A 44,225-nucleotide genomic window follows, 5' to 3' on the forward strand; every position below is an offset into this window, starting at 1 on the left:
GTTTCGTTTCCGTCAACAACTTTTTTATATTTTGTTTCGTTAAGTTCTGTGCGGTGCGCCGCTCTCTTAACGCGACAAGTAATAATATATCATGGCTATAAATCTATTGCAATACCTTTTTCAAAAAAAGTTATATTCTTTTCAAACACTTCTATTCATAGATACATAAGGACACATAAATAGAAGGGAAGGGGCTACTCCCCCTTCCCTTCTATAGTACCCATATATGGATGGCCGCCAAGGAAACTACTCCGGGGAAGCCCAGTATAGTGGCAACTGCAGCAGTGAAGACATTAATAGGAACATGCAGTCCGAACTGGGCACCGAACAGGTTGACGAAGAACAACAGAATAACAGCAACGATCAACTTCGTAACCGCTTGTCCGGCAAACTTTATCGGTGAAGAAGGCAAACCGATGATCAACAGAAACGGTATAGCCAGTCCCAATAATAGAAGAACGAGCACCGGATCCATAAAAAACCCCCTATCCATGTAAACTGTTTCTATAAACAGTGTATGTTCATGGATAAGGGGTTAGTACCACCTTTAAGAGAGTGCGTTGATTCCTCTGTAACGTGCTTCTCTTAATAAGTAGAAGTATTTCGCTTTATAAAGAGCAAGATCCTTCAAACCTTCTTCACTAGGTTCGATGCTTTGTTCAATTATATTGTTTAATGTTTCCCATTCCTGTTTCATCTTCTTTATATGAATAAGAAGATCCTGGTCGAACTCTTTTTTGATCTTATTTTTTCGCCCTAACAATCGGAACACCTCTTTACAGTTCTCTCCGACCTTCCAGCGCTTTGGATAAGGTCACTTCATCTGCGTACTCCAAGTCTCCCCCCACAGGTAAGCCGTGAGCGATTCTGGTCATACGAATTCCCGAAGGCTTTACGAGCCTGGAAATATACATCGCTGTCGCTTCTCCTTCTATATTGGGGTTCGTCGCAAGGATCAGCTCTTCGATTCCTTCATCTTTCAGACGATTAATCAGACTTGGAACGTTGATGTCTTCCGGTCCAATACCGTCCATAGGTGAAATCGCCCCGTGAAGTACGTGGTACTTCCCGCGGAATTCTTTCATTTTCTCCATGGCGATGACGTCTTTTGGATCCTGAACGACACAGATAAGCGTCTGATCTCTGGATTCGTCCTGACAGATAGAGCATGGGTCTTGGTCGGTGATGTGTCCGCAAACCGTACAATGGGTCAACTCCCTCTTCGCATTAACGAGGGATTTCGCAAAATCAAGCACATCGTCTTCTTCCATTTCTAAAACGAAAAAGGCCAGGCGAACGGCCGTTTTCGGACCGATTCCCGGCAGTTTCGTAAAACTGTCGATCAGTTTTGATATTGGTTCCGGATAATACATAAGAACTCCTCCTAGAACATTCCCCCAGGCATGCCTTTCGTGAATTGTCCCATCGTGTCATTCGTTTTCTCATCGACTTGCTTCAACACATCGTTGGTTGCGGCAATGATCAAATCCTGCAGCATTTCTACGTCATCAGGATCCACAACATCTTCATGGATCTCGACGTCTGTCACTTCTTTCTTACCGTTGGCTGTGACTTTCACCATACCACCACCGGCAGATGCTTCAAATGTCATTTCATAGAGCTCTTCCTGAGCTTTCATCATTTTCTTCTGCATCTTCTGCATTTGTTTCATCATATTATTCATATTTCCTCCACCACGCATGGGGCATTCCTCCTTTAGTTCATTCCATTTTAATCTTGTATTTCTATCAAATCGTCCCCGAAGTGCTTACGCGCCTCTGTGACGAGTGGTTCTTCCTCGTTTCCTGCTGAAGGAGACCCTTCTTCTCCGTCCGGTCCACCCTCTCCGTCATCCGGATTATGCTTCTGCTTACGGACGTATTCTTCCCGGATCTCCTGCCAGTTCGCTTCTGGTATCGGAATAATGGTCAAAGGCTTTCCGACAAATTCTGTAAGCAGGGGCTCAATCGTACTCTGATGTTCGAGCGCGAGAGAACAGTGAATATCATAACGGAAAGCCAGGACAAGAGCTTTTGGTGAAGCTGCTCTCGGTTTACTATTCAGAAGCGTCGCGTGTGCAGGCGCATTGTTCTGCTTCAACGCTTCCATAAAGTCAGCCCAGCGCCCCTGCACATTCTTGATTTCCTCTTTGGATGCTTCATTCAGCACCTGTCTGATCCGCTCGTAAGGTACATTATACCCTTTTCTTCCTGACTTTGCAGGGGCACGCTTTTGACGGGCAGGCGTCTGTGAACCCGCTTCCGGAGCGCGCTGCTTCAGAGCAGTCAGTTGTTTCTCCAGTTCATCGATTTTTTTGCTGAGCTGATCGACGACGCCGGACTGGACAGGTGCCGCCTTTGATTCTCCGCCGCCCCTAACTTCGACCATATTCAACATGGCTATCTCAATGAATACTTTCGGACTGGTCGTCCACTTCATTTCCTGCTGACAGTTGTTCAACTCCCGAATAGCCTGCTGGATCCATGCCGGCGTTAACTCGCCTGATAGTTCACGGAAAGAGGGATCCGGTATCGCCCGCTCCAAATTATGTTCTAAATCCGGAGCACTTTGAAACAATAGTAAGTCGCGAAGGTAATAAATCAAATCAAAGACGAATCGACCTGGATCTTTCCCTTGCTGGATCAAATCATCGACTGCTTCCAAAGCTGCCTTGGCATCCTGATCAAGCAGCGCCCGGATAACGTTAGTGAGCTTCGCTTGGGATACTGATCCTGTGACAGCAAGCACATCATCAATCGTAACCTCTTCATCGCTGTAGGAAACGGCCTGATCCAACAGACTAAGCGCATCCCTCATGCCGCCCTCTGCTGTCAGAGCCACGATTTCAAGTGCCTCTTTTTCAATCGTAATGTTTTCCGCTGCCGTAATCTTCTCCATACGGCCGACCATCGCCTTCTGGGAAATCCGTTTGAAATCAAAACGCTGGCATCGGGATATGATCGTTAACGGAATCTTGTGTGGTTCGGTCGTCGCCAAAATGAATAGGACGTGTTTCGGGGGCTCTTCCAATGTCTTTAACAGGGCGTTGAAGGCACCCATGGACAGCATGTGTACTTCATCAATGATATACACCTTATAGGGTACAGCACTTGGTGCGTATTTCACCTTGTCCCTGATTTCCCGGATCTGTTCGACGCCATTGTTGGATGCGGCATCAATTTCAATAACATCCGAGATGGAACCGTCCTGGATTCCCAGGCAAGCGTCACACTCGTTGCACGGTTCTTTGACAGGAGCACGCTCACAGTTGACCGCCTGGGCAAAAATCTTCGCCGCACTCGTCTTCCCCGTCCCCCGTGGACCGGAGAATAAGTACGCATGAGAAAACTTATTCTGCTCGATGGCATTCTGCAACGTCCGTGTAATGTGTTCTTGTCCGACGACTCCCTCGAAATTCCGCGGGCGCCAAACACGATATAACGCCTGATAGCTCATAAAACCGTTCTCCCTTTTTAGTCTCGTGTCCATTATACCTGATAGGAGGTTGCGATGTGAACCGTATCCATCCGGTAGAAAAAGAGCCGCTATGACCAAATGATCATAGCGGCTCTCCGATGTATGTATTACGTATTTGGAACTTCCTATGTAATGCCGTGCACCCATCTTCGATGATACGACCCTAAGCGTTACTTATGGTTATGGCTCGACCCAGGCACTCCCGCGGCACACGAGAGAGTCAGCTTACTGCTGCTTCCTTCCGGATCTGACAGGGTTCACTGGTTCCCGTTGCGCAGGACCTGAGTGTCAACACCACTCACATAAGGCAGACCTTAAGGCCGTACCACCTCGGATGGGGATTCGGCCTCGCTATAGCGGATTGCGAGTACAGGGCACCGCTACCTCCCCGCTTAGCACGGCATAAACTAGTATATCGACTTTCCACGAAAAATGCAATGATTAGCGGCTTTATTTGTCCTCGGCACGGGATTTTTTCTTGCGGTCCCGCAGCTTACGAAAGAATAGAGACAATATTTCTCCGCACGTTTCCTCAAGAACCCCGGGAACAACCTCTGCCTTATGATTAAAACGATCCTCATCAAGCAGATTCATCAACGTCCCCGCACACCCGGCTTTCGGGTCTCTTGCTCCATAGACGACCCTTGGAATCCTCGACTGCACGATCGCTCCGGCGCACATCGGACAGGGTTCTAAGGTGACGTACAGCGTACAATCTTCCAACCGCCAGCTGCCGATGCGTTTGTTCGCCCTTTCGATAGCGATAAATTCTGCATGGGAAGAGGCGAGCTGGGATGTCTCCCGCTGATTGTAGCCTGTGGCAATGACTTCATCCTCCAACACGATAACAGCACCGATCGGGACTTCGCCCTCTGCTTCTGCTTTCTTTGCTTCCTCTATCGCAAGGTTCATATATTTCATGTCCTGATCCATAGCTTCCTCCTAGTTATATAAAAAGAATAATCTGGAAAGGTTGTTTCATACAATTGATAAAGATGAGAAAGGAGTGACGCCCATGCAAATCCATGTCGTTCAGCAGGGAGATACCGTCTTCTCTATCGCTGGTCTTTATGATAGTACGCCAAGTGCCATTATTACGGCAAATGAATTGGAGACACCCGGGGATCTGGTCATCGGCCAGGCGCTGGTCATCCCGATTGTCGGCCAGTTTTATTTCGTTCAGCCCGGTGACACTTTATCTTCCATAGCGCGAGCCTTTAACACGACTGCCGCCGCACTCGCACAGGTAAACGGTATTGCTCCAAATGCACCGCTGTCCGTCGGTTTACGTTTGTACATTCCCCAACAACCGCCTGTTCCGATTTCGACAAATGCTTATGTGGAACCGTTTGGTGGGGAGGTGTCGGAAGCACTGGAGACGGCAGCAGAAATCCGATCGCCACAGCTCACTTACTTGGCACCTTTCAGCTACCGGATTCAGACGGATGGGACATTGAAAGCACCACCTCTGGATGATTTCAAGAACATCGCTCAAAAAAACGACACCTCCTTGATGATGGTGGTTACGAACTTAACCGACGACGGATTCAGCGCAGAACTGGGGAGATCGATTCTGACCAATGAAACGCTTCAGAATAAGCTGCTCGATAACATTGTAAAAACAGCAAAGGAAACCGGCTTCCGTGACGTCCATTTTGACATGGAATTCCTGCCTCCGGAGCTTAGGGAGAATTATAATCAATTCTTACGGAAAGCGAAACAGCGGTTATCCTCGGAAGACTTGTTAATGTCGACAGCTCTGGCACCGAAGACAAGTGCCGATCAGAAAGGGGCCTGGTATGAAGCACATGATTACCGCGCGCATGGAGAAATTGCGGACTTTGTCGTTCTGATGACATATGAATGGGGATACAGCGGGGGGCCTCCAATGGCTGTTTCACCAATCGGTCCTGTAACAGAAGTTGTCGATTATGCGTTGACGGAAATGCCGGCGAACAAAATTCTCCTCGGCCAGAACTTGTATGGCTATGATTGGACTCTGCCTTATGAGCCGGGCGGACCTTTCGCCAAAGCCGTAAGCCCTCAGCGTGCCATACAAATCGCACGAGAGAATAATGTTCCCATTTCCTATGATCAAAAATCCCAGGCACCTTTTTTCACGTATACGGATGCATCCACAAGCAAAGAACACGAAGTATGGTTTGAAGATGCACGATCGATCCAGAAAAAATTCGACCTGATCAAAGACAGAGGTCTCTTAGGCATCAGCTATTGGAAGCTGGGGTTATCCTTCCCGCAAAACTGGCAGCTGCTCGGAAGCCGGTTCAGTATTGAGAAGGTTTAATCCTGTTTTCGGACTACAGCCACTGTCTTATGACGTACTTCTTCCTTCTGATAGGCAGCGAGCAGTCCTTTATCGGAAATATCCTGTTTCCCTACACGTCGATAGGGGATGTCTATTTCAAACGGCTGAGCAAACGGGAACGGGTGGACAGAAATACGGTCCTCCGCTTCCCAATCAGCACGAATGCCTTCCGGAGCAACATCAAACGTTTGTGGGAATCCATTACGAAACCAAGGTACTTCTTCTTCCTTCGGGACGTCCGGACCTGTCATACAAAGGAAAAGAGAAAGATCGTCGCAGAACTGCAGCCTTCGGAAGTGGAGCTGGTAGATATCTTCCGGGATATCCATGTCCATTTGTTCAAACAGTCTGGAGCGGCGATTTTTTTCTTCTTCTATAAAATTTCGCTCCTCTTGAACGCCGCTGTCTTCATTGAAGAAAGACGCATAATGCATGCTGCATAGAATACCGGCGTACAAGGATTGTTCTTCCACCTCTTCTATACCTCTGCGGTACGCCTCTATCTTCTCTGCCAATGGATAATCGATAAAAGAATAAGGACGCTGCTTTTCCTCATTCCAGGCAGGATTCTGATCAAGTGGAATCCAAGCACGGTCGTGTTGCTGAATCGCCCAGTCTGCCACTTCCCTGAGCTTCGAGCGCAACAAAAAATTCTTCTTCCAGAACGCGACAATTTGTCCAGATATGTAGGCATGGTCATGTTGCTGAATCATGATGAAGTGATCTTGCTTTTCTATGACAATCATAATTCTTCCTCCTCGGTAGGTATGATACGCAGATCGGTACGAGCGTCTTCTTTCATTATAAAGCAACCAGCCTGTCACCTCTACTTATGAAAAAGGAAAAAACCACAGAGCCATGCTCTGTGGTCCTTCCATAGATTAGCTTATTTCAGCAATTTTAGTGATTCCCGATTAAATGCCGGGATATCATCCGGCTGGCGGCTTGTCACCAACTGGTTCTGACAAACGACGACTTCCTCGTCTTTATAATTCACGCCTGCATATTCCATATCTACCGCGATAGACTTGAAGCCTGTCGCTGTACGACCTTCCAGAGTCTTCGCTGTAATCAACAGCTGCGGCCCATGACAAATAGCGAATACCGGTTTCTTTTCATCCATAAAGTGTTTCACGAACGATACGAATTTATCATCGGCACGGAGAATGTCCGGGGAGAATCCACCAGGGATTAACAGCGCATCGAAATCGTCCGGCTTCACATCATCGATGGATGCATCGATCTTCACCGTCGCATCTCCTTGTTTCCCTGTCACTTCCTTGCCTGCTTCCCATTCGATATTCGTCACTTCATGACCTTCTCCAGTGAAAGCATCGGCAGGTTGTGTATATTCCACGTCTTCAAAGTTTGATGTAATGACACAAGCAATCTTACTCATTTCTTACCATCTCCTTGACTTCATTGTGGTTTATTGTGAATACATCCTTTGTCTTCCCTCATCGCACGAGATTAAACCAATTAATTACCATTTGGATGCTTCTGTAAATCTTTGACGGTAAATTGTTGGAAGGCGGAATCCTTCTGGTTCCTATAGATCTCCCTGCCTGCAATCGTGTTAAGGATATGGACGTTTCTGTGAACGGACAACCCCAAGTTGGTCGCTCCAGCCCCGTGTGAATGGACTAGGTCCGTCAGAGTAAAGATGTGATGCTGACGATCATCCCCAAACACAAGCTGGTAATCACGGGTCACCTTATACATTCCTTCGTCCTCCCATTCCACCTCGGACTCAAAACGGTCGTAAAACCATTTCGGAACATGCGGCTTGTAGCCGGTTGCCAGAACCACTTTCTCTGTCTCATACTCATAGTCTATCTCTTCCTGCCACTGGCGGCACTGCAGGCGGTAGCCTCTTTCGTCCGCTTCAATCCCCCTGATCTCCGTCATAGGCTGTATAAACACGCGGCTGTCTTCCTGACCCGCCGTCCGGTGATAAAGCTTGGTGTAAAGCCTCGTCAATGTTTCCGGGTCAATCCCCTTACGGAGCGGGTCAAGGGTAGAGAGGGCTTCTTTTCTGGAATCCAGGGAAAGTTCATGAAAATAATCGACAAATGCCGGTGTAAACATCTCCTGTGCGAATTTTGCCTTGTCCAGCTGAAACAATCCACCGGATCTTGTCAGAAGACTCACCTTCATATCCCCGCGCCGGTCCTGCTCCTCCAGCAAATCAAGGAACACCTCCAAGGCACTTTGACCAGAACCCACCACTGTTACATGCCCGGCCTTCAACAGCTCATCTTTCGCAAATAAATAACGACTCGTGTGCAGGACATCTTCATTTGGAAGGTGATCCATTCCGTCCAGGATAATCGGTTCGCTCCCCGTACCAAGCACGACGTGCCGGGAGAAGAACGATTTCCTCTTTCCTGTGGTGTGATCTTCGACAACCACCTCATAGTGCGGAATGGATTCATTCTTCCTATCCAATACATCGATGACGGTATGTCCAAAATGCAGATTGTCGATCTGACCCGCCACCCATTTCATATAGTGGTTGTATTCCTGCCTCGGAACCTCGAAATGACGATGGAAGAAGAAAGGGAACATCCGGTCATGCTCATAGAGATAATTCATGAACGTATAGGGACTCTTCGGATCTGCGAAGGTCACCAGATCAGCCAGGAAAGGTACCTGCAGATCCATTGTCTCGATCAACATGCCCGGGTGCCAGGCAAACTCCGGCGTCTTATCAAAAAAGATTCCGTCCACCTCTCCTTTCTGATCCATGAGAGCTGCAAGACCCAGATTATAAGGACCAATTCCAATTCCGGCGACATCATATATGTGTTGCTGCATATCATCACATCCTCTTTCTACTATTCTCTACTATGCCGTTCTGTTTGATTCCTTCCACAACTGATCCAACAGAATGACAAGGATGGTGCCGACAAGCAGACCATTGCTGAGCAGATTCTGCGCCATAGCAGGCATACCAGCGAAAACGGAGGAAGGCAGGAACATCAATCCAATACCGATGGAGAAGGAAATCCCGAGGATCATTAAACGGCGTTCGTCCAGCCGTTCACTCGTCATGTTCGACAGACCGAGACCCATCAACTGGATAAATGTAGCCAGAAGCGCTGCATTGGCAACAGGCTTCGGAATGCCGGATATGAAGGCAACAATCGGCGGGAAGAAGGACACCAGGATAAGAAGCGCCGCAGCATATAGAAACGGCGCTTTCCGCTTTTGGCCCGTCAGCTGCATAAAACCGGAAGAAGAAGCCATCGACACATTAGCAATAGCAGAAAAAAGTGCAGCAAGGCCGTGGTTGATCCCCATGAAGCTGCTTCCACGATTGATCTGTTCATATGTATAGGTCGCTTTCCCATGAATCGTCTCTGTCACTGCCACAACAGAAGCTACCAAGTTGGACAACAGGATAACGGCTATCATGAAAGCGAGCGGGATCGTATTTAACGAGAAAACAGGAGCCCCCCATGCAAACACCTCCGGAAGCGAGAAGCCTCCCCCGGCTTGTCCTCCGCCGGATCCACCGCCGGCAACTATGACATACAATACCCATCCCATTACAATTCCAATCAGAACGGCGAAACTTTTCACCCAGCCGCGTCCGGCAATAGATAAACCCAATACCAGCAGTACCGTTACGAAAGCAATGATGGCGCCGGTTGATTCAATCTGCTGTTCTCCTCCATCAATACCGAGCATTCCCTGAAGAAATGTCCCACTGAGCTGAACGGTCAATAAAAATAAAAAAGCGCCCGTTACAAACGGGGTGAAAACAAATAGCACACGGTGAGATAGACGGAACAAACCGAATAGAAGCAGGAAGATTCCCGTCCATATCATCGTCCCCTGCAGAACCTGCAATACTTCCCGGTAACTGTCTCCGGCATGGACACCCGTATAAGCCATCACGGTGAAAATACTGATCCATAATCCCGCCGGCCCTTCCATGATCGGCAGTCGATGCCCGATCCATCCTTGCAGAAGGGAGGCAAGCCCCACAACGAAAAACGTACGCTGCATTAATTCGGAAATCTCAACGAAGTTCAATTCGAATATGGCGCCGATGACAATCGGCAAGGCAACGGCATTGGCCAGAAGGAAAACGAACCATTGGATCGTTTCCATCGCATTATTTAATACTAAACTCGAATTCCTGCTCATGACTATGACACTCCCTATTTTTGTAAAACGCTTACATTTATTATTTTACCACAGGCTATCAACCCCATTTCACGTGAAACATCTTCTTGCAAAAAAGAAAACCCATGCAGCCGGGGCTGCATGGGTGGAGAAAGCTCTTTTTATTCTTCCAGTGTGGAAGTATCGCCAGTCGGAAGACCAAGCTCCCAAGACTTAAGTAATCGGCGCATAATCTTACCGCTCCGCGTCTTCGGAATCGTATCCTTGATTTCGATTTCCCTCGGTGCCGCATGGGCACTCAATCCTTTTTTAACGAATTGACGGATATCCTCCAGAAGTTCATCTGATTGTTCATATCCATCCCGAAGCGTAATGAAAGCTTTGATGATTTCCCCGCGCTCGGGATCCGGTTTACCGATGACTCCCGCTTCTGCAACGGCTTCATGCTCAATCAGCTTACTTTCTACTTCAAAAGGACCTACCCGTTCACCAGAAGTATTAATGACGTCATCCAGACGTCCCTGGAACCAGAAATAGCCTTCTTCGTCTTTGTAAGCACTGTCTCCGGAAACGTACCAGCCGTTAAGGAAATAGCTTTCGTATTTCCCTGGATTATTCCAAATGGCACGCATCATGGACGGCCATCCCTTTTTGATCGCCAGGTTACCCATCTGGTTCGCCGGAAGCTCGTTTCCTTCATTATCTACGATCGATGCTTCCACACCAGGAATCGGTTTACCCATCGATCCCGGGCGGATATCCATCGATGGATAGTTACAAATGAGCATAGCTCCTGTCTCGGTCATCCACCACGTATCGTGGATACGAAGGTCAAAAGCTTTCAACCCCCAGCTTACTACTTCTGGATTTAGGGGCTCACCGACACTTAGAATATGCCTTAAGGAAGATAAATCATAATTCTTCGCTGTCGCTTCCCCGGCACTCAGCATTTTCCGGAAAGCCGTTGGCGCGGAATACCAAACAGATACGTTCTTGTCTGCAATCGTCGCATACCAGTCATCTGGACTGAAACGGCCGCCTCGGATTACGCTCGTCACTCCATTCAGCCATGGGGCGAAGATACCGTAGCTGGTGCCCGTCACCCATCCCGGGTCAGCCGTACACCAATATACGTCATCTTCCTTAAGATCGAGTACCCATTTTCCTGTCTGGTAATGCTGGATCATCGCGTGATGGACGTGCAGAACCCCCTTCGGTTTTCCTGTCGAACCGGATGTGTAATGCAGAAGCATCCCATCTTCCAGGTCGACCCATTCGACGTCGAACTCGCTCGATGCCTGTTCCATCTCTTCCTCAAAGGAAATATAGTTCCCAGGTGCATCGCCGCCTACCAGTACGACTTGTTTTAAATTCGGAAGATCATCAGCAGGAACACGCTCCAATAACTCCGGTGTCGTGATCAGCATCGTTGCTTCACTATCCTCGAGCCTGTCGCGCACTGCCTGCTCCATGAAGGCTTCGAACAGTGGTCCTGCAATCGCACCAACCTTCATAATACCGAAGAATGCTGCATAAAATTCCGGGCTTCTCGGCATGAAAAGAAAAACGCGGTCCCCTTTATCAATACGATGCTTCTTCAATATATTGGCGAACTGATTACTCTTCTGCTTTAAATCTTCAAACGTCAGCACTTCTTCCCGGTCAGGGGCGGAAAATATAAGAGCCGCTTTGTCCTTCTTCTCCGGATCCTCTGCATGACGATCAACCGCTTCATAAGCGATATTAACCTTTCCTGTTTCATTCCACGTGAAATGACGCTTCGCTTCTTCCCACTGAAAATTCTTATACGTTTCTGTGTAGTCTTCCATGTTGTGATTGCCAGATCGAGCCGGTATTGGTTGCATGTCCATAAAATCACCTCATAAGAATTTTTGTAAACGTTTTCTGTCCGTGGCTAATGAAAGCTCTGAATCTTTCAGAGCCTGGACGCGGATATATTTTCTGAATATTAAAGGAATTATCTATATTGTAGGTGATTTCTGTAGATATTTAAAGAGGAATGTCCAAAGATTTACAGAAACAGGTCGACAGCAGGACAAAAATTGACAGCCGTTTACTCCTCCACCTATAATAAACGAAGCATAGAAAGAGGTTTCTTAGCCAACCCCTCTATAAAAAACTAAGGATGTCACTTACTACAAGTCGCAGCCCTTAGGGGTTGCGGCTTTTTTCATGTTCCATTAACTACATCACAAAGGAGAAAACATAATGCCCGGACGAAACGAAGATTCTCTTAATCTATCTCTACTGGGAAACCAGGAAACAGCTTACGCCACTACTTACGACCCGCAGGTCTTGGAGACATTCGATAATCAGCATCCGAACCGCGACTATTTCGTCAAGTTCAACTGCCCGGAGTTCACAACTCTGTGTCCAAAAACAGGCCAGCCTGACTTCGCCACCATTTATATCAGCTATGTACCGAACATTAAAATGGTCGAGAGCAAGTCCCTGAAGCTTTATCTCTTCAGCTTCCGTAACCACGGAGACTTTCATGAGGACAGTGTCAACACAATCATGAACGACCTGATCGATTTGATGGACCCTCGTTATATAGAGGTATGGGGTAAATTCACTCCACGCGGAGGTATTTCTATCGATCCTTACTGCAATTATGGAAAGCCGGGCACGAAGTTCGAACAAATGGCCGATCATCGTATGATGAACCATGACATGTATCCGGAGACGATTGACAACCGTTAAATGAAAAAGAGCTGCCACCCTTTGGTGACAGCTCTTTTTGTGTGGTATCCGGTTTATTTCTTATCGTTCTTATACTGCATATAAACGACGTGGGTGACGAGGAAGTCTTCCATTCCATGTTTCCCATCCGCACCGCCGAGGCCGGATTTACGCATGCCGGCATGGTATCCCTGAACGGCTTCGAAGTTTTCCCGGTTCACATATGTTTCACCGAACTTCAGCTCATTGACCACTCTCATCGCTTCATTCATATCGTCCGTATAGACAGAGGAAGAAAGTCCGTATTCGGTATCGTTACCTTTTTCAATCGCTTCATCTAGTGTTTTGTATGTCGTGATCGGGATGACGGGACCGAAAATTTCTTCCTGCATTATTTTGCTGTCGTGGGTGACGTTGGTCAGGATTGTAGGCTTATAGAAGTAGCCTTTATCCAAATCTCCCCGTTCACCGCCAAATTCCACCTTGGCGCCGTTCTGAACGGCTTCCTTCACCATTTCTTCCACTTCTTCCAACCGGTCTTTACTGACAAGCGGTCCAACGTCCGCTTCTTTGTTCTCCCGCGGATTTCCAATCGTCAATCCCTCGAACTGATGACGCAGCTTCTCGACGAACTCGTCTGCAATGCTTTCATGGACATAGACGCGCTCCGCATTCGTACACGCTTGTCCATTGTTGGCCAGACGGGAGGTTGTAATAGACTCCACTGCAATATCCAAATCTGCATTTGGAGTGACGATCGCCGGTGCTTTACCTCCAAGCTCCAAATTGACTTTCGTAATATTTTGAGCTGCTGCTTCCATTACTTTCGTACCCGCAGGCACACTCCCCGTCATCGTAACCATCTGCACCTCCGGATGCGTCGCTAGTCCGTTACCGATCTCCGAACCGGAACCAGTCACGACGTTATAGACACCCTTTGGAATTTCCTCCATCTTATCGATAATTTTCGTGAATTCCATCGCTGTGTTAGGCGTCTGCTGGCTCGGCTTCAGCACAATTGTGCAGCCAGTCACAAGCGCTGTCGCGACCTTACGTGCCAAAATGAAAACAGGGAAGTTCCATGGTACGATACCGGCGACAACGCCAATCGGTTTTTTATAGATGAAAATATTTTCGTTCGCACGATCACTCGGCACAATTTCCCCTTCAATCCTGCGTGCCCATTCGGACATGTATCGGAAATAATCGATGGCAAGGTCTACTTCGCCGCTGGCAAGCTCGTAATCTTTCCCTTGTTCTTCTTGAAGTAAATCGATGAAGGTAGCACGATTTGCCTCGATTTCATCTCCAAGCTTACGAACGATTCGCCCGCGTTCAATATTAGGCGTCAGCTCCCAGCCCTTTTGTGCAGCTGCAGCCGCGGAAACCGCACGTTCGACATCGTTCTTCGTCCCTTTCGGAATCTTGGAAATGACTTCTTCCGTCGCCGGATTCAGAACTTCGATCCACTCCGAGCTGTCCGATTCTGTATATTCTCCATTAATGTATAGTTTATGTTGAATCATTTTGAATGACCTCCTGTAATGGTTTACCGGGAATATTCCACTTCTTTCGCACCCCTAAACTTTCCAGTTGGTTCACGTCCCACGGAAAATAAAAAAATCTCTGTTTCCAGAGATTTCGTTTTTACCACTCCAATATGTACCCTTTTACTTTCCTTGGTGTTCCACTTTCGACCATCTGCTCTCCTTCAAAATAAGGATTCTCCACGTCAAATCGATAAGCAATTGATTCTGGTTCCAGATACAGCTTGTACTCTAAATCTGTTACCTTGTTTAGAGAAATATCCGCAACCGTCGTCTTGTTGGATTCCTCATCAATGAGAAGTATATCAATGTGCTCATATCCTTGTGTCATCAGCTTCTCCTTCATATTCATAGCATGACTCTCCCGTCCTTTTTGTCTATTAACCTTTACCCGGCCTGTCCATCACAAAAACGTAAAAACGGGAGGAAATCCCCCCGTTCTTATTTATTAATATCCGTATCCACGGCCACCTACATAAGATGCACCAATGATGATCAAAAGGATGAACAAAACAACCAACAGGGCGAAACCGCCTCCGTATCCGTATCCTCCGCTCATTTATTCCCCTCCTCTCACTTACTTTACTACCTTATTCAGATTCGGGGGGTTAGGAAGGGCGGATGCGGATTTTCATTTAAATTATCTTTTCCCTGCACCCCTTCAAAAAGGAAGGGCTCGTCTTAATGATAAATAAGCGAAGTAGAGCGATTGCGCAAAAAAGGCGATCCCCCATATCGGGGCCGGTATGATTTTAGTCGCCCTTGCCAGATTGGCGGCATCTCCAGCCTGTCCCGGAGCGACGAAACTGATCCACATAATTTCAAAAGCGCTCGTCACCGATTCGACGAGAATCAGCGAAGCAAAAAAGACCAGCGTATATTGGACAACCGTCTCATGACCGGTCCGCAGCAGCCAAAGGAACCCGGCTCCGAACGTCACGATCCAAAACACCCCATACAGGTTACGTACCCAGAAGATCAAATTAACAGCAAGGAAGGCAAGAAGAATATAGATCATCCATTGGTAGTGGCCACGCCAGATTAAATAGAAAAACAAGAAAGCAAAAAAGGATGCGAAGACGTATCCAGCCATGCTTGTCAGCACCTGTCCGAACCAGGACCGGTGCCCCGTCCACGTGAGGCCGGAAGTGTCAGGAAGGAGTGAAATCCTCCGGACCTCGCCACCAGTCAACAAAGCCATGAGAGAATGTCCGCTTTCATGGATCATCGTATTCAAAATAGCGAAATACTTCCCAACAATAGGCAACTGCGTCAAAATCAGCGCCAGGACGAGCATCAGAATGATTTGTAATTTCAAGAGTAGACCTCCTTTTCGATAAACTGTGTCGATAAATTCTTTCGCCCGTTTCTTTCCTTTGTACTATACTTAATGAAACGAAGGAGGCACGAAACATGAAGAAATTAATCGTATTATGTTCCCTCACAGCCTGTCTGTTTCTGGCCGCATGCTCCTCCCAAGCGGAAGAACAGAAAAATCAGCCGAAAGAAATAACGGTTGCTGCAGCCGCCAGTCTGACGGATGCCGTTGAAGAAGCTGCTCCCTTATTTGAAAAAGCAACCGGTACGAAAGTGAATACGACATTTGGAAGCTCCGGGAAATTAGCCAAGCAGATCGAACACGGTGCTCCGGTCGATCTATTTTTATCTGCAGACGGAATGTGGGTCGATGAATTAGAAGAAAAAGAACTTGCCGATACAGAAACACGGACGAATTTTGCTGCCAACCGCATCGTATTGATTACACCAAAGGGTCAGTCGAAAGAAAATGCCCTCACGTTCAAGAGCCTGAATAAGGTCCCGGGTGAGCAAACAATTGCAATCGGTAATCCAGACAGCGTTCCCGCTGGTTCTTATACGAAGCAGGCACTGGAAAAGATTCAATTGTGGAAGGATTTGAAAGATCAGCTTGTCTACGCCAGTGATGTCCGCCAGGTGCTGGCTTATGTAGAATCAGGCGAGGCTGCTTACGGGTTCGTTTATGCAAGTGATGCAGAGATTTCGGATAACATTCAGGTCGTCGAACAAGTGGACAAAAATCTACATAATCCGATCACATACCCAGGAATCCTTATTTCAAAAAGCCGGACTAAGGATCAAGCAGAAGCCTTCTTATCCTTCTTAAAGGAAGATCAGGGACAGGACATCCTGCGGAAATATGGGTTTGAGGTAGAGGGCTGACACGGTGAGTTATTATCCGCTCTACCTATCCCTCAAAGTAGCAGCCATCGCAACCGTTTTTGTTTTTCTTACGGGGACTCTGGCAGCAAGGTGGATTTCCAGACGAATATTTCCCGGGAAAAGTGTCCTGGAGTCTATTTTCCTCATGCCGCTGGTACTTCCGCCGACTGTAACCGGATTCGCCCTTTTATATCTGTTCGGCTCTAATGGATTCATCGGCAGCTGGCTGATGGAATCGTTCGGCATCCGGGTCATCTTCTCCTGGACAGGAGCGGTAATCGCTTCAACGGTGGTCGCTTTTCCACTCATGTATCAAAGCGCCTCCGCCGCTTTTGCCAACTACGATAAAGATTTGGAAAACGCCGCACTTACAATGGGAGCATCGAAGTGGAAAGTGTTCTTCACGATCTCTCTTCCCCTAGCATGGCCCGGCTTATTGGCAGGTCTCGTCATGACATTCGCAAGGTCACTGGGCGAGTTCGGCGCAACCCTTATGATCGCCGGCTACATCCCCGGGAAGACCGATACCATTCCACTCGCAATTTATTTTGCTGTCGAATCCGGACGAATGGAACAGGCCTACATGTGGGTACTGATTATCGTCGCACTCGGATTCAGCACCGTCCTTTGGTTGAATATATGGACGAAGAAGAAAATCTCCTCCCATCCTCATTAAAAAAGCGGAAGATCCTCCGAATGGAAGATCTTCCGCTTTTTCTTTATGCCCCCGGCAGGATTCGAACCTGCGACACACGGTTTAGGAAACCGATGCTCTATCCCCTGAGCTACGGGGGCCAAAACACGTATGTTCCCTATTATACAAAATAAACCAACAATTGAAAAGAGGTACACGCTGAATTTTACGAACTCAGCTGTTACACCTTTGGGATCTATATGGTAAAATGTTAGCTGTCTGTCTACACGTATCGTTTTTTGTAAGATAACCGCGGATGCTGCTGAGCACTGCGTTGAAATAGTGAAAAGAGTTTGAAGGAGGAGAAACCATGGGGGACCTGCCTTTCATTTCCGTCGAAGGGCCCATAGGGGTCGGGAAGACGTCTTTGTCTAAAAAGCTCGCCGCCCAATTTGACTTTCATTTGTTGAAAGAAATCGTGGAGGAAAATCCGTTTTTAGGCAAATTCTATGATGATATCGAGGAATGGAGTTTCCAAACAGAAATGTTCTTTCTATGCAACCGTTTCAAGCAGCTGGAAGACATTGAACGCAAATACTTGCAGCTTGGAAAACCTGTCGTTGCCGATTACCATATATCTAAAAACATGATCTTTGCAAGACGCACCCTGAGAGAGGATCAGTTCGACAAATACGCCCGGATTTTTGACATTCTTACTCACGACATGCCGAAACCGAATATGGTCGTCTATCTGCATGCAAGTCTGGACACATTAATGGACAGGATCCGGATGCGCAATCGTGATGTAGAAGCAAACATCCAACCGTCTTATTTGGAGCAGCTCTCTAAAGATTACGATGCGTTCATGCAGCATTTTGAGAGGGAGAATCCGGACATACCGGTTATCCGATTGAACGGGGATGAGCTTGACTTCGTAAAGCGACAGGACGACCTCGACCAAATTGTCGGACTCGTGGAACAACACTTGAATAAAGGAGAAGTAATCAAATGAATGCACGTGAACGCTATGGTATACCACATGACAGCGTCATAACAATCGCCGGTACAGTTGGAGTTGGAAAGTCTACGATGACAAATGCCATTGCTGATGCCCTCCAATTCCGTACCTCCTTTGAAAAGGTGGATACGAACCCGTATCTTGATAAATTCTATCAGGATTTCGAACGCTGGAGTTTCCATCTGCAAATTTACTTCCTCGCCGAACGCTTCAAGGAACAGAAGAAAATCTTCGAATACGGAGGCGGCTTCATCCAGGACCGTTCCATCTATGAAGATACCGGGATCTTCGCCCGGATGCACTACGAGAAAGGAACGATGTCGGAAACGGATTATGAAACCTACCGCAATCTGTTTGATGCAATGGTCATGACACCGTACTTCCCTCATCCTGACCTTCTCATTTACCTGGAAGGTTCTTTTGAAGATATCCTTTCCCGCATCAAAGAACGAGGCCGGCCGATGGAACAGGAAACTCCTGTCGAATATTGGGAAGAAATGTTTAAGCGTTACGATAATTGGATCGACAATTTCAATTCCTGCCCCGTTCTTCGTCTGAACATCGCCGACTATGATGTTTTGAACGATGAATCAAGCATTGAACCGGTATTAGAGAAAATCGGCCACTTCATCCAGGAATCACGCAAATGGCGTTCCAGCCGTCTGCTCACATAAGATTCTCACCCCCTTCCAAACGGAAGGGGGTTTTTTATAAAGTATTTATGAAATCCAACGTTTCATCACTTCCTATGCTTATCATGATAAACAGGAGGGAGCACCAGCATGCCTGTTTCTACAGCGACTGTCAGCTTGTTTATTCTTAGTCTGTTTTGTTTATTGTTCACTTGGACGATACTCGTTTTGTATAAAAGAAAAAACAACCGCTCCGGACATTAGTCCGGCCGCGGTTGTTTTTGTTTAGATAGGAATGCCTGTATCATATTCCGGTGGCTTCCGACCATTCGGTCCGGAAGCGCTTCAGGATCTATAAATGCAAGCTGCAGCGATTCTTCGTTTCGTCTTAATATCCCGCTGTACTCCTGCGTGTGATAAACGGTTGTGACGACATAGAATTCATCACCGTTTTCCACTTTGCTGTACTGATCTTCCCCCGAATAGACATCCATCAAGGAAAGAGTACCAAGCGTCAAACCGGTTTCCTCATAGACTTCCCTGCGAGCGACCTGTTCTGTGCTTTCGCCAAGCTCCATTAATCCGCCGGTAAGCCCCCAGACGCCGTGCGGAGAACGACGCTGCTGGAGAAGTATTTTCCCTTCTTCGTTCCTCACGATGACAACAGAACCGACAAGTATCAGCGGGCGATTACCGACAAGGGCGCGAAGTTCCTGAACATAACCCATCAGACGACCTCCCCTGTCAGTTGGCCAGGCCGACGGTTTCTTTTAGGTGACGGCCTTCTTCCAAAGCCTTCAGGAGGAAATGAGCGACGTCGCCCCGATTGATTCTTCTTCCATCCTTAGGAACTGTAGGCGAAGTACGGTACATCTTTGTCACACCACCGTCATCGAGGCGCATCGGACGGGCGATCGTATAATCGAGTCCTGCTGCCATAATGGCATTGACCGCCTGGCTGTGATCCTTAAGGACGTTTTTCAAAATAAGCCGGGACATCCACCCTGTAAAGCCTGGGATCTCTTTATAAATACCGGCAGAAGCAACGTACAGAATACGGGAAATACGATGTTCAAGCATGCCCCGAACGAGATTCCCCGCCATTCTTTCCAGATTATCCTTCTGTTTCAGGCTGTCAGAGCCGAGACACGATACGACAGCCTCCTGTCCTTCCATTACAGCGGAAACGGCTTCTCTGTCGAGGGCATCTCCCTCTACGACACGTAGGCGCTCATGGACAAGCATCCATTTATCCGGTGTCCGTACAAAGGCGGTTACCTCATGGCCTGATTCAAGTGCCTGTTTCACAAAGGAAAGACCCGTTCCTCCAGTCGCACCAAATACAACGATTTTCATAGATTCCACCTCCAAGACTTCCTTCTACTCTATTATAACTTGGAGGTGTTGGGAAACCAGCATTCAGCTCTCCATCCGTCTCAGGAGAGCTGTGAATAGAACAGCACCAATAACCATTATACCGCCGATCCAAGGTGTATGGATCAGACCGATGGAATCTACAATCAACCCACCGACAAAGGAACCGATGGCAATACCGACATTAAAGGCCGCGATATTCAAAGCGGAGGCGACATTGACAGCAGAAGGGACGTATTTCTCCGCCAGCTGAACCACTAATATCTGCAAAGCAGGAACGTTCATAAATGCAAACAGTCCCATCAGGAAGAGTACGATCAGACTGACGGCCTTGAATGGAATGGCAAAAGTAAGCACGGTCAGAACCACTGCCTGAAAGATGAACATCCAGAACAACGCCTTCAGCGGGTTACGGTTGGAAAGCTTCCCGCCGACCGTGTTACCGATCGCCACTGCCACTCCGTAAACGAGCAGGATGACACTGACAAGGCTGGGAGCAAAGCCGGTGATATCCTCTAACAGTGGAGCCAGATAGGTAAACGCAACAAATGTTCCACCATACCCGAGAGCCGTTATAAGGAAAGCAAGCATAATCTTACTGTTCTTTAATATTTTCATTTGATCCGAGAATTTGGAGGGTGGTGCTTCCTCTAAATCTTTCGGTACAAGTAAAGCACTTGCAATGATGCCGATCACACCAAGTAAAGCCACACCGGCGAAGGTCGCCCTCCAGCCGAAGTGCTGACCGATGAAAGTACCGATCGGGACGCCTGTTACCGTGGCTACCGTCAATCCTGTAAACATAAAGGCAATTGCACTTGCCCGCTTATTCTCAGGGACAAGACTTGCTGCAATGGTCGAACCGATGGAAAAGAAAATACCATGAGAAAAAGCCGTAATTACGCGCGCAGCCAACAATATACCGAAACTGGACGATAAAGCAGCGATGGAATTACCTATAATAAAAATTACCATAAGTGCCATAAGCAGATGCTTTCGTCCCATTCTACTTGTTAAAGCAGTCAAAACAGGAGCACCGACGGCAACCCCCACCGCATAACCGGAGATCAACAAACCGGCAAGTGTAATGGAAATAGATAAGTCACCTGCAAGGGAAGAAAGCAGGCCGACTGGAACGAATTCTGTCGTTCCGATACCAAAAGCACTGATCGCAAGAGCTAATAATGCAAACGTATTGCTGTTTTCTTTTGTTTGAATGGATGCCTTTCCGACACCTTGTGATTGGGAACTCATTCTGTTCCTACCTCCTCTTTTCATGATCAAAACGAGGCGCCTTTCGTTTCTAGAAACGATTATGCCTGCTTTTCCATGACTTGAGAAGTACGCACTTCCGGGTGCTATAGGAACTTATAAGTAACATTTATGACACACCAAGGGTTCTACCGAGATAAAAAAATAGCCAAACAGGTCGAACCATGGTAATTTAGTGTATAGCAATTATAAACTGTACCGTCTAAAAAGTACCTTAGGGAAGGAGAGTTAGACATGGCCAAGTACAACATCCCTGTAGAGGCTGCATTGGAAGTCATCGGAGGTAAATGGAAGGTCGTCATCCTCTGTCACTTGATCAAAAAGAAAAGGCGCACGTCCGAATTGAAACGCTTGATGCCCGGCATCACACAAAAGATGCTGACTCAGCAGCTTCGTGAATTGGAATCAGACGGCGTCCTGAACCGCATCGTTTATAATCAAGTACCACCGAAGGTAGAATATGAACTGACGGAATATGGATGGACGTTGAAAGGTGCCCTCGACATGCTTTGCGAATGGGGTGAACAGCATATCGAGAATACGTACCCGAACAAAGAAGATGTGCTCCTGGACACAGAGGAATTAGAAAAAGTATAGAAGGACAGATAACCATTGCTTGGAGCAGGCTCCTTGCAGACAGTGCATTCATATTAAGAAAAATCCCTCCTGATCCATGGAGGGATTTTTATTTGCCGTAACCTAAAGAGGCCGCCTCTAATTTTAAGCATAAAAAAAATCGTTACATGACGTAACGATTTCTGTTCTATAATCTCCAATTTTTATGCGCAATTGTTGATAATAATAATGGCGGAGGAGGAGGGATTCGAACCCCCGCGAGCCGTAAAGCCCCTGGCGGTTTTCAAGACCGCTCCCTTCAGCCAAACTTGGGTACTCCTCCGTATGACCGACAATAAATATATTACCATTTATCATCTCTTTCGTCAATACATCCTGAAGATTTTCCCTAAAAAACCCCGGAATAATGACTGCTTTGTTATTATACAAAATCCGTATTGCCTTCGTCAACTAAAATCGACAACTTCCGATGCCGATGAACACGATGAGCTTTCCATGAGGCGGATGACCCTCCTGATCGTTTTGCTCTTCCAGGGTCTCATTGCTGAAAAAAACCGTACAGACAGGATCTGTACGGTTTTTTCTCTTATTTGCTGATGACGTCTTTGCCACCCATATATGGACGAAGCACTTCCGGCACGACGACAGAACCATCTTCCTGCTGATAGTTTTCCAAGATCGCTGCAACGGTACGACCGATGGCAAGTCCGGAACCATTCAGTGTATGGACGAATTCCGGCTTCGCTTTCTCGTCACGGCGGAAACGGATACCGGCTCGACGCGCCTGGAAATCTTCAAAGTTAGAGCAGGAGCTGATTTCGCGGTATGTTTCCTGACTCGGGATCCACACTTCGATATCATATTTCTTCGCTGCTGTGAAACCAAGATCGCCTGTGCACATGCTCATGACACGGTAAGGAAGTTTCAACAGCTGGAGTACTTTCTCCGCATGACCGGTGAGTTCTTCCAATACATCGTAAGAATCCTCCGGCTTGGCAAGCTGGACAAGCTCGACTTTGTTGAATTGGTGCTGGCGGATGAGTCCGCGGGTATCGCGGCCGGCAGAACCTGCTTCAGAACGGAAGTTGGTGCTGAAAGCGACAAACTTCTGTGGAAGATCTGCTGCACTTAATATTTCTTCCCTGTGGAAGTTCGTAACTGGAACCTCTGCCGTTGGAACGAGGTAATAATCCCAGTCCTGAATCTTAAAGGCATCTTCTTCGAACTTCGGAAGCTGGCCTGTACCAGTCATAGAGGTACGATTAACCATTTGTGGTGGCAGCATCTCCTGATATCCGTGCTCATCAGAATGAAGGTCCATCATGAAGTTGAGCAGGGCACGCTCCAAGCGGGCACCAAGGCCTTTGTAGAATACGAAACGGCTTCCCGTCACCTTAGAGGCACGCTCGAAGTCCAGCATACCAAGGTCTGTCGCCACGTCCCAGTGCGGCTTCGCTTCAAAGTTGAAGGCAGGGAGTTCTCCCCATTTTCTCGCTTCCTGGTTGTCGTCTTCATCTTCTCCGACAGGAACACTTTCATGAGGAATGTTCGGAATAGATAACAGCATCGTTTCCAATTTCTCCTCGACTTCTTTCCATTCTGTATCAAGCGTTTTGATACGATCGCCGACTTCGCGCATTTCCTTAATCTTATCGTCCGCATCTTCCTTCGCTTTCTTCAGTTGGGAGATTTCCTTGGAGACTTCATTCCTCTTCGCTTTCAGCTCTTCTGTTTCCTGAATCAGCTCCCGGCGTTTACTGTCGAGATCACCGAATGCATCCAGATCAGACAAGTCTTCCCCGCGGTTTTGCAGCTTCGCTTTTACTTCGTCAAAGTTCTGACGCAGATACTTCATGTCTAACATCATCTATTCCTCCTTGTTATTTTTTTGCCTATAAAAAAAACTCCCGTCCCTTATATAAAGGGACGAGAGCTTTTCTATATGCTTCCCGCGATACCACCCAAGTTGAAGGTACCATGACCTTCCGGCTTCTACTCATAACGGTGAGCACCGGTACAGCTTACTGGACTTCGGCTGCACAACTCAAGGATGGATTCACACGGCTTCCCCGTCAGTTCTCACCAGCCACTGACTCTCTTCAAGGAGAAGGGACGTGCTACTATTTCCTATCATCGCGTTAATTATAAAGGTTGTGTTACATAAGATTAGCGGATTTAAAATTATAATGCAAGTGTTTTACGGGGAGTTCTCCACCATTTTCACAAAATGAGCCGTGATGCGGTGGTCATCTGTCAATTCAGGGTGGAAAGAACATGCCAGGTACTGGTCCTGCTGAGCTGCAACGATATGTCCGTCATAGCGGGCCAGCACTTTCGTTTCTTCACCGACACCTTCGATATAAGGAGCACGGATGAAGACCGCATTGTATCCTTCCGCCACCCCTTCGATATCAAGATCCGCTTCAAAGCTTTCCCGCTGTCGGCCGAAAGCATTGCGGCGTACTTTGATATCCATCAGACCGAGGTGGACATCATAGGAACCGTCGATTTCAGAAGCAAGGAGAATCAGGCCGGCACACGTACCGAAGATCGGCTTCCCTGCTTTTCCGAATTGACGAATCGGCTCAAGGAAATCGTATTTGTCAATCAACCGGCGGATGGTTGTGCTCTCTCCACCGGGAATGATCAAACCGTCGATTTGTTCCAGCTGTTCCTTCTTCTTAACGACGACAGCTTCTGCTCCTGATGCCTCGACAGAACGAACATGCTCACGAAAAGCGCCTTGTAAACCTAATACACCGATTGTAGTCATGATGTCATTCTCCTTTACTTACTGGCTGCGTTCCTGCATGCGCTGATCAGGTGTAAGAGTAGAGATTTCCATCCCTTTCATCGCTGTACCCAAGTCTTTGGACAGCTCACCAATCAGTTTGTAGTCCGTATAGTGAGTCGTCGCTTCTACGATCGCACGAGCGAATTTCTCAGGGTTGTTGGACTTGAAGATACCGGATCCAACGAATACACCGTCTGCTCCAAGCTCCATCATAAGAGCCGCATCAGCCGGAGTAGCAATTCCACCCGCTGCAAAGTTTACAACAGGAAGACGGCCTTCTTCACGGATTTCCATAAGAAGATCGAACGGTGCGCCGTTTTCTTTAGCAAATACCATGACTTCATCTTCAGACAGACCGCGAAGTTTACGGATTTCTGATTGTACTTGACGCATGTGGCTTACTGCTTCCACGATGTTTCCTGTACCAGGCTCACCTTTCGTACGAAGCATGGAAGCTCCTTCACGGATACGACGAGTCGCTTCTCCGATGTTACGGCATCCACAAACGAAAGGAACCGTGTAGTCATCTTTCTTGATGTGGTAGATTTCATCAGCTGGAGTCAGTACTTCACTCTCATCGATATAATCCACACCCATCGCTTCAAGGACACGAGCTTCTGTGATGTGACCGATACGTGCTTTAGCCATTACCGGAATAGAAACAGCATTCATGACTTCTTCTACGATCGTTGGATCCGCCATACGAGCGACTCCACCTGCAGCACGGATGTCTGCTGGTACACGTTCAAGAGCCATAACGGCTACTGCGCCGGCCTCTTCCGCGATTTTTGCTTGCTCTGCGTTTACGACGTCCATGATGACGCCACCTTTTTGCATTTCGGCCATTCCGCGTTTGACGCGATCCGTACCTGTTTGTGACATGATATATTCCTCCCTGACAGCTATATGTTTCAAGCATTTTAAATTTTTTGAATCATAGATTCTTATCCTCTATTGTAACGCATTACCGCTTTAAATCCTACAAAATATGTAGGTTTTTTTATGTTAGAACCAACCTTTGACCATATCTACGGCACCAGTGAAGATATCCGCAAAGAATTGGCCGATTGCTCCAAGCATCAGCATGAACCAGTTTGATTTATCGACGTCTTCCGCAGCGACGAGTTCAACGGTCTCCCCTTCATCAGAAACAAGGTTGCTGTAGTTATCTTCCCCGTTATAAACAAGAACGGCCGTTCCGACTTTGTCTCCCTTTTTGACCGGGGCGACAAGTTCTCCATCTTCATTCAGCTTGTCCTTATCCAACTTGTACTCCAGTGTGTATTGATCTTCTTCGGCATTCTTCACCATGGTGCTTAATGCTTCGCTTGTCTCAATAGCGACACTGTCTTCTTTCCCTTTAGCAACAGAAACGGTCGATTCTTCCTCTTTCGCATATCCTGCCGGGAATAGTTCCTGGCGGGAGAATTGCTGGAATCCGTAATCCAACAGTTCGGCTGTCTGCTGGAAACGGCTCTCACGGGTTTCTGATTTCATAACGACGGAAATCAGACGTACACCGTCCCGTTCAGCTGTTCCTGTAAAGGTATTGCCCGCAAGCTCGGTATAGCCGGTTTTCAAGCCGTCCATGCCTTCATATTCGAACTGCTTCAAGTTCTCTCCAGGCATTCCCGGAAGCATCCAGTTCCAGTTCGTGACGGTTTTTCCTTCGAATTCCAATGTCGGCTGACTGGAGATTTCCAGTGCCTGCGGATAATTATTGATCAGGTGATAAGCAAGCGTGGCAGCGGATTTGGCAGAAAGCATGTTGACTCCATCTGCCGCCGTTCCTTCTGGGTGGTTATCCCCGAGGTGGGCGTTATCTAATCCAGAAGCGTTCACGAATTCATAATCCGGAAGACCTAATTCCTTGGCTTTTTCATTCATCATTTTGACGAATTCGCCTTCACTTCCACCAACCAGCTCGGCCAGTGTAATCGTCGTGGCGTTATCTGAGTTGATCGCCATCGCTTCATATAGTTCTCGTACCGTATAATCTTTATTCATTTTTAACCCGACACCTGAATATTCAGGGTTGGCGGATATTTCATAAGCATAAGGACTGATTTGTGTTGTCGTATCCCAGCTGATTCTTCCTTCATCAATCGCTTCCAAAACGAGATACTCTGTCATCATCTTCGTCATACTTGCTGGAGGTAGAGTTAAATCTGCCTCTTTTTCATACAAAATCTTCCCTGTGTCTGCATCAACGAGGATCGCTGATTTCGCCCCAACGTCAACGGTGCTTGCATATGTACTCAATGGACTCATAAATACGGCAAACACTGTCATAAGCACGACCATAGTCATGGCCACTGATGCTCTCAATCTTTGTTTCAACTTTCTCGACCTCCACCCTTAAAATATGCATCCTCGTTATTTTATCACATGCGTATATAAAAGAATAGACAGGGAAAAGTCCCTGTCTATCGGATATACAGAGGGTCAAACGGAGTAGTTTGGCGCCTCTTTCGTAATCTGTACGTCATGCGGATGGCTCTCTTTCAGGCCTGCACCTGTGATACGGATGAACTGGGAATCGTTCCTTAGTGCGTCGATTGTCGGTGTGCCGCAATAGCCCATACCGGAGCGTAGTCCGCCGAGAAGCTGATGGATCGTATCCGCAAGCGGCCCTTTATAAGGCATGCGGCCTTCGATTCCTTCCGGTACCAGTTTCTTCGCTTCCTGCTCATTTTGGAAATATCGGTCTTTCGATCCGGATTCCATCGCGCCGACAGAGCCCATACCGCGATACACTTTAAAGCGTCGGCCTTGGAATATTTCCGTTTCACCAGGGCTTTCTGTTACACCTGCCAGAAGACTGCCTAGCATAACAGCATGTCCACCAGATGCAAGCGCCTTGACGATATCTCCGGAATACTTGATACCACCGTCTGCGATGATCGGTTTGCCGTGGCGGGCAGCTTCCGTTGCACAATCATGAATGGCAGTGATTTGAGGAACTCCGACTCCTGCTACGACGCGGGTCGTACAGATGGATCCAGGTCCGATTCCGACCTTCACGACATCCGCACCTGCTTCGATCAATTCGCGTGTCGCTTCCGGAGTCGCGACGTTTCCGGCAATGATATTGATTTCAGGGTGACGGTCGCGGATACGTTTCACTTGTCCGATAACCCCTTGGGAATGGCCGTGAGCCGTATCGACGACAAGGGCATCGACGCCGGCATCCACAAGTTTATCAATTCGAGTCATGGCGTCTGCTGTGACACCTACCGCTGCGGCAACCAGCAGACGTCCTTGAGAATCTTTCGCAGAGTTCGGGAATTCGATGACCTTCTCGATATCCTTGATGGTAATCAAGCCTTTCAGTACGCCTTGGTTATCGACCATCGGAAGCTTCTCGATCTTGTATTGCTGAAGGATCTTCTCCGCTTCATCCAATGTCGTGCCGACAGGAGCTGTGACCAGGTTTTCGCTTGTCATTACTTCACGGATCGGAATGGAGTAGTTTTCGATGAAGCGAAGGTCACGGTTCGTCAAGATTCCGACAAGTTTCTGTTCTTCTTCATTGTTTACGATCGGTACACCGGAAATACGGAACTTGCCCATCAAGTGTTCGGCATCAAAAACCTGATGTTCCGGTGTCAGATAGAATGGATTCGTGATGACGCCGCTCTCGGACCGCTTCACACGATCGACATGCTCAGCTTGTTCTTCGATCGACATATTCTTATGAATGACACCAAGACCGCCTTGTCGTGCCATGCCGATCGCCATCGCTGCTTCCGTAACCGTATCCATACCGGCACTGATGATCGGCATATTCAACCGAAGCGTCGGGGATAGTTCTGTCGCTAAAGAAACATCACGCGGCAGGACATCTGATTTAGCAGGCAAAAGCAGTACATCGTCAAATGTTAAACCTTCTTTAGTAAACTTGTCTTCACGCATGCTTGACCTCTCCTTTTCTTCCTTCAAATAGTTTGGGTGAAAGTGGGTAAAATAAGTGGTACATTCGCAACATTAATTACTTATTGTTATTTACAATACGACAATGATAGTGCTTTTTCAACCATAAAAATATTGGGAGAAACTCCCTTGTAACAGTGGAAAGGAGAGGAAGCGTTGCCAAATCACGATACGATTCTGACCTATCTGCAGGTCACTGCCCATTCCCGCCCGTTTCTTCAGGCTTGCTATGACAAAATCGGACATCACAAAGCGGAGCATCACGCCTATAACAACGCCGATCGATTCCAATACGGGTTACTTCTCGGCGGCGACTACTGGCGGACGGCTCTTCAGACACCGCTCAGCGTAAAGCCTCTCCTGTTCTATTACGGACTAAACCACTTTATGAAGAGCTGCCTGCTTACGGTCGACCCTGGTTATCCAGCAACGGCAAAAGTGCTTGCCCACGGGTTATCTACGAGAAAAAGAAAAAAACAGCATTACCGGTTTCTTGAAGATGATATAAGGATCCAGCCCCACGGCTTGTTTCAGCACGCGGCGCATCATCTTTTTCAATTCTCCTCGAACAAAGAGAAAGTATCGATGGATGAACTGCTCCGACCGCTTCCGGCGATGGACACCATCTATCAATGGAAAGAGGAAAAAGCCAAAGAACCGGATGAAAACTGGCCGGAGCTGCTTCGTTACTTCGCCGTCCTCTACAATTTAAGTATGCTTGTCCGTTATGAGGGCGAGTGGTGGGGGGAGATGGAGCAGATGAAGGACAGAGAGGATTACGTCTTCATTCTGCATTTCCTCGAAACCGCTTCGGAAAGAATTCCGGAATTGATTTCTTTATGGATGAAAGACCAGTGGTCATCGGTTCCATGACGTCACTGGTCTTTTCTTTATTCATAGACTTCTTCAATATATAAATCCAAGTGTTCTTTTAAATTAATAATGGAATCGTTACTTTGAACAATCGGTCTGACTGGATCCTGTTCATCTACAAAGAGAATATCCGCTTTACTGTTATCGGAAAGTCGTACCTTCGTACCAATTGAGTAGCCTGTCAGTTCTTTGGCTAAGGTTTGAATGACTTCCTGGTGATACCGTCCCATCTGCTTCTGCAGCATTTCCTCGAGTACTAGAAACGGAGAACGCCGTTCCCTGTAATGGCGCTCGGACGTCATGGCATGGTACATGTCACTGACGGCAAGGATTTGACTGAACATGTGAATCTTGTCGTGATGCAGGCCAAGTGGATATCCGGTCCCGTCCATCCGCTCATGGTGCTGGAGGATCGCAAGCTTGGACTCCTTGCTTAACGAAGCGATTTTCTCTGTCATTCGGTAGGATAAGGCGGGATGATTCTTCACCTGACTGTATTCCGTTTCGGTGAGTGCAGCTTCTTTACTGGTTATCCGTTTATCGATCCGGGCCATTCCTGCATCAGCTAGTGCCCCTGCAAGCCCTACCTGAATCCATTCTCCATAGCTGTATCCCATCTTTGAAGCCACATAGCCGGATAAGAGGCCGGTCGCCACTCCGTGATGATACATATAATCAACAGCTGTCGAATGATGATGAAGTGTAAAGATGTCCGATTTTGATTCTACCGACTTCTCAAGCAGGGGCACCATGATCCGCCTTACTTCTTGAATATCGACGGCGGACCCGGCCTGCCAGGAATTGTACCATTCCTTATAGGATTGAACGGCATCCAAGTACTGCTCTTCGAAAGTATGCAGTATAACAGAAGAGGGAGAAGGCATATTGGATATCGATTGTTCTGTTTCTGTGTCTGTGTCTTGCTGAGGAATGAACGGTGTGCCGTCGGAACGCTTGTGGGATATTTCTATGTAAGGGATTTGAAACTTCTTCAAAACTTCGATATGAACCGGTTGAACAATGGTATTTTTCGGAATGATCGGTCGCTGTGTACGTCCTTTCACGTCTTGAACGATGATGCATCCCGGTGTCAACTGCCCTGGACTCACTCTCATACGTACTTCCACCTCTCTTGTAGAAATAAAAAAGCCGCCTGCCGCTAAGGAACGACAGGCGACGGTATTTAAGCTTACGACTCTTCTGTAGGATCGTTACCGGATTCAGATTCTGTTTCCGAAGCTTCCTGCTCCGCCTGCATTTCGGCTTCTGCTTCCATTGCTTCTTCCAACAGTTCTTCTTCCTCTTTCTCGGATTCAACCCGGGCGACAGTCGCCACTTCTTCTCCATCTCCAAGACGGATCAGGCGGACTCCTTGTGTGTTACGTCCTGTTTCGGAAATACTTTCCATCGGCATGCGGATCAAGACACCGCTTGCTGTGATGATCATGATATCCTCTTCACCGTTTACGGCTTTTGTTGATACAACATGACCGTTCTTATCTGTCAGATTACACGTGATGATTCCTTTACCACCACGGTTTGTAATTCTGTAATCACTCGCAGGGGTACGCTTTCCGTAGCCATTCGTCGTTACGGTCAATACCTGCAGGGAGTCATCAAGGATTTCCATGGAAACGACGTGGTCATCGTCACGGAGGGAAATTCCCTTCACACCAGCTGCTGTACGGCCCATTGGACGAATCTGGTCTTCATTGAACCGGATCAGATATCCGTTCCTTGTTCCGATCATGATATCCTTCGATCCATCCGTAAGACGAACGGAGATAAGTTCATCATCTTCCCGAAGGCCGAGGGCGATCAGACCGCCTTTACGAATATTGGCGAACTGGGACAATGTCGTCCGTTTCGTAATCCCGTTTCTCGTTGTGAAGACGAGGTACCAGTCATCTACGAAATCTTCGACAGCGATGACGGCATTGATCCATTCATCCTGCTCGATATTCAGCATGTTGATGATCGGGATTCCTTTCGCAGTACGGCTGAATTCCGGTACTTCATACCCTTTTGCCTTGTAAACCTTCCCTTTGTTGGAGAAGAACAACAGCGTATTGTGAGTAGAAGTAGAAAGCAGGTGTTCCACGAAATCTTCTTCATGAGTGCCCATTCCCTGTACTCCGCGTCCTCCGCGGCGCTGGGAACGATACGTGGTTGCAGGAAGACGTTTCACGTATCCCTGGTGAGTCAATGTCACGATGACCGTCTCTTCCGGAATCAGGTCTTCATCTTCAATAAAGTCTGTACCGCCAAGGACGATTTCTGTACGGCGCTCATCATTGTAACGCTCTTTGATGTCGAGGAGCTCTCCACGAATTATCTCAAGAACCTTCTCGTCATCGGCCAGGATTGCCTTCAATTCGGCAATATGCTTGATAAGCTCCTGGTACTCTTCTTCGATCTTCTCTCTTTCAAGACCAGTCAAACGCTGAAGGCGCATATCAAGAATCGCCTGGGCTTGTTTCTCTGAAAGACCGAATCGTTCCATCAAGCCGTTTCTCGCAATGTCTGTCGTCTGCGATTCACGAATCAGCGCGATCACTTCATCCAGATGATCAAGTGCGATACGCAGCCCCGCCAAAATGTGGGCACGCGCTTCCGCTTTTTTCAGTTCGAATTCTGTACGTCGTCTGATAACGACCTTCTGGTGCTCTAAGTAATGCTCCAGACACTGCTTAAGGTTGAGGACCTTCGGATGGCCGTCAACGAGAGCAAGGATGTTGATGCCGAAAGTAGACTGCAGAGCTGTCATTTTATACAAATTATTCAAGAGGACGTTCGGATTCACATCTCTGCGAAGCTCGATAACGACACGCATTCCGTTCCGGTCAGACTCGTCACGAAGATCGGTGATACCGTCAATCTTCTTATCACGGGCAAGATCGGCGATCTTCTCTACAAGACGGGCTTTGTTCACCTGGTATGGAAGCTCTGTGACAAGCAGACGTGTTTTGCCGTTCGCCTGTTCTTCAATATCGACTTTGGCACGAACGGTAATCGAGCCTTTCCCAGTTTCATAGGCTTTACGGATACCGCTCAAGCCAAGGATCTTACCGGCAGTAGGGAAGTCCGGGCCGTAAATATGATTTTCCATCAATTCCTGGATTGTAATATCCTCATCCTTACTCAAGGCAAGGACTGCGTCGATGACTTCCCCCAACTGGTGGGGAGGGATGTTTGTCGCCATACCGACAGCAATTCCCGCTCCTCCGTTCACGAGCAAGTTCGGGAATTTGGATGGCAGAACGGCTGGTTCACGCTCGGTACCATCATAGTTGTCATTGTAATCGATCGTATCCTTGTTGATATCACGAAGGATCTCCATCGAAATTTTGGACATTCGGGCCTCTGTGTAACGCATGGCGGCTGCGGCGTCCCCGTCCACAGAACCGAAGTTACCGTGACCGTCTACAAGCATGTAACGGTAGTTGAAATCCTGCGCCATACGGACCATCGTATCGTAAACAGCGGAATCTCCGTGCGGGTGATACTTACCGATAACTTCCCCTACGATACGAGCCGATTTCTTATAAGCTTTATCTGCGTGCATTCCAAGGTCATGCATGGCATACAATATTCTCCGGTGTACAGGCTTCAATCCATCCCTTACATCCGGAAGGGCACGGGCGACGATAACACTCATCGCATAGTCCAGGAAAGAGGTTCTCATTTCCTGACTGATATTGATTTCCTGCACGCGCGGGCGTTCGGGTTGATCGACCATTCTTTCTACCTCCTAGTTGCCTTTCAAAGAGAAGCAGCCGCAAAAGGCTGCTCCCTCCTCTTCCCTCCCATCCAAACTGGTGGAAAAGAAAAAGACTGCTGATCTATCTATTTACACATCAAGATTCTGTACATACTGGGCATTTTCCTGAATGAAGTTACGACGCGGTTCGACTTTGTCTCCCATCAGGATATCAAATGTTTCATCAGCGCCCATCGCATCTTCCAGATTCACCTGAAGCATCGAACGGGTTTCCGGATCCATCGTCGTCTCCCACAGCTGTTCCGGGTTCATCTCTCCAAGTCCCTTGTAACGCTGAATCCCTGGTTTCGGTGAAGCAGAAAGCTGGGCAAGCATGGAATCAAGCCCTTTGTCGCTGTAGGTATAGTACGTCGCTTTCCCCTGCTGGATCTTATACAGCGGCGGCTGGGCGATGTAAATATAGCCTTTTTCGATCAGAGGACGCATGTAACGATAGAAGAACGTCAGCAGCAATGTACGGATATGGGCACCGTCGACATCGGCATCCGTCATGATGACGATCTTATGGTAACGGGCTTTCTCTATGTCGAAATCTTCACCGATTCCCGTACCGAGCGCCGTAATGATTGTTCTGATTTCGTTGTTGGAAAGAATCTTATCCAGGCGCGCTTTCTCTACGTTGATGATCTTACCTCTCAATGGAAGAATAGCTTGGAAGTGCCTGTCACGGCCCTGCTTTGCTGAACCTCCGGCAGAGTCACCCTCAACGATGTACAGTTCTGATATTTTGGCATCTTTGGAAGAACAGTCTGCTAATTTACCAGGCAGGTTGGATACTTCCAATGCGCTCTTACGGCGGGTCAATTCCCTGGCTTTCTTCGCTGCCATTCTTGCTCTTGAAGCCATCAGGCCCTTCTCGACAATCGTTTTCGCCATTTGCGGGTTTTCAAAAAGGAATCTGGAGAAATTCTCTGAGAACAAGGCGTCCGTCACGGTTCTCGCTTCACTGTTCCCAAGTTTCGTCTTCGTCTGTCCCTCAAACTGCGGATCCGGGTGTTTGAGCGAGATGATCGCTGTCAGTCCTTCCCGGACGTCGTCCCCGGTCAAGTTCGGATCGGTCTCCTTGAACATGTTGTTCTTGCGGGCGTAGTCGTTAATGACACGCGTCAGTCCTGTCTTGAACCCGGATTCATGTGTTCCACCTTCATAGGTATGGATGTTGTTCGCGTAGGAATAGATATTGCTTGCGAATCCATCGTTGTACTGCATTGCGATTTCGATGGATATTTCATCCTGCTCGCCTTCGATGAAAAAGGCATCATGCAGTACTTCACGCGTACGGTTCATGTGTTCGACGTAGGAAAGGATCCCACCTTCGAAATGATATTGGACCGGATCTTCATCCGTACGTTTATCATCGATCGTTATCGTCAATCCTTTATTCAGGAAAGCAAGCTCACGCAGACGGTTGGCCAGGATTTCGAACTTATACTCCTGCGTTTCTGAGAAGATCTCTTCATCAGGCTTGAATGTGATGCGTGTTCCAGTAATGTCTGTCTCACCGATCACTTTCAAATCATCCGCAGGTACACCGCGGTGGTAGGCCTGGTAATAAATGTTCCCATCCCGGTGAACGAATACTTCCAGCTTCGTTGATAAGGCGTTCACGACAGAAGCTCCCACCCCGTGCAGACCTCCGGACACTTTGTATCCTCCGCCGCCGAATTTACCGCCGGCGTGGAGAACGGTCAGGATCGTCTCTACGGCAGGACGACCGGTCTTTTCCTGAATACCTACAGGGATACCGCGCCCATTATCTGTAACCGTGATGCTGTTATCCTCTTCAATGGCAACTTCAATATGGTCACAGTAACCGGCCATCGCTTCGTCAATACTGTTATCGACAATCTCCCATACGAGGTGGTGAAGGCCCTTTTCGTTCGTCGATCCGATGTACATTCCCGGACGTTTCCGAACAGCCTCCAACCCTTCCAGTACCTGTATTTGACTCTCATCATACGCCTGTTGTTCTTCGATAATATCTTCCTTCATGGTACTCACCTACATTTCTCAAGTGGTTTTGCATTAAATCCTTTAGGACTGCTGACTGAATCTATCGCTTGTTTCTTTATGTTTCCTCCGAGAAATCCTCAAGCTTGCTTAAGGTCGTCATCATATTGGCACGTTTCTTCAACGTGAAAACAGACAGTGGACTGAAGTAGATCACATCGTTCGTTATGACGATAGACTTCGCTTGATGATCTTCTGTTTCAATAACCTGTCTGTTTTTTCGCTGATTGAAAATAAACTCCTCGATGATCGAGGAAGAAGAAATCAAGCTGTTATCGATGATCGCCACTACGTCTTCCGAATGAATCACATGGTCATCCCCGATGTGAATAAACATTCCTCCACCTCATTTCTCAACGTCTATCGTTCCTTCACGGACACGGAATATCGCAGCCTCCTCCAACGCCTCATGTTCGATCCCTTCAATGCTCGTCGTCGAAACGAACGTCTGCACTTTCCCTTGGATCGTATGAAGCAGGTGGGACTGACGGAAGTCATCCAGCTCGCTGAGCACGTCATCCAACAGAAGAATCGGGTATTCTCCCACTTCGCTGTGAATCAATTCGATTTCTGCGAGTTTCAAAGACAACGCCGTCGTCCGCTGCTGGCCTTGGGAGCCGTACGTCTGAACATCCTTCCCGTTAACATAGAACAAGAGATCGTCCCGGTGCGGACCGGCAAGCGTGGTGCCGCGTTCCACCTCTTTTGCTTCTATTTCCGCGAACTTTTCCGAATATGTCTTCTTTATTGTTTCCAAATTCATATCCTCTGATACTTTCACACTCGCATCATAGGAAATTTGTAATTGTTCCAGCTGTCGGCTGATCCCTTCATGGATCGGAGCCGCCCATGAACGAAGAAGCTGAAGGAACTTGAACCTCCGCTCGACGATCGTCGCTGCGTGTTCCATCAGCTGCTCTGTCAGGACGGCAAGCATCGTCCGGTCTGCCCCCGGCTTTCTCTGCAGGTCTTTCAATAAATGATTTCGCTGCTTGAGTATTTTTTGATACTGTCCGAGGTGATAAATATACCTTGGCTGGATCTGCCCGATTTCCATGTCGATAAACCGACGACGCACCTGAGGACTCCCTTTGACAAGATTGAGATCCTCAGGTGCAAACATGACGACATTCAAAGCGCCGATATAGTCACTCAAACGCTTTTGTTCCATATGATTCAACTTCGCTTTTTTCCCTTTATTGGAAATGATGATTTCAAGGGGAAAGCGTTGATTCCGTTTAGAAATACTACCTTTTATTTTACCATACTCTTGATCCCACTGTATCAATTCTTTATCTCTCGGCGTCCGGTGTGAACGAGTGAACGCTAAGACATAGATCGCTTCCATCAAATTGGTTTTACCCTGGGCATTTTCACCAATGATGACATTGATCTTATGGTCGAAAGTCAGGGAGAGATCATCATAATTCCGGTACGATCTCAGGGACAGTTCCTTGATATGCATAAGTAAGGGGTATCCCGTTACCCTTCCTGGACAACGGTGTAGCTGCCGAATTGTTCTATTTCTACTGTATCTCCCAGGTACAGTTTGCGCCCACGGCGGTTTTCCGGTTCCCCGTTGACATACACCTCGAATTCTGCCAGAAAAATCTTCACCATTCCTCCGGATTCGACAATGTTCGCCAATTTTAGAAATTGACCGAGAGGAATGTATTCTGTCGTGATACCGATTTGTTCGCTCATTTTATCCACCCTATTCCATGAATTAACCTATTCTCCATTTTACTAAAGAAAAGTTTGTAAAGAAAGTACTTCCCGTTTCTTCCGGTTCCTATTTCAGGAAGGAAATAAAAAAAGGTGCCATTATGGAGTCCATAACCACACCTTTGTAAATACTATTCTGCCCCGGTCTGATCAGTATGTCCGTACCGGAAGGATCAGCTGGAGGATTTGATCGTCGTCTACGGGACGGATCAAGAACGGACGCATCGCTCCGGTAAATTCGACCTTCACCTGATCATAATCCACCGCTTTTAAAGCGTCCATCATATATTTCGCACTGAACGAAATTTTCAAGTCTTCCCCTTCGACATCATTCGCCAAAACTTCTTCGACGACATTACCGACTTCCGGAGAATTCCCTGTAATTTCGAGATGATTGTTTTCTTTTGTCATCAGACGAACAACATTGTTGCGGTTCTCTTTCGCTAGAAGAGAGGCACGATCGACAGACTGAAGAAGTTCCTTCGTGTCGATTTGAACGATCGTTTTGCTGTGATCCGGAATGAGTCGGGATGTTTCCGGATAGTTCCCATCCAATAAACGGGACAAGAAGTACAGGTGCTTCGTCCGGAACAACACTTGGTTGTCTGTCACACTGATTTCAATGGTATCTTCCGAATCAGCCAGAATCTTGTTCAATTCCGTCAGGCTTTTCCCTGGAATGACAATGGGTGGAAGCGTCGTACCTGCCGGCTGCTCCAATGGAAGCTTACGAGATGCAAGACGGTGGCTGTCTGTTGCGATGAACTCAAGTTCCCCTTCTTCCATCCGTACATGTACCCCTGTCAAAATCGGACGCGTTTCGGAAGTGGACACAGCAAAGACTGTTTGACGAATCAAATTCTTCAACAGATCGATCGGCAGTTCAAAGCTGTCCTCTGTATGCAGCTGAGGGAGCTGTGGATATTCTTCCGGGTCTTGTCCGTTCAGATGAAATTCCGCACTTCCAGAGCGAATAGTTACGTTTCTTGAGTTATCACTTTCAATTTCCACCGTATTTTGTGGAAGCTTTCTTACGATGTCAGGGAAGTACTTCGCCTGAAGAACAATGCTCCCCGGTTCAATATTCTCTACATATACGATTCCGTCTTCTTCTTGCGGAATGAACGACTCAATTGAAATATCAGAGTTACTACCCGTCAATTTAATTCCTGCAGTACTCGCTTCTATTTTCATTCCTGTGAGTATCGGGATAGTTGTTCTTGAAGATATGGCCTTCATGACATTCTGGACACTCTCGATCAATTGATCCCTCTGGATTATAAATTTCATTGCATACACTCCTCCTAATGAGCATATATTTAATTAATATTATTAAAAAAAGTAGTAATAGTACTAGTATGCGCTGTGGAAATGTGGATATCTTTATTAAACGCTTATGTGCCTAGGTTATCCACATGTGGACAGACTGTTGATGAACGTGCAACCGTTATTCACATTATCCACTTAATGAGACTTGAGCTGTTCCTTGATTTCTTCCAACTCTTTTTGGAGCTGCTGGTCATCTGCCACCATTCTGGAAATCTTCTCGTGGGCGTGAATGACTGTCGTATGGTCACGGCCTCCGAATTCTTCGCCGATCTTCGGCAGAGAGAAGTCCGTCAGCTCTCTTGATAGATACATAGCGATCTGTCGCGGGAATGCCACGGATTTCGTCCGCTTCTTCGCAGGGAAATCTTCTAATCTTACATTATATTTCTCGCCGACCATTTCCTGAATAGCTTCAATCGTAATTACTTTCGGTTTCGAGCTCGGGATGATATCCTTCAGCGCCTCTGCTGCCAGGGATGCATTAATGTCGCTGTTGATTAAAGAGGAATAAGCGACGACACGGATCAATGCTCCTTCCAGTTCACGGATGTTCGTATCGATCTGGTTTGCGATATAAAGCATCACTTCATTCGGTATGTCGAGCCCGTCTGCTTTCGCTTTCTTCCTTAAGATCGCAATTCTCGTCTCCAGGTCTGGAGGGGTGATATCGGTGATCAGGCCCCATTCAAAACGGGATCGCAGACGATCTTCCAATGTCGGAATCTCCTTCGGCGGCCGGTCACTGGAGATGACGATCTGCTTGCTTTCCTCATGGAGTGTGTTGAACGTATGGAAGAACTCCTCCTGCGTCTGTTCTTTCCCAGCCAGGAATTGAATATCATCAATGAGAAGTACATCGACGCTGCGGTATTTATTACGGAAATTGACCGCTTTGTTATCACGGATCGAGTTGATGAACTCGTTCGTGAACTTTTCTGATGACAAATAAACCACTTTCGCATTCGGATTGTGGTCTAGTACATAGTGACCGATAGCGTGCATCAAGTGAGTCTTGCCAAGTCCTACCCCTCCATAGATGAACAGCGGATTATACGCTTTGGCCGGAGCTTCTGCTACAGCGAGCGACGCCGCATGGGCGAAACGGTTTCCGGAACCGATGACGAACGTGTCGAACGTGTATTTTGAGTTCAACATGCTCTGCGGAGACTCTTCATTGCCGTTATTCTTCACATTCGGAACCTTTTTAGAAGAGAGTTTTACATCTTCAAGCGAGTCGTCCTTCGATTCCGGAATGATGAATTTTGTATCTAATTCTGCTCCTGTCACTTCATATAACGTCTCCGTTATAAGACCTTCATATTGATTTTCAAGCCAGTCTCTGGCGAATTCATTCGGAGCAACAATAGTTAACGTATTTTCGTTCAAAGAGTCGGCTTTTGTCGCCTTCAGCCACGTCTCGAAGCTGGGCTTGCTGATTTTCTCTTTGATCTGATCCAACGTATTCGTCCATAATTCATCGATGTTCTCCAAAATGTTCACCCCTTTCTGTTTCATTGGAAAACAAAAAAACCTTTCGTTCTCTTTTTCGAACGTAGCAAAAGGATCGAAAGGCATTCGTATAAGATTTGTATAAAGTTTTTCGGGATCCAGTACTCTTTTGCATGTGGATATTTAAAAAGTTGATAGTAATAGGGTTCGAGCTTCTTATATTCACTATCCACATTCTTGTGAATAACTGCATAAACAAGTGTGTTAATAACTGTCCACACGTTATCCACAACCTGTGGAAAAGATTTTTCGTGTTTTTTAGCTATTCACGGTTGAGCACAAATATAATACCAGATAAAATAGTGTCTTGCAATGGTTCCACGGAACTTATCCACAATAGCTACACGTTGTAGATAAAAATAATCCACAACACTATATTTTGTGATTTACTTGTCGATATTTGTTGTGGATAGTCTGATTTCCATGAAAAATTATACACAATACCTGTGAATGTTCGCCAGAAAAGTTGTTTTTCCGCTGTGAATTGGAAGAAGATCCTCCTGTTATAAGACAGCCTGTTATATAACGGGTGTCTGGATTTAAGGGAGAAGAAGTATGGAAATGGAAGTTGACAAAACAGGGGGGCATTGATTATACTAATCGGGACTGCCTTTTAGATGTATGTATTATTGGAATATTTCCCAGGAGGTGTATATATAATGAAACGCACATTTCAACCAAATAATCGTAAGCGTAAAAAAGTACACGGCTTCCGTTCACGCATGAGCACTGCAAATGGACGTAAAGTTCTTGCACGCCGTCGTCGTAAAGGAAGAAAAGTTTTATCAGCATAGGCCACTGAAAACAATCAGTGGTCTTTTTTCAGTATAAGGGTCAGAAGAGGGGCGGATCTCTCGTCCCTCTTCTCTTTTAATTGCAGAGGAGGCGTCATCCCGGCGCTGCCTTTTTGTCTAGTTCTGGAGGGTGTTCGATGAAGAAAGCTTATCGGATTAAGAAAAATGAAGAGTTTCAGCAGGTTTTTCAAGGTGGGCAATCCTTCGCAAACCGACAGCTGGTCCTTTACTACAAAAAGAAGGCCGACCAATCCCATTTCCGGATCGGTTTATCTGTCAGCAAGAAGATCGGCCCGGCAGTCATGCGTAATCAAATCAAACGATATTTGAGACAAGCGTTCCTTGAACTGGAAGAACATATACATCCTCAATATGACTTGGTAGTGATCGCCCGCAAACCGACGAGTCAAATGGATTTCCACGAAATGAAGCGGAGTTTGACACACGTCCTTTCCCGGTCGAAGCTGCTTAATAAAAAAATTCAACGGTAAGAATATAGAATTATGAGGCGTACTAATGCTAAACTAATGTTGGCCGTATGTTTTACGTTTTCATAATTTTCTAATAGAACCTTGTAAGAGATTCATAAGGAGGAACGAAACGTTGCGGAATAAAATGATAGCGCTTCTAGCAATGGCTGGAGTGCTTACGTTCCTATCCGGGTGTACTCAGGTGAATCAGGATATCACTGCGGATAGTACAGGATTTTGGAATGAATATGTAGTTTGGCCTTTGTCACAGACCATCACGTTCTTCGCAGATGCGACCAGCGGAAGTTTCGGTTTGGCGATCATCATCGTCACCGTAATCATTCGGTTGATCCTCCTTCCTTTGAACATCAAGCAATTGAGAAGTTCGAAGGCGATGCAGGACATTCAGCCGGAATTGAAAGAATTAAGAGGGAAATATTCTTCTAAAGACCAGCAGACCCAACAAAAACTGCAGCAGGAAACGATGCAGCTTTTCCAAAAGCACGGCGTCAATCCTTTGGCAGGCTGTCTGCCGATCGTTGTACAGATGCCGATCTTGATCGGGTTCTATCATGCGATCATGCGGACTGCGGAAATTCAGACACACACATTCCTTTGGTTGGAGCTTGGTTCCCCGGATCCGTTCCTGGCTATTCTCACAGCTGCGACTACATTCTTGCAGCAGAAATTGATGATGGCAGGCGGCGCCGCAGCCCAAAACCCACAAATGCAAATGATGTTGTACATCATGCCGCTTATGATCGGTACATTCGCGTTCTTCTTCCCATCCGCGTTAGCGTTGTACTGGATCGTAGGTAACGTCGTGATGATTCTGCAAACCATTTTCATCCGTAAACCGATGATGAAAGATGCGACGGGAGGAGCAGGCGAGTGAAACAAGTAACTGCTACAGGTTCGACAGTTGATGAAGCGGTCCAATCAGCACTAGAGCAATTACGGACATCAAAGGATCAAGTAGATCTTGAAGTTATTGATGAAGGTAAGAAAGGATTTCTCGGTTTCGGTTCCAAACCAGCGATTGTGAAAGTATCGATTAAGAAAAATCCAGTGCAGGATGCAGAGACATTCATCTATGACGTAGCAGAACAAATGGGAGCTCCTGTTCAAATCCGTACAGACATTCGTCAACGGGATATTTATATGGAACTGCATGGGGACAAGATCGCTATGCTCATCGGCAAGCGCGGTCAGACATTGAATTCCCTTCAATATCTGGCCCAGCTGGTCGTCAATCGTGAATCGGACATCTTCTATACGGTCATGCTCGATGCCGAAGGGTATCGGGAGCGGAGGAAAGAGACGCTTCACCAATTGGCCCAGCGCCTTGCGGATAAGGCGGTTCGGACAAACCAGGAAGTCAAACTGGAGCCGATGCCTTCCTACGAGCGGAAAATCATCCATGCAGCACTGCAGAACCATAAGCGAGTGATAACGGACTCTGCCGGAAACGATCCGCGGAGACATGTCGTTATCAGGCCTTCATGATTCGAAAGCTAAGAATACTTCTGCCCCCGGCAGAGGTATTTTTTTGTTTCTGCTGCTTGTATTCCTGTCTCTGAATGAGGGAAATATGATAGAAACCGTTTATACACATGTGGATAACCAAAAAACAGCTGCGACGTGTTGATATCTTTTCAAAACGCGTGGGTGTGTGGTAAGGTAAGATGTTAGTGGTAACGAAAAATAACGATTGTGGATAACTATAGATGAACGATTTATTTTCAGGAGGTGAAGGCGTGTGGAAACGGATACGATAACGGCGATATCGACCCCTATGGGGGAAGGTGCGATTGCCATCGTCCGGTTGAGCGGGCCAGAAGCTGTATCGATTGCAGCGAAATTATTCAGAGGGAAAGATTTGAACGAAGCGGCATCCCACACGATGCATTACGGGAAAATCATCGATCCGGAAACGGGCGACGTGGCGGAAGAGGTTATGGTATCTGTCATGCGCGCGCCGAAAACATTCACAAGAGAAGACGTCGTTGAGATCAACTGTCACGGCGGCCTTGTCTCTGTAAATCGTCTGCTTGAAATCATCCTGGCAAGTGGTGCGAGACTTGCGGAGCCGGGAGAGTTTACGAAACGGGCGTTTTTGAACGGTCGAATTGATTTATCCCAGGCGGAAGCGGTGATGGACCTGATCCGTGCGAAGACGGACCGGGCGATGAACGTCGCATTAAAGCAGATGGACGGCCGTCTGTCGAAGCTGATTCAGGATCTGCGGCAGAAGCTTTTAGAAACGCTTGCTCATGTCGAAGTGAACATCGATTATCCAGAATATGACGACGTGGAAGAGATGTCCCATGAAATGATGAAAGAGAAGACGAAGGAAGTCCATGCGGAAGTGACGAGTCTTTTGGAAACAGCGCGACAGGGGAAAATCCTGCGCGAAGGTCTCGGTACGGCGATCATCGGGCGTCCGAACGTCGGAAAGTCTTCCTTGATGAACGCGCTTGTGCATGAAAACAAAGCCATCGTCACGGAGATCCCCGGAACGACACGGGACGTGATCGAGGAGTATGTCAACGTCCGCGGTGTACCGCTCCGGCTCGTCGATACGGCGGGAATCCGGGAAACGGAAGACATTGTCGAACGGATTGGTGTCGAACGATCCCGACAAGTATTGCAGGAAGCCGACCTCATTCTGTTTGTGTTAAACTATGGGGATGAATTCAATCAAGAAGATGAAGAGCTTCTGAAAGCCATTCAGGATATGAACGTCATCGTCATCGTCAATAAGATGGACTTAGAGAATCGGTTGGATCTGGAGCGGGTCAAGGAATTGGCTGGAGAGCATCCGGTTATTACGACAGCACTGATCCGTGAAGAAGGAATCGATCAGCTGGAGAAAGCGATCGCAGATACCTTCTTCGAGGGGGAGCTTGATGCCGGAGATATGACCTATGTGTCGAACGTTCGTCACGTACAGCTTTTGAAACAGGCGAAGCAGGCTCTGGAAGATGCCCGGGACGGCATGGAAATGGGTGTGCCGCTTGATGTTGTACAGATTGATGTAACGAGAACATGGGAGATCCTCGGAGAGATCGTCGGAGATACCGTCCATGACAGTTTGATCGACCAGTTGTTCTCT

The 44,225-nt window shown here is 47.3% G+C and carries 44 protein-coding genes, 2 tRNA genes, 1 other RNA gene and 1 other annotated feature; of the genes, 13 read left to right on the plus strand and 34 right to left on the minus strand.

Annotation, left to right across the window (positions count from 1 at the left end; translation table 11 throughout):
• Positions 1-211: 211 nt before the first annotated feature.
• From D479_RS09080 to tadA, 7 genes are all read right to left on the minus strand, one after another.
• A complete protein-coding gene (locus tag D479_RS09080) occupies positions 212-475 on the minus strand; it encodes a pro-sigmaK processing inhibitor BofA family protein (RefSeq protein WP_008636086.1) in 264 nt (87 codons plus the stop codon).
• 72 nt (positions 476-547) lie between these two features.
• The gene (locus D479_RS09085) at positions 548-763 is read right to left on the minus strand and encodes a YaaL family protein (RefSeq protein WP_008636088.1); all 216 of its coding nucleotides are present in this window, start codon (positions 761-763) and stop codon (positions 548-550) included.
• A gap of 13 nt (positions 764-776) precedes the next feature.
• Positions 777-1,373 carry a recombination mediator RecR gene (recR, locus tag D479_RS09090; RefSeq protein WP_008636091.1) on the minus strand — a complete coding sequence of 199 codons (597 nt, stop codon included), beginning with the start codon at positions 1,371-1,373 and terminating at the stop codon, positions 777-779.
• Between the two features lie 11 nt (positions 1,374-1,384).
• On the minus strand, positions 1,385-1,702 hold the full coding sequence (locus tag D479_RS09095) for a YbaB/EbfC family nucleoid-associated protein (RefSeq protein WP_008636093.1): 318 nt from the start codon (positions 1,700-1,702) through the stop codon (positions 1,385-1,387).
• A 29-nt stretch (positions 1,703-1,731) separates the two neighbouring features.
• Positions 1,732-3,456, minus strand: a complete 1,725-nt coding sequence (gene dnaX, locus D479_RS09100) for a DNA polymerase III subunit gamma/tau (RefSeq protein WP_008636095.1) — start codon at positions 3,454-3,456, stop codon at positions 1,732-1,734.
• A 156-nt stretch (positions 3,457-3,612) separates the two neighbouring features.
• Positions 3,613-3,878, minus strand: an RNA gene (gene ffs / locus D479_RS20190) — signal recognition particle sRNA large type.
• 49 nt (positions 3,879-3,927) lie between these two features.
• Positions 3,928-4,410: a tRNA adenosine(34) deaminase TadA gene (gene tadA, locus D479_RS09105; RefSeq protein ID WP_008636096.1), complete on the minus strand. Its 483-nt coding sequence runs from the start codon at positions 4,408-4,410 to the stop codon at positions 3,928-3,930.
• Positions 4,411-4,492: 82 nt separating this feature from the next.
• On the opposite strand from tadA, the gene D479_RS09110 reads away from it, so the two are divergent.
• A complete protein-coding gene (locus D479_RS09110) occupies positions 4,493-5,782 on the plus strand; it encodes a glycoside hydrolase family 18 protein (protein WP_008636097.1) in 1,290 nt (429 codons plus the stop codon).
• Here the strand turns inward: D479_RS09110 and D479_RS09115 are convergent.
• The 5 genes from D479_RS09115 to acsA all read right to left on the minus strand — a co-directional run bounded on the left by D479_RS09115 (position 5,779) and on the right by acsA (position 11,808).
• Entirely contained in the window at positions 5,779-6,549 is a 771-nt protein-coding gene (locus D479_RS09115; protein ID WP_008636098.1) for a DUF3891 family protein, read from the minus strand. The two genes, D479_RS09110 and D479_RS09115, sit on opposite strands and share 4 nt — an antisense overlap.
• 140 nt (positions 6,550-6,689) lie before the next feature.
• The gene (locus tag D479_RS09120) at positions 6,690-7,202 is read right to left on the minus strand and encodes a type 1 glutamine amidotransferase domain-containing protein (RefSeq protein WP_008636099.1); all 513 of its coding nucleotides are present in this window, start codon (positions 7,200-7,202) and stop codon (positions 6,690-6,692) included.
• 80 nt (positions 7,203-7,282) lie between these two features.
• The gene (locus D479_RS09125; RefSeq protein ID WP_008636100.1) at positions 7,283-8,620 is read right to left on the minus strand and encodes a SidA/IucD/PvdA family monooxygenase; all 1,338 of its coding nucleotides are present in this window, start codon (positions 8,618-8,620) and stop codon (positions 7,283-7,285) included.
• A gap of 30 nt (positions 8,621-8,650) precedes the next feature.
• Positions 8,651-9,958: a purine/pyrimidine permease gene (locus D479_RS09130; RefSeq protein ID WP_008636101.1), complete on the minus strand. Its 1,308-nt coding sequence runs from the start codon at positions 9,956-9,958 to the stop codon at positions 8,651-8,653.
• Positions 9,959-10,098: 140 nt separating this feature from the next.
• Positions 10,099-11,808, minus strand: coding sequence for an acetate--CoA ligase (gene acsA, locus D479_RS09135; protein WP_008636102.1), 1,710 nt, complete (start codon positions 11,806-11,808; stop codon positions 10,099-10,101).
• Positions 11,809-12,166: 358 nt separating this feature from the next.
• Here acsA and queF point away from each other — a divergent pair, with 358 nt between their 5' ends.
• Positions 12,167-12,661: a preQ(1) synthase gene (gene queF, locus D479_RS09140; protein ID WP_008636103.1), complete on the plus strand. Its 495-nt coding sequence runs from the start codon at positions 12,167-12,169 to the stop codon at positions 12,659-12,661.
• A gap of 53 nt (positions 12,662-12,714) precedes the next feature.
• Here the strand turns inward: queF and aldA are convergent, their stop codons facing one another.
• The 4 genes from aldA to D479_RS09155 all read right to left on the minus strand — a co-directional run bounded on the left by aldA (position 12,715) and on the right by D479_RS09155 (position 15,505).
• The gene (gene aldA, locus D479_RS09145; RefSeq protein ID WP_008636105.1) at positions 12,715-14,166 is read right to left on the minus strand and encodes an aldehyde dehydrogenase; all 1,452 of its coding nucleotides are present in this window, start codon (positions 14,164-14,166) and stop codon (positions 12,715-12,717) included.
• 121 nt (positions 14,167-14,287) lie between these two features.
• A complete protein-coding gene (locus D479_RS09150; RefSeq protein WP_008636107.1) occupies positions 14,288-14,539 on the minus strand; it encodes a hypothetical protein in 252 nt (83 codons plus the stop codon).
• Between the two features lie 96 nt (positions 14,540-14,635).
• Complete coding sequence (locus D479_RS20195; protein ID WP_008636109.1) at positions 14,636-14,746, minus strand: YjcZ family sporulation protein; 111 nt, start codon at positions 14,744-14,746, stop codon at positions 14,636-14,638.
• A 102-nt stretch (positions 14,747-14,848) separates the two neighbouring features.
• Positions 14,849-15,505, minus strand: a complete 657-nt coding sequence (locus D479_RS09155) for a M50 family metallopeptidase (RefSeq protein WP_008636122.1) — start codon at positions 15,503-15,505, stop codon at positions 14,849-14,851.
• Between the two features lie 95 nt (positions 15,506-15,600).
• On the opposite strand from D479_RS09155, the gene modA reads away from it, so the two are divergent.
• Positions 15,601-16,386, plus strand: a complete 786-nt coding sequence (modA, locus tag D479_RS09160; RefSeq protein WP_008636126.1) for a molybdate ABC transporter substrate-binding protein — start codon at positions 15,601-15,603, stop codon at positions 16,384-16,386.
• Positions 16,387-16,390: 4 nt separating this feature from the next.
• Positions 16,391-17,062, plus strand: a complete 672-nt coding sequence (gene modB, locus D479_RS09165; protein ID WP_008636128.1) for a molybdate ABC transporter permease subunit — start codon at positions 16,391-16,393, stop codon at positions 17,060-17,062.
• 46 nt (positions 17,063-17,108) lie between these two features.
• On the opposite strand, the gene D479_RS09170 is transcribed toward modB, so the two are convergent.
• Positions 17,109-17,181: transfer RNA gene (locus D479_RS09170), tRNA-Arg, on the minus strand.
• A 209-nt stretch (positions 17,182-17,390) separates the two neighbouring features.
• On the opposite strand from D479_RS09170, the gene D479_RS09175 reads away from it, so the two are divergent.
• Positions 17,391-18,032, plus strand: a complete 642-nt coding sequence (locus D479_RS09175) for a deoxynucleoside kinase (RefSeq protein ID WP_008636130.1) — start codon at positions 17,391-17,393, stop codon at positions 18,030-18,032.
• Positions 18,029-18,712, plus strand: a complete 684-nt coding sequence (locus D479_RS09180; protein WP_008636132.1) for a deoxynucleoside kinase — start codon at positions 18,029-18,031, stop codon at positions 18,710-18,712. The genes D479_RS09175 and D479_RS09180 overlap by 4 nt, the downstream gene beginning before the upstream one ends.
• 218 nt (positions 18,713-18,930) lie before the next feature.
• On the opposite strand, the gene D479_RS09185 is transcribed toward D479_RS09180, so the two are convergent.
• The 3 genes from D479_RS09185 to D479_RS09195 all read right to left on the minus strand — a co-directional run bounded on the left by D479_RS09185 (position 18,931) and on the right by D479_RS09195 (position 21,298).
• The gene (locus tag D479_RS09185; protein ID WP_008636133.1) at positions 18,931-19,398 is read right to left on the minus strand and encodes an NUDIX hydrolase; all 468 of its coding nucleotides are present in this window, start codon (positions 19,396-19,398) and stop codon (positions 18,931-18,933) included.
• Positions 19,399-19,414: 16 nt separating this feature from the next.
• Positions 19,415-20,026 carry an NAD(P)-binding oxidoreductase gene (locus D479_RS09190; protein ID WP_008636134.1) on the minus strand — a complete coding sequence of 204 codons (612 nt, stop codon included), beginning with the start codon at positions 20,024-20,026 and terminating at the stop codon, positions 19,415-19,417.
• 63 nt (positions 20,027-20,089) lie between these two features.
• On the minus strand, positions 20,090-21,298 hold the full coding sequence (locus tag D479_RS09195) for an MFS transporter (protein WP_008636135.1): 1,209 nt from the start codon (positions 21,296-21,298) through the stop codon (positions 20,090-20,092).
• Positions 21,299-21,550: 252 nt separating this feature from the next.
• On the opposite strand from D479_RS09195, the gene D479_RS09200 reads away from it, so the two are divergent.
• Positions 21,551-21,913 carry a winged helix-turn-helix transcriptional regulator gene (locus D479_RS09200; protein ID WP_008636136.1) on the plus strand — a complete coding sequence of 121 codons (363 nt, stop codon included), beginning with the start codon at positions 21,551-21,553 and terminating at the stop codon, positions 21,911-21,913.
• 208 nt (positions 21,914-22,121) lie between these two features.
• On the opposite strand, the gene D479_RS09205 is transcribed toward D479_RS09200, so the two are convergent.
• The 6 genes from D479_RS09205 to guaB form a co-directional block, all read right to left on the minus strand.
• Positions 22,122-22,214, minus strand: a tRNA-Ser gene (locus D479_RS09205).
• 264 nt (positions 22,215-22,478) lie between these two features.
• A complete protein-coding gene (gene serS, locus D479_RS09215) occupies positions 22,479-23,756 on the minus strand; it encodes a serine--tRNA ligase (protein WP_008636146.1) in 1,278 nt (425 codons plus the stop codon).
• A 55-nt stretch (positions 23,757-23,811) separates the two neighbouring features.
• Positions 23,812-24,035, minus strand: a binding site (T-box leader).
• A 54-nt stretch (positions 24,036-24,089) separates the two neighbouring features.
• Positions 24,090-24,665, minus strand: coding sequence for a pyridoxal 5'-phosphate synthase glutaminase subunit PdxT (gene pdxT / locus D479_RS09220; RefSeq protein WP_008636155.1), 576 nt, complete (start codon positions 24,663-24,665; stop codon positions 24,090-24,092).
• 18 nt (positions 24,666-24,683) lie between these two features.
• Positions 24,684-25,568, minus strand: coding sequence for a pyridoxal 5'-phosphate synthase lyase subunit PdxS (gene pdxS, locus D479_RS09225; RefSeq protein WP_008636157.1), 885 nt, complete (start codon positions 25,566-25,568; stop codon positions 24,684-24,686).
• A 123-nt stretch (positions 25,569-25,691) separates the two neighbouring features.
• The gene (locus D479_RS09230) at positions 25,692-27,026 is read right to left on the minus strand and encodes a serine hydrolase (RefSeq protein WP_008636159.1); all 1,335 of its coding nucleotides are present in this window, start codon (positions 27,024-27,026) and stop codon (positions 25,692-25,694) included.
• Between the two features lie 105 nt (positions 27,027-27,131).
• Complete coding sequence (gene guaB / locus D479_RS09235) at positions 27,132-28,601, minus strand: IMP dehydrogenase (RefSeq protein ID WP_008636161.1); 1,470 nt, start codon at positions 28,599-28,601, stop codon at positions 27,132-27,134.
• Between the two features lie 174 nt (positions 28,602-28,775).
• Here guaB and D479_RS09240 point away from each other — a divergent pair, with 174 nt between their 5' ends.
• Positions 28,776-29,492 carry a YaaC family protein gene (locus D479_RS09240; protein WP_008636163.1) on the plus strand — a complete coding sequence of 239 codons (717 nt, stop codon included), beginning with the start codon at positions 28,776-28,778 and terminating at the stop codon, positions 29,490-29,492.
• A gap of 17 nt (positions 29,493-29,509) precedes the next feature.
• On the opposite strand, the gene D479_RS09245 is transcribed toward D479_RS09240, so the two are convergent.
• The 8 genes from D479_RS09245 to dnaA form a co-directional block, all read right to left on the minus strand.
• Positions 29,510-30,607 (minus strand): HD domain-containing phosphohydrolase, encoded by a 1,098-nt coding sequence (locus D479_RS09245; protein WP_008636164.1) that lies wholly within the window; start codon positions 30,605-30,607, stop codon positions 29,510-29,512.
• Between the two features lie 74 nt (positions 30,608-30,681).
• Entirely contained in the window at positions 30,682-33,231 is a 2,550-nt protein-coding gene (gene gyrA / locus D479_RS09250; RefSeq protein WP_008636167.1) for a DNA gyrase subunit A, read from the minus strand.
• 111 nt (positions 33,232-33,342) lie between these two features.
• The gene (gene gyrB / locus D479_RS09255; protein ID WP_162129324.1) at positions 33,343-35,253 is read right to left on the minus strand and encodes a DNA topoisomerase (ATP-hydrolyzing) subunit B; all 1,911 of its coding nucleotides are present in this window, start codon (positions 35,251-35,253) and stop codon (positions 33,343-33,345) included.
• Between the two features lie 88 nt (positions 35,254-35,341).
• Entirely contained in the window at positions 35,342-35,620 is a 279-nt protein-coding gene (locus D479_RS09260; protein WP_008636169.1) for an extracellular matrix/biofilm biosynthesis regulator RemA family protein, read from the minus strand.
• A 9-nt stretch (positions 35,621-35,629) separates the two neighbouring features.
• Positions 35,630-36,748 carry a DNA replication/repair protein RecF gene (gene recF / locus D479_RS09265; RefSeq protein WP_008636170.1) on the minus strand — a complete coding sequence of 373 codons (1,119 nt, stop codon included), beginning with the start codon at positions 36,746-36,748 and terminating at the stop codon, positions 35,630-35,632.
• Positions 36,749-36,765: 17 nt separating this feature from the next.
• Positions 36,766-36,987, minus strand: coding sequence for a S4 domain-containing protein YaaA (yaaA, locus tag D479_RS09270; RefSeq protein ID WP_008636171.1), 222 nt, complete (start codon positions 36,985-36,987; stop codon positions 36,766-36,768).
• A 171-nt stretch (positions 36,988-37,158) separates the two neighbouring features.
• Positions 37,159-38,298 (minus strand): DNA polymerase III subunit beta, encoded by a 1,140-nt coding sequence (dnaN, locus tag D479_RS09275; protein ID WP_008636172.1) that lies wholly within the window; start codon positions 38,296-38,298, stop codon positions 37,159-37,161.
• A gap of 174 nt (positions 38,299-38,472) precedes the next feature.
• Positions 38,473-39,828, minus strand: coding sequence for a chromosomal replication initiator protein DnaA (gene dnaA / locus D479_RS09280; RefSeq protein WP_008636174.1), 1,356 nt, complete (start codon positions 39,826-39,828; stop codon positions 38,473-38,475).
• Between the two features lie 677 nt (positions 39,829-40,505).
• Between dnaA and rpmH the strand changes: the two genes are divergently transcribed.
• The 5 genes from rpmH to mnmE form a co-directional block, all read left to right on the plus strand.
• The gene (rpmH, locus tag D479_RS20200; RefSeq protein WP_081594803.1) at positions 40,506-40,640 is read left to right on the plus strand and encodes a 50S ribosomal protein L34; all 135 of its coding nucleotides are present in this window, start codon (positions 40,506-40,508) and stop codon (positions 40,638-40,640) included.
• A 137-nt stretch (positions 40,641-40,777) separates the two neighbouring features.
• Complete coding sequence (gene rnpA / locus D479_RS09290; RefSeq protein WP_008636180.1) at positions 40,778-41,131, plus strand: ribonuclease P protein component; 354 nt, start codon at positions 40,778-40,780, stop codon at positions 41,129-41,131.
• 112 nt (positions 41,132-41,243) lie between these two features.
• Positions 41,244-42,005, plus strand: coding sequence for a YidC family membrane integrase SpoIIIJ (spoIIIJ, locus tag D479_RS09295; RefSeq protein WP_008636181.1), 762 nt, complete (start codon positions 41,244-41,246; stop codon positions 42,003-42,005).
• Positions 42,002-42,616 (plus strand): RNA-binding cell elongation regulator Jag/EloR, encoded by a 615-nt coding sequence (jag, locus tag D479_RS09300; RefSeq protein WP_008636183.1) that lies wholly within the window; start codon positions 42,002-42,004, stop codon positions 42,614-42,616. The genes spoIIIJ and jag overlap by 4 nt, the downstream gene beginning before the upstream one ends.
• A 253-nt stretch (positions 42,617-42,869) precedes the next feature.
• Positions 42,870-44,225 (plus strand): tRNA uridine-5-carboxymethylaminomethyl(34) synthesis GTPase MnmE (gene mnmE, locus D479_RS09305; RefSeq protein ID WP_008636184.1); only part of this gene is annotated, 1,356 nt, incomplete at its 3' end.

Source organism: Halobacillus sp. BAB-2008 (assembly GCF_000328325.1).
Classification (GTDB): Bacteria; Bacillota; Bacilli; order Bacillales; family Halobacillaceae; genus Halobacillus.

Coding starts and splice junctions, on each gene's coding strand:
- D479_RS09080 (WP_008636086.1), bottom strand. CDS start 475: ATGGATCCGGTGCTCGTTCTTCTATTATTGGGACTGGCTATACCGTTT.
- recR (WP_008636091.1), bottom strand. CDS start 1,373: ATGTATTATCCGGAACCAATATCAAAACTGATCGACAGTTTTACGAAA.
- D479_RS09095 (WP_008636093.1), bottom strand. CDS start 1,702: ATGCGTGGTGGAGGAAATATGAATAATATGATGAAACAAATGCAGAAG.
- dnaX (WP_008636095.1), bottom strand. CDS start 3,456: ATGAGCTATCAGGCGTTATATCGTGTTTGGCGCCCGCGGAATTTCGAG.
- tadA (WP_008636096.1), bottom strand. CDS start 4,410: ATGGATCAGGACATGAAATATATGAACCTTGCGATAGAGGAAGCAAAG.
- D479_RS09110 (WP_008636097.1), top strand. CDS start 4,493: ATGCAAATCCATGTCGTTCAGCAGGGAGATACCGTCTTCTCTATCGCT.
- D479_RS09115 (WP_008636098.1), bottom strand. CDS start 6,549: ATGATTGTCATAGAAAAGCAAGATCACTTCATCATGATTCAGCAACAT.
- D479_RS09120 (WP_008636099.1), bottom strand. CDS start 7,202: ATGAGTAAGATTGCTTGTGTCATTACATCAAACTTTGAAGACGTGGAA.
- D479_RS09125 (WP_008636100.1), bottom strand. CDS start 8,620: ATGCAGCAACACATATATGATGTCGCCGGAATTGGAATTGGTCCTTAT.
- D479_RS09130 (WP_008636101.1), bottom strand. CDS start 9,958: ATGAGCAGGAATTCGAGTTTAGTATTAAATAATGCGATGGAAACGATC.
- acsA (WP_008636102.1), bottom strand. CDS start 11,808: ATGGACATGCAACCAATACCGGCTCGATCTGGCAATCACAACATGGAA.
- queF (WP_008636103.1), top strand. CDS start 12,167: ATGCCCGGACGAAACGAAGATTCTCTTAATCTATCTCTACTGGGAAAC.
- aldA (WP_008636105.1), bottom strand. CDS start 14,166: ATGATTCAACATAAACTATACATTAATGGAGAATATACAGAATCGGAC.
- D479_RS09150 (WP_008636107.1), bottom strand. CDS start 14,539: ATGAATATGAAGGAGAAGCTGATGACACAAGGATATGAGCACATTGAT.
- D479_RS20195 (WP_008636109.1), bottom strand. CDS start 14,746: ATGAGCGGAGGATACGGATACGGAGGCGGTTTCGCCCTGTTGGTTGTT.
- modA (WP_008636126.1), top strand. CDS start 15,601: ATGAAGAAATTAATCGTATTATGTTCCCTCACAGCCTGTCTGTTTCTG.
- D479_RS09175 (WP_008636130.1), top strand. CDS start 17,391: ATGGGGGACCTGCCTTTCATTTCCGTCGAAGGGCCCATAGGGGTCGGG.
- D479_RS09180 (WP_008636132.1), top strand. CDS start 18,029: ATGAATGCACGTGAACGCTATGGTATACCACATGACAGCGTCATAACA.
- D479_RS09185 (WP_008636133.1), bottom strand. CDS start 19,398: ATGGGTTATGTTCAGGAACTTCGCGCCCTTGTCGGTAATCGCCCGCTG.
- D479_RS09190 (WP_008636134.1), bottom strand. CDS start 20,026: ATGAAAATCGTTGTATTTGGTGCGACTGGAGGAACGGGTCTTTCCTTT.
- D479_RS09195 (WP_008636135.1), bottom strand. CDS start 21,298: ATGAGTTCCCAATCACAAGGTGTCGGAAAGGCATCCATTCAAACAAAA.
- D479_RS09200 (WP_008636136.1), top strand. CDS start 21,551: ATGGCCAAGTACAACATCCCTGTAGAGGCTGCATTGGAAGTCATCGGA.
- serS (WP_008636146.1), bottom strand. CDS start 23,756: ATGTTAGACATGAAGTATCTGCGTCAGAACTTTGACGAAGTAAAAGCG.
- pdxT (WP_008636155.1), bottom strand. CDS start 24,665: ATGACTACAATCGGTGTATTAGGTTTACAAGGCGCTTTTCGTGAGCAT.
- pdxS (WP_008636157.1), bottom strand. CDS start 25,568: ATGTCACAAACAGGTACGGATCGCGTCAAACGCGGAATGGCCGAAATG.
- guaB (WP_008636161.1), bottom strand. CDS start 28,601: ATGCGTGAAGACAAGTTTACTAAAGAAGGTTTAACATTTGACGATGTA.
- D479_RS09245 (WP_008636164.1), bottom strand. CDS start 30,607: ATGAGAGTGAGTCCAGGGCAGTTGACACCGGGATGCATCATCGTTCAA.
- gyrA (WP_008636167.1), bottom strand. CDS start 33,231: ATGGTCGATCAACCCGAACGCCCGCGCGTGCAGGAAATCAATATCAGT.
- D479_RS09260 (WP_008636169.1), bottom strand. CDS start 35,620: ATGTTTATTCACATCGGGGATGACCATGTGATTCATTCGGAAGACGTA.
- recF (WP_008636170.1), bottom strand. CDS start 36,748: ATGCATATCAAGGAACTGTCCCTGAGATCGTACCGGAATTATGATGAT.
- yaaA (WP_008636171.1), bottom strand. CDS start 36,987: ATGAGCGAACAAATCGGTATCACGACAGAATACATTCCTCTCGGTCAA.
- dnaN (WP_008636172.1), bottom strand. CDS start 38,298: ATGAAATTTATAATCCAGAGGGATCAATTGATCGAGAGTGTCCAGAAT.
- rpmH (WP_081594803.1), top strand. CDS start 40,506: ATGAAACGCACATTTCAACCAAATAATCGTAAGCGTAAAAAAGTACAC.
- rnpA (WP_008636180.1), top strand. CDS start 40,778: ATGAAGAAAGCTTATCGGATTAAGAAAAATGAAGAGTTTCAGCAGGTT.